Below are 56,867 nucleotides of genomic sequence, written 5' to 3' on the forward strand. Positions count from 1 at the left end.
CGGTCGGGCGGCCGTCGCGCGACAGCATGCGGATCACGTCGTAGGCGCGCACCGCGCCGGTGTGGATCGAGCCGATGATCCGCAGCACGTCCTCCCAGTTCCGCTCGACCCTCTCCAGGTCGATCCGGCCGCGGGCGGCGTCGTTGAAGGCGCCGTAGTCGGCGGCGCGGTCGATGCGCCACAGCTTCTGGTCGGGCAGGTCCGCCAGCTGCGGCGCGTAGGCGAACCCTGCCAGGGTGAGCAGGCCGAAGACGATGTCGGAATACGAGGCGGTGTCGGTGACGATCATCTCCGGGCGACGCCCGCCGTCGCGGTCGTAGAGGACGTCCAGCACGTACAGGGAGTCGCGCGGGGTGCCGGCCACTACCTTCCCGCCGAGCCCGGCGGCCTGGTCGTTGAGCAGGTTCAGCCACGTCGCCCCGCCCCGGCGCCCGAAGTACTTCGGGTTCGGCCTGGCGTACACCGAGGGCACCGGGACGACGAAGCGCATGCCGTCGACCGAGGCGACCAGACCGCCGCCCCAGGCCCGGGCGAGCGGGATCGACGCCTGGGCGTCGATGAGCGCCGAGTTGGCCTGCCGGTAGGTCTCCATCCGCAGATACGTCTGGTCGACGTGGGACAGCCGCCCGTACTTGAGGGCGTCCGCGCCGCCGGCCACCGGGGTGAGGCCGACGTTGCAGCCGTGCGCGACCAGCAGCGCGGCGATCGTCACCGGCAGGTCCCTCAACCGGGCCTCGCCACCGGTGACCGAGGTGAACGCCCGGTCCGCGCCGGTCCAGGAGAACACCTCCAGCAGCACCTCCGGCAGGTCCACCCTGGGCAGCATCGCGTTCACCGCCGCCCGCAGCGAGGCGGGCTCCAGCTCGGGCTCCAGCGCCGCGAAGTGCAGCCGGCCGTCCCCGTCGGCGCTGATCTGGGCGTTCGCCGGGAGCCGGGCGGCGACCTCCCGGTAGGTGCCGTCCAGCAGCGCGGCCCGCGCGGCCAGGTGCTCGGCGGCGTCCGCCGGCAGGCCGAGCGAGGCCAGCACGGTGGGCCGGGCCCTGCTCCCACGCCTGGCCGGCCAGCAGCTTCGCCCGCGGGTCGCCCCACTTCGAGGAGTTCACCGCGAAGACCTCCTTGCGCCGCAGCAGCCGGTGCACCTGCTCCAGCACGCAGAAGGCGTACGCCTTCCAGTCCACCTCGCCCGGCTCCAGGTGCGGCACGGCCAGCACCAGGCGCTTCCACGACCCGGCCAGCAGGGCGGTGTCGATCTCCGCCTCGCCGACCTTCTCGCCTCGCCGACCTTCTTGCGGCCGAGCAGGTCCGGCAGCGACTTCAGCGCCCGCAGCACCGGCTCGCCCTCGGCGGTCGCGTCGAAGTCGACGACGTCCAGCAGCAGCTTCAGGAACGGCCGCACGGTGGAGAACCGGGACACCAGCATCCGCCGCCACGCCTCGTCGGCGTCGGAGTCCAGCGGCGGCGCCAGCTCGACCATCGCGGCCACCGCCGCGGCGAGCTCCTTGCGGGGCACCACCGCCTCGATCGCCTCCCACATCGCCGCCAGCGTCTCCACCCTCGGCGCGGTGATCTCCCCGGTGGAGGTGTCGACCCGCTCGGCGGTCTCCTCCAGCACCACCTGCAGCGCGGCGGCGAGCTTCGCGCCGGCCCGCTCCACCTTCGGCAGGGTCTTCAACTTCTCCTTCGCGGTCTCCCGCTCCGCCCGCGCCAGCAGCCTGGTGGCGACCAGCACGTCCAGCAGGTCCAGCGCGTCGTCCACCGCCCTGGTCGTCAGGTGCACCGCGGTGGCCAGCAGCGTCGCCAGGCGCCGGGCGTCGCCGTGCCGACGCAACAGCGACGCCTTCCCGTCCACGCCGTACCGGGACAGCTCCGCCAGCCGGCGCGGCGGCACCCCGGACACGTCGACCTTGCCCATGCCCAGCGCGGCGATCTCCTGGGCGCGCTCCAGCGCGGCCTTCATCTGTGGGCCCGACACCCGCACCGGCCCGCGCCGCAGCCGGTCCAGCTCCGAGACCCGCGCCCCGGCCGGCACCGCCAGCAACTCGTCCAGCACCGCCCGCTGGCCGGGCGTCAGCAGGCCGTGCAGCGTCTCCCACAGCCGCTGGTTCGCCGTCTCCCGCACCGACGCCACCAGCCGGGCCAGCGTCGTCACCCCCGGCAGCAGCACCCTCCGCTCGCGCAGCCACCCCACCGCGGCGTCGAACAGCGCCTTCGGCCCCTCCCCGGTCGTCCAGGCCCGCGCGTCCACCCACGCCCGCAGCTCCGGCTCGACCTCGGCGAACTCCCGGTACTCCAACAGCCGCCGCAGCTCACGCACGTGGTCGAGCCGGGTGTTCTCCCGCTCGCCGTACGCCTCCAGCACCGAGGCGTCCTCGATGTCCAGCTGCTCGGCCAGGTAGTCCGCGACCTCCACCGGCACGTCGGTCGGGTCGTCCAGGAACACCCCGAGGTAGCGCACCGTCGTCAGCTGAGCGGCGAAGCCAAGCCGGTTGTGCGAGCGCCGCTTCGACTCCACCAGCTCCCGGTCCGCGTCGTCCAGGAAGAAGAACCGCTCCAGCTCCGCGCGGGCCGGCGCCCCTCGGAACGCCGCGTACCCCGCGGCCTGCTCATCCGTCAGAAACTCGACCGGCACCCCGGACCTCCAGGCAGTTGATCAACACGACTGCCGAAGGTTCAACCACCACGGAACCGCAGGTCAACGGGCTCTGGAGAGCACGGAGGGCTTAGCGCCGGTTTTCGTTCCGATGTTCCTCAACCCCCTGATCGACGCCATCGCCCGGAAGTTTCGGACAGGGGCACAGCGGGTGCACCTGCCGGAGAGGTACGGCAACTGGCAGGGCGTCTGCAACCGGCTGCGAACTGACCTGGATCGTCTCGGTGGAACCGGGGCCGGGTGGGTGAGGCCCCGGCGGGCAGCAGTAGGGTGCGGCGCTGACGGATTGATCATGTGTCGGCGGACGGGCACAGCGCGCGTGAGGAACTCGGCGTGAGGTACGGAAATCAGGAGCACCTGCGGCGGTCCCCCTACTGGGACGGGTCCCACCAACCGCAGCAGCCGGGTGGTGTCCCGCTGTGGCAGCGGTTCCGGGGCGAGGAGTGGCCGACCCTGCGGGAGGTGCTGGCGCCCGTGCGGCGGACGGTCGGGGGCTGGGTCCTGGTGCCGCTGATGTTCTGCCTGTGGCCGTTGCTGGTGCTCCTGGGGCTCTACCCGATGGCCAGGACGGCGCGGCGGCAGGCGCGGCGGGTGTTCGCGGTGCCGGGGCCGCCGGGGATCACCGACGAAGCGGTGCTGCGGGTGCAGCGGATCCGGGGGTGGCTGGCGCTCGCGGCGGCGTTCTGGGTCCTTGTGGTGTACGGGTCGGCGGACGACTGGGGCCGGCTCGACGAGCAGTTCGAGGTCCGACTGGCGGTCACGCCGGTGCTGGTGCTGGTGACCACGCCGGTGGTGGTCGGGGTCCTGTTCCGGCTCGCCGGGCCGGCCGCCCGACCGGCCATGCGGGCGCAGGTGCGGCCTGCGGTGCTGATGGCCCTGAAGTACGTGGGCGCGTGCACGGCGGTTCCGGCTCTGCTGTGGCTGGCCTCGCAGGCGCGGGGGTCGGTCCAGGGCCTGTTCCTCGGGCCGCTGTTCGACCTGCTGGTCATGACGGCGCCGATCTGGGTGCTGATGTTCGTGGCCTTCGCCTCGCCGACGGTGGCCCGTACGGCATTCACCATGGACCGGGTGCACGCGACGTTCCCGCCCATCCTCACCGGCATCGTGGTCTGGGAGCTCGCCGGGATCGGGCTGCTGTTCGGCGGTCTGCCGCCCGGCCCGCCGCCCGTCCAGCTGTGCGCCGTGGTCGGCGGACCCGCGACGGTGACGGCGGTGGCCTGGTGGGAGGTGCACCGGCTCCGTACACGCTTCGGGGTCTCCTTGCGCGGGCGGGCGACGGCCGCGAACGGACGGTAGTCCGACCCCGTTCGGGAGGTGTGCCCCTGCCCCAGCCGGCCCGCGCGCCCGCGCCCCTCGACTCCTGCTGCACCGCTGCCCCGCTGCACCCGGCCCGGGCTCCGGCGACGGCGGAGGAGGCTTCGACGCGCCGGTCCGGGTGGTCCTCCGCGCCACCACGGGAGCGCCTCGCACGGGGGCGCCCCGCCGCCGAGGGGCGCCGGACCCTGTCCGGCATGCGGGCGCGGGCAGCCGGCCTCCCCTGTCCGGTAAGCGATCACCGGTCTCCTGCCACGCTCCCTCCCGGTCTCCTCCCCACCCATTGACGACCCTTCGGGAAAGCGCTTACCGTCGTCCCGCCCGGCCCCCACCTCCAGGGAGGACCTCCCCTCGTGCCCACCGCACCGAACCCCGCCCTGCTCTCCCGCCGCCGCCTGCTGCAACTCGCCGCCATCAGTACCACCGCCCTCGCACTCGGCGCCCTCCCCACCCCCGCCACGGCCGCGGCCGACGCCTACGACACCCTCCGCCTCCGCTGGCGCGACCTGCTCACCGGCACCGGCTTCGACCCGGCCACCGCCCCGTACGCCACCACCCTCGCCGCCCTGGGCGACCGGGCCCGCACCCAGCTCCAGGCCATGGCCCCGGCCTCCACCTCCCTCTGGCCGGACCTCCCCCTGGGCACCAACTCGGCCAACGTCACCGCCTCCCACACCCGCCTGCGCACCATGGCCATGGCCTGGGCGCAGCCCGGCACCGGTCTGACCGGTGACCAGACCCTCGCCACCGCGATCACCACCGGCCTGAACCACCTCAACACCACCACCGGCGCCTACACCCCCACGACCACCGCCTACGGCAACTGGTGGGACTGGCAGATCGGCACCCCGCAGGCCCTCCTCGACATCTGCGTCCTGGCCCACGACCTCCTGACGCCCACCCGGCTCTCCGCCCTGCTCGCCGCCGTGGACCGCCAGGTCCCCGACTCCCAGGTGTCGAGCTACACCGGCACCAGCACGGGCGGCAACCGGGTGGACCTCTGCCGCGTCCTGGCCCTGCGCGGCGTGCTGGGTCGCGCCTCCGCCAAGCTCACCACCGCCACCACCGCGCTCTCCCCGGTCTTCCCGTACGTACTGACCGGCGACGGCCTGTACGCCGACGGCTCCTTCGTGCAGCACACCTGGGTGCCGTACACCGGCTCCTACGGCGAGGTGCTGCTCGGCGGCCTGAGCAGGCTCTTCGCCCTGCTGGCCGGTTCCGCCTGGCAGATCTCCGACCCGTCCCGGCAGAACGTCTTCGACGCCGTCACCGACGCCTACGCGCCCTTCCTCTACAACGGCCTGGTAATGGACTCCGTCAGCGGGCGGGCCGTCAGCCGGGGCCGCCAGAGCGGCGACCAGTTCCAGCTCCAGCAGGACGACCACACCCGGGGCCACACCCTGATCGGCCACATCCTCCGCCTCGCCGACTCCGGCGCCGCCCCGGCCGGCCAGGCCGCCGCCTGGCGCTCCGCCGTGAAGGGCTGGCTCACCCGTGACTACTACCTCCCCTACCTCTCCAACGCCTACCTCGACGTCCCCGAGCTCGCCCGCGCCCAGGCGCTCCTGAACTCCGCCACCGCCGCCTCCCCCGAGCCGCTCGGCGCCCGGGTGTTCGCGATGGACCGCGCCGTGGTCCGCCGCTCCGGCTGGGCCGCCTCGCTCAGCCTCTGCTCCGCCCGCACCACCTTCTACGAGACCGGCAACGGCGAGCACCTGCGCGGCTGGCACACCAACAACGGCATGCTCTCCTGGTGGGGTGCCACCTCCGGCAACGGCCAGTACTCGGACGCCTTCTGGCCCACCGTGGACCCGTACCGCCTCCCCGGCACCACCGTCTCCGCCAAGCCGCTCGCCGACGCCGCCGGCGGCGCCTGGGGCGCACCCCGCCCGGACTCCACCTGGGCCGGCGGCGCCACCGACGGCACCTACGCCGCCGTCGGCCAGGACCTGCGTGGCCTCTCCTCCACCCTGACCGGACGCAAGTCCTGGTTCCTGCTGGACGATTCGGTGGTCTGTCTCGGCGCGGGCATCGGCTGCACCGACGGCACCCCGGTGGAGACCGTCGTCGACAACCGCAACCTCGGCCCCGCAGGCACCCACGCCCTCACCGTGGACGGCGCCGCCCAGCCCACCACCCTCGGCTGGTCCCAGCGCTTCGACGGCGCCCGCGCCGTCGCCGTCGCGGGCTTCGGCGGCTACGTCCTGCCCGCCGGCACCACCCTCCAGGCGAAGCGCGAGGCCCGCACCGGCAGCTGGCACGACATCAACACCAACGGCTCCGCCGAGCAGCTCACCCGCCGCTACCTCACCCTCTGGTTCGACCACGGCACCAACCCCACCGACGCCGGGTACGAGTACCAACTGCTGCCCGGCGCGACCGCCGCGGCCACCGCGGCCCGGGCGGCCGCCCCCACAGTCACCACCCTCGCCAACTCCCGTACGGTTCAGGCGATATCCGACTCCGCCTCGGGTGTGACGGCCGCCAACTTCTTCGCCGCCGGCACGGCCGGGCCGCTCACCGCCTCCGCCCCCTGCTCGGTGCTGGTCCGCGACACCGGCAGCACCCGCACCGTCACCGTCGCCGACCCGTCCCGCCGGGCCGCCACCGTCACGGTCACCCTCGCCGGCACGGGCCGCCCCACCGCGGCCGCCGAAGGCGTCAGCGTGCTCTCCACCGAGGGCACGGTCACCCTCCTGGTGGAGCTCGGCGGCACCCAGGGCGCCGGCCGCACCATCACCCTCACCACCGCCTCCGGCGCCCCGGCGACCGCCACCGCGACCCTGCTCGACCCCACTCAGGACAGCTTCGTCCGCGACGGCTCCTACGCCACCACCAACTACGGCACCGCCACCACCCTGACGGTCAAGAACACCGATACCACCGACAGCGGCTTCAGCCGCCGCGCCCTCTTCACCTTCGACACCACCGCCGTCCCCGGCACCGTCCGCCGCGCCGTCCTCTGGGTCCACGGCGCGGTCGCCGACTCCGGCGGCACCCTCGCCACCCTCCAGGCCTTCACCACCGCCCCCACCCCCTGGACCGAACTCGCCGTCACCTGGGCCAACGCCCCCGCCCTGGCCCAACCCCTCGGCACCGGCCGGATCTCCACCACTCCCGACTGGATCCCCCTCGACGTCACCTCCGCCGTCACCCCGGGCAACCCCTCCCTCGCCCTGGCCCTCTTCCAGCCCCTCGCCACCGTCGGCCTCGCCGTCAACCTCGACGCCCGCAGCCACACCGCCTTCCATCCCGTCCTGGAGGTGATCAGCTCCTGACCGGCCACCGCCGCACCACGGGGTGTCATGACGTCGGTGGCCGCCCCGATCAGGGGAGACACTGAGGAGTTCGCTGCCGGATCACCGGATCCAGCCGGTTCCTGGCGGATCGGTCTCGTCGGGGCCGGGATCGGCCGATGCCCCGGACATGGGTCCGAGGGCGATCCGCGAGAGAGGGCCTGGCGGCAGGCCGGCCCGCACGTGCGGAGCGGGCGCAGTGCAGGGTGGCCGGTGGCGGTCTGATCGTTCGCCGGTTTCACCGCCGGGACCTCCGGGCTGGTCCGGGCCTCGGCCCGGCCGTCGCCGGGGGTGCCGGTCGGCGGAGCCGGCGCCAGCGCCACCTGCCGTCCGTGCCCCCGGCGCGACCGGCTGCGGGGTCGGTTCCCGGGCCGGTCGACCGGCCCGGGAAAGGGGTCAGCCCTCGTTGCCCCGCTCGTCCTTGGGCGAGAACCGCAGGCGGGTGGCGGCCGCCGCGCGCCGAGGGCCAGCAGCACGACGGAGATCCACGGCCGGCCAGGTGGTTGCCGGTGCTCTCCTCGGCCCAGCCCATGACGTAGGGGCCGACGAAGCCACCGGTGATGCCGGGCAGGAAGTAGCCGACGGAGTAGAGCGCCACCTGATACGTCCAGCTGGCGAAGATCGCGATGAGCATCTGCTTGTCGCGCAGCACCGTCAGCAGGGAACCGCAGCTGGTCCCGGCGGCCTTGGCACCGTCCTCCTGCTCGCGAGTCGCCGCCTCGCCGACCAGCGCCGCCTCCTTGGCGGTCGGCCACGGGGCCTCGGCCGGGCCGTCCGGGAGGTACTTGAGGACGACGAAGGCCAGGAGGACGCAGGGAAGGCCCTCGATGACGAACATCCACTGCCGGCCGTTCCAGCCCCCTCACGCGGACGGCCGTCGGCTCAGCGGTGTTCGGGGTTCTCGAAGTCGAAGCGGCAGCCGGCGTCCCACTCGGAGCGCTGGTTGCCGTGGGCGGGGATGCCGCCGGCGTCCTTGAGCATGCGGGCGAGGTGGAGCTGGTTCCAGGTCATGAAGGTGGTGTTGCGGTTGGTGAAGTCGTTCTCCGGCCCACCAGACCCGGGATCGAGGTAGGACGGCCCCGGCCCCGCCTCCCCCACCCAACCCGCGTCCGCCTGCGGCGGGATCGCGTACCCCAGGTGCTGGAGGCTGTAGAGGACGTTCATCGCGCAGTGCTTGGCGCCGTCCTCGTTGCCGGTGATCAGGCAGCCGCCGACCCGGCCGTAGTAGGCGTACTGGCCCTCGGAGTTGAGGATCGACGAGCAGGCGTAGAGCCGCTCGATGACCTTCTTCATCACGGAGGAGTTGTCGCCCAGCCACACGGGCCCGGCCAGCGTGAGGATGTCGGCGGCCATCACCTGGGAGTAGATCACCGGCCACTCGTCGGTCTCCCAGCCGTGCTCGGTCATGTCCGGCCAGACGCCCGTGGCGATGTCGATGTCCACCGCCCGCAGGACGTCGACCGCGACGCCCTGGCGTTCCAGGATGCCGGTGCTGACGTCGATCAGGCCCTGGGTGTGGCTGCGCTCCGGGGAGCGCTTGAGCGTGCAGTTGATCACCAGGGCGCGCAGGTCGGTGTACGACGTCGGCGTGTCCGGCACGGGGTCCTCCCTCGGTCCGTCGGGGAGGCCGGTCGGGTCGCGGACTCCCGGCACAGCTCACCAGGTCGGCGGGGCGGACGCGCGCGCGGTTGGGCCGGTGGCCTGACGACACGCCGACCGGTGCGCCGGGCAGTCGCGGACGAAGCGGGCCTGGCACCCGTGTGCGGCGTCAGTGCCCGGGGTGGCAGCCGCCGTCCGGGAGGCAGAGGTGAACGGTGTGCCGTGGGTCGGTGGGGAACGAGTGGTCGAGTTTCCAGCCCTGTTCGGCCGCCACCCGCAGGACGGTTGCGGCGCCCGCGCCCCGGTAGTGCCGGGCCCGGACGGCGACCCGGCGCAGGACCCGGCCCGTCCCGTCGAACCGGTAGTGGTTCCTGCTGCGTTCGCGCGCCAGCTCGGCCCGGAAACGTTTCCGCAGGTGTTTCCGCAGATGGCGCACGTAGGCGTTCGGGCTGCGGCGGAGTTCCAGGAAGCGGACTCCCGGCCGGAGGACGAGGGTGAGGAGGGGCAGCACGACGCGGCAGCGCATCGGGCCCCACGGTGTTCCGGGCTCGGGCGGTGGTCCGGACGGATCGGGCACACCGGTCGGCACGGGAGGTGGCAGGAGGCGGTAGAAGTGCAGTTGTCCCTGCACCGCCCTGCTCTTCGCCCAGTCCGTCGACCAGTCGTGCCGCCCGGCCAGCTCCTCGACCCGCAGCGGGGTCAGCCCACGGTAGTGGTGGCGTTCGAGACCCGTGACGGCCCGGCGCACGCCGCTTGGCGGCAGCTCGGCCGGTCTCCAGCCGCTGGTCCGCTCGGCGGCGGCGAAACGGTTCCGCAGGAGCTCGTCGGTGAACCGCTCCCACTCCTCGGGCCTGCCGTTCCACTCGACGCGCAGGCGGCGCCAGGAGATCCCGGCTGCCGACAGCCCCGCCAGGGTGTCGGCCAGGTCGGCGGCATCGGGACCGCCGCCGCCCACGGAGCCTCCCCAGAACGCCAGGACCATCCAGCCGATCACGAGCAGGAGTCCCAGCGGGAGGTAGAGGAACTGCAGGACGAACTGTGTCACCAGGCCGGCCCGTGACCGGCGCGGCGCCGCCTGCTGGGCGGGGGTCGTCCACGGTCGGACCGGAACGCCGGTCCGGGACGCGCCCGGTCCGTCCGAACCGCTCGACGGCATGGCTGAAGGCATCGGACACCGTCCCCCTCGGTCACGTGCTGCCTGGATCGGCTCTGCCCGCTCCGTGGGGCGCCAACCTCTCTGTGACGCAATCGAGTTCTGGTCACGGCCAGGCGGCCCGCACCCTCGGAGCGCCCTCGGAGGCTCGGCTCAGGCCCGGGCGGCGCGGCGGATGATGAGCATGTCCTGGGTGTGGCCGATGGCGAAGCCGCCGGCGGGGAGGGCGAAGTGGTCCTGGACGTAGGCGGCCAGGGCCGTGCGGGAGGGGCGGGGGTCGAGGGTGGCCAGGTCGGCGACGTTGACCATGAACTCGGCGACGTCCACGGCCACGGTGAGGTCGGGCGCGCGGTAGTGGAGGTCGAGGGTTTCGAGGGCGTAGCCGTGCTCGGGGTGGAGCTCGCGCAGGCGGTCGGCGAGCGGGCGGAGGTCGTAGCGGGCGCCGGTGAAGTGCGCGGCCATCCGCATGCAGGGGCTCTCCGGGTTCTGCAGCACGACCAGGAGGGTGCCGCCGGGGGCCGTCCAGTCCAGGGCGCGGTTGAGGGTGCGGAGCCAGTCCGCCTCGGGCACGTAGTAGAGCACGTGGGAGAGGTGGACGAGGTCGGCCCGCTCGGGCGGGGCGGCCCGGTCGAGCGGGTCCGGGAGGACCAGGGCGTCGGGGCAGGCCTCGGCGAGCTTCTCGCGCATCGCGGCGCTGGGTTCCACCGCGATCGTGCGGTCGAAGGAGCGGCTCAGGTAGGCGGTGGTGCGGCCGTCGCCCGCGCCGAGGTCGAGCAGGACCCGGCGGTGCGGCAGGGTGGCCACGATCTCGCTCAGCCGGTCGTGGGTGATCGGCTTCTCGTCCGTTCCGGCGAGGAACAGTTCGAACGCCCGGCGGTAGTCGGCGCTCGTCACGTCCAGCACCCGGACCGGGTCCTCGTCCTTCGTCCTCGTCTCCACCGGTCGGCCTCCCCTGTTGACGTTGTGTCGGGTCGCGTCATTGGACCCCGGGGGCGCGGTCCGGTGGCGCAGGGACGTTCCTGCCCGCGTGTCGGCCAGGTCCTTCGGCACCCGGGGCCCGCCGTTTAATCGGTGGCCCGGGCCCGGCGGCGGCTCCTACAGTGTCGGCCGGATCAAGAACGCCCAGGGAGCAGGACATGCGTGTGCACTACCCCCGGACGCCGCATCTGCCCTGGTCACCGGGCGCCGCGGCGGACGACGTACGGACCGGGGACCTGTCCGCGCTGGCCGGCGCCGAGGTCGTCGTCACCGAGAAGCTCGACGGCGAGAACACCACGCTCTACCGCGACGGCCTGCACGCCCGCTCGCTGGACTCCGCCCACCACCCCTCCCGCGCCTGGGTGAAGGGCCTCCAGGGCCGGATCGCCCCGCGCATCCCGGAGGGCTGGCGGATCTGCGGCGAGAACCTGTTCGCCCGGCATTCGATCCCGTACACCGATCTGGAGAGCTGGTTCTACGGCTTCTCGGTCTGGACGGGCGGCGAACGCGACGGCAGGAACGACATCCACGACGACGGCCGGGACGGCAGTCGGGACGGCAGCCGGGACGACGGCCGCGACCACTGCCTGGACTGGGACGACACCGTCCGCTTCCTGCGCCGCCTCGGCGTCCCCACCCCGCGGGTGCTGTGGCGCGGCCGCTACGACGAACGCGCCCTGCGCGCCCTGCGGTTGGACCTCGACCGGCAGGAGGGGTACGTGGTGCGGACGGTCCGGGGCTTCTCCCGGGCCGAGTTCGGCGAGCGGGTCGCCAAGTGGGTCCGCCCCCGGCACGTGCGCACCGACACCCACTGGATGCACGCCGCCGTGGTGGAGAACGGGCTCGGCCCGGGTGCCGCGCTCTGGGCCGTGCGCTCCGGCGCGCTGCCCGAACCGGCCGCCCTCGCGGCCGCCCTGGATCTTCCCGAACTCACCTGTCCACCCGAGGAGTTGGCCGAGGTGTCGGCCCGGCTGGACGAACTGGGCCGGGGCGGGGACGCCCGGCTGGCCGGTGTGCTCGCCACCGCGCTGCGCACCGCCCGCCGGCAGTCGCTGGCGCCGCGGCTGGCTGGGCCGCTCGGCCTGCCGCTGGCCCGGCGGGTCGCCGACCTGGTCGGGCTGCACCCGGCCCTCCAGCAGCCGTACCCGGACGGGGAGCGCCGCGCCGGGCTGGTCCGGCTCTCGGCCGCCGCCGACCTCGGGGTGCTGCACGCCGTCGCCGCGACCGCCGCCCCCGGACGGGCGGAGCGCGAGCAGGTCGCCTGGTCGGCGCTGCACGCCGAGGACGCCGGGCTGCTCGACGGGGCGCCGCTCGCCCGGTTGCGGGCCGGGCTGCGCGAGGCGCTGGCCGGACTGGACCGCGACGCCGCCGACCGCTGCTGGGCCCAGGCCCGCGAGGCGTACGCCCTCGGCCGGATCACCACCGCCGAGGAGGCCGTGGCGGCCACCTGGCGCTGGCGCGACGGCCGCTTCCCCCGGCTGGTCCACCTGTGCGGCCCCTCCGGCAGCGGCAAGAGCTGCTTCGCCGCCGGGCTCACCGGCGTGACCGCCCGGATCTCGCTGGACGACCTGCGCGCCGCCCGGGGCTCGCGCGCCGACCAGCGCGACAACGCCGAGGTACTGCGCGAGGGGCTGGCCCGGCTGGACGCCGCCCTGTGCACCCCGGGCGACGGCGAAGCGGCCACCGCGGTCTGGGACGCCACCTCGCTCAACCGCCAGCAGCGCTCCCACGTCCACGCCGTCGCCCAGCGCCGCGACGCCCTGATCACCCAGGTGGTGCTGATGGTCGGCGAGGACGAACTGGTGCGCCGCAACGCCGTCCGCCCGCACCCGGTGCCCGCCGAGGTGCTCACCGCACAGCTGCACCGCTTCGGCCCGCCCTACCCCGGCCAGGCGCACCGCACCTGGTACGTCGGCCCCGGTGGCATCGTGGAGGACACGGCGGGAACCCTCGACGAGGAGGAGGCGTGATGCGCCCCATCGAACAGATCTGCCAGCGGATCCGCTGGGACGCCCGCTTCGACCCGGCCCGGTTCACCCTGGGCGTGCGCCAGCGCGACGACCGCACCGAGCGCGTCCCGCTGGAGGCCTTCGCCGCCTCGGGCGAGATCCCCTGGCACCGGGTGCACTGGGTCGAGGCCGACGGCGTACGGGTCTGGGACCGCGCCTCGGGCGTGGACCTGCTCGACTCCACCGAGGCCGGGCACCGCACCGATCCGCCCCTGCTGCCCTCGCCCTTCTTCACCGCGACCGTCCCGCACGCCTGGCATCCGGGCGGCGGCTGGCGGCCCGCCGAGGCCGGACCGGGCACCCGGGTGGCCACCGGCGTCCCGGCGGCCACGGACGTCCCGGTGGCCACCGGCCTGCGCGTGGTCACCTGGAACACCCTGTGGGACCGCTACGACGCCGACCGGATCGCCACCGCCCGCCGCCGGCCCCTGCTGCTCGCCGCCCTGGAGGCCGCCGACGCCGACGTCATCGCCCTCCAGGAGGTCGAGCCCGCCCTGGTCGCCCTGCTGCTGGCGGCCCCCTGGATCCGCGCCGGGTACACCCTGGGCGCCGACCCGCTCGGGCCGGACGTCGGCGACCACGGCCTGCTGCTGCTCAGCCGGCTGCCGGTGGCCGCGGCCGGGCGGCACGCTCTGGGCCCGCACAAGGCCGTCGCCGCTCTCTCGGTTCGGACCGGCGGCACGCCGCTGACCGTCGCCGCCGTCCACCTCAGCAGCGACCACTCGCCGGACGGCGCCGACCGCCGCCGGGCCGAACTCTCCCGACTGGCCGAGGGGTTGGCCGGCGCCGAGGGCGAACTGCTGCTGCTCGGGGACTTCAACGACGGCCGCTCCGGCCCGGCCGGCCCCGCCGCCGCGCTCGGCCTGCGGGACGCCTGGACCCAGGTGCACGGACCGGCCGACGACACCCCCACCTTCGACCCGACGGCCAACCCGCTCGCCGCGGTCTCCTCGCTGACCGGCCGCCCGGGCCGCCTGGACCGCGTCCTGCACCGCGCCGACGGCACCCGTGCCACCGCGGCCGTCCTGCTCGGCGACCGCCCGGCCGGGGACGGGCTCCTCCCCTCCGACCACTACGGCGTGGCCGTGGACCTCGCGCTCGACGGCGAGGACCCGGACAACGGCCCGCCGGACGTCCTCGACGCCGCACCCACCGCGCACACCGCCGTCGCCTGGCTGCCGCCCGAGGAGCTGTGGCCCCCGATCCAGCGCCTGCGCGAGGCCTACGACCCGCAGCTGCGCCGCTGGCCCCCGCACGTCAACCTGCTGTTCGGCTTCGTCCCGGAGTCCGAGTTCGACCGCGCCCTGCCGCTGCTCGGTGCGGCCGCCGCCGAGACGGCACCGTTCACCGCGCGACTGGAGGGCGTGCACACCTTCGGGCACCGCGAGGACGCCACCGTCTGGCTGGACCCGGCCGCCGGCTCGCCCGCGCCCTGGGCGGCGCTGCGGCACGCGCTGGAGCGGCGCTTCCCGCGGTGCCGCGGCCGGGCGGAGGGCTTCACCCCGCACCTGACCCTCGGGCGCAGCGACGACCCGCAGCCGGTGGCCGCCGACTGCGCGGCCCGGCTCCCCGGGGCCTCCGCCCGGGTCGGCGAGCTGGTGGTGCTCTCCCGCCGGGGCGCCGAGCCGATGCGGCCGCGCGCGGTGGTCTCGCTGGGGACGGGCGAGGTGCGGCCGGTGCCCGAGCAGCCGATCGCCTCGCCGGCCCCGGAGCCACCTCAACACACCTCCACCGCCCGGGCATTGGCCCGGCGCATCGCGGCGGCCCTGCCCGAGGGCGTGGTGCACACCGTCGGCTCCCGGCGGCTCGGCTGCCAGCTGGACGGGGCCGACCTGGACCTGGTGGCGGCGCTGCCCGGCCCCGCCGATCTGCCCGCCGTCCGCGCCCGGGTGGCGGCCGCGCTGCCGGGGGCCCGCGGGCTGCGCGAGGTGCGCGGCGCCCGGGTGCCGGGGCTGCGGCTGACCGCCGACGGCCTGGCGGTGGACCTCGTGGTGGTCTTCACCAGCGATCTCGACCCGGCCCGGGCCGTCGAGCGCCGTGCGGAGCTGGGCGAGGCCGAGGCCGTCGCACTGAGCGCGGTCACGGACGCCGAGGCGATCCTGACGGCGCTCGGCGACCGGCACGGCCGCTTCGTCCGGCTGGCCCGCCAGGTCAAGGCCTGGGCCCGGGCGCGCGGCCTGGACTCCGCGCCGTTCGGCCAACTCCCCTCGCTCGCCTGGTCGGTGCTGGCCGCCCGGACGGTCCTGGAGGCCACCGGCAGCCCCGAGGAGGAGCTCTTCCGGCGCTTCACCGAGACCTGGGCGGGCTGGGACTGGCGCCGGCCCGTCGCCCTTACCGGCGACCCGCTGCCGGCCTCCCCGGGGCCGCTCACCGTCCTCACCCCCTCCGCCCCGGTCCGCAGCTGCACCACCCAGGTCGGCGCCGACACCCGCGATCTGCTCAGCGAGGAGCTCTACCGCGCCTGGGAACTGACCACCGAGGCCGCCGACGCCGCCGAGACCGGGGAAGCCACCGACGCCGGGGAAGCCGCCAAGGCCCGGGAAGCCGGCGAGTCCGGGGAAGCCGGCGATCAGACCGGGACGGCCGCCGGAAACCCGTGGCCCGCCCTGCTCGCCGCTCCCCCGCTGCACCGCCGGCACGCCGCCTGGGCCGTGATCGGCACCGACGAGGAGTCACTCGGCCTCGTCCGGGGCCGCATCCGCGCCCTGCTGGCCGCCCTGGAGGACGCGGGGGCCACCCGGCTGCACGCCTGGCCCCACCCGTACCGGACGGCCGACGGCCGCGCCCACCTCCCGATCGGCCTCGGCCCCGCACCGCTCTCCGCCGAGCGGCTCGCCCCGCTCGCCAGGGCCTGGTCCCGCACCCTGCCCGGCGTCCGGGTCGAGTACCTCGACGGCGGCGCCGCCCCCACCCCGGCCCGCCGACCGCCCGACTGAACCGCCCGGTCCGCCCGACCCGCCCGACCCGCCCGGTCCGCCCGACCCGCCCGACCCGCCGAAGCGTCCCGATCGACCCGACCACGCCCTCCCACCGGACGACCCCCACCCACGGAACGACACCGATCTGCCGAACCACCCCTGCCCATCGGGCTCTTCTGGACAATCGCCCCCGAAATTTGCCACGGTGAGCACCAGCGGCCCAGCCATCGATCATGCGGCCGAAGCCCCATGGGAGCTCCCCGTGCCCTCCGCCGACTTCCCCGCGTTCTACCTCGGACAGAGCGTCTTCTCCGACCCCGGCGCCCACCTCCCCCGCTACGCCGATCTCCCCAAGGACCCCCGCCGACTCGCCCGGATCGCCCGGAACCTGATCATCCATCGCCTCGAAGGCTGGCTGTTCCACCACCCCATCCCGGCGAACCGGCTCCACCACGACGCCGAGACCCGCTACCTCGACGACATCCTGCACCTGATCACCGACCGCGACCCGGCCCCGCTCAGCCATCCCCGGGCGCCCGCCGACCGCTTCGTCGGCGTCTGCCGGGACCTGGCGCTGCTGCACTGCTCCTTCCTGCGCCACGTCGGCATCCCCGCCCGGTTGCGCTGCGGTTTCGCCGGCTACCTCGGCCCGGACGGCTTCCACTGCGACCACGTGGCCACCGAGTACTGGGACGACCGGCGGGGCTGGCTGCTCGCCGACCCGCAGCTGGCCGACCCGAAGGTCGCCGCCGCCTGGCGGGTGGACTTCGACCCGATGGACGTCCCGCGCGACCGCTTCCTGGTCGCCGGCCGGGCCTGGCGCACGATCCGCTCCGACCGGGCGGCCGCCGGTTCCTTCGGCGTCCACCCGCCCGAGGAGGGCCCGCTCAACGGCGCGTGGTTCGTCGCCCACTCCACCCGGCTCGACCTCGCGGCCCTGAACAAGGTCGAGACGCTGCTCTGGGACACCTGGGGCACCGACTCCACCAACACGCCCCACGCCCCGTACGACGAGGTGGCCCACCTGACCGTCGGTCCGGTCGACGTCCCCGCCGTCCGCCGCCTCTTCGCCGAGCACGACGCCCTGCGCACCCCAAAGACGGTCCTGTCCCTGGCACCGTTCAACGGCCCCCGCGAGGTCACCCTGCGCTGACCGCCCCCGGCCCCCTCGACCCTCCTGGCGGAGCAGGCCGCCGCTACGCACCGGCCTGCTGGTAGAGCGTCACCAGGAGGCCGTACACCGGCTCGCCCTCCGCGTCCTCCTCCGTCTCGTCGACCAGTCCGGCCAGCGCCTCGACGAGCCGCGCCGCCTTGGCCGGGCTGAGCCGGAGGTGGCGCAGTGCCAGGAGGTGGTCGACGGGCGAGCGGTCCAACTCCTGGGCGACGGCGCCGAACAGCGCGGCCGTACCCTCGACCTGCGGTTCGGCGACGAAGAAGCGATCGGCGGTCCGCCGGTAGTACTTCTCGGTGCCGCCGCGCACCCGTCGCGTTCCCGCGTCCTGGACCAGCCCCGCCTCGCCCAGCACCCTGAGGTGGTGCGAGACGCTGCCCTTGTTCACCCCGAGCTGCGCGGCGAGCCGGCTGATCGTCGACGGACGGCTGCTCAGGGCGAAGAGCAGGCGTTGGCGCAGGGGGTGGGCGAGCGCGGCGTGCTGCAGCGGCGCGCTGATCTGCTGGACGGTCTCGTCCGGTCGGTGACTCACCTGATCAAGCGTTAAGTACGGTTGACGCTTTGGCAAGTCGCTGGTCTACTGCCTCTCCATGACCTCCACCACAACGCCGTCCGCCCTGGACACCGTCACCCTCGTCGAGTCGATAGCCGACCTGGTCCGTGAGAACTACGTCTTCCCCGACGTCGCCGGGCAGCTGGCGGACCTGCTGAGGCGCCGGAGCGCCGAGGGCGCCTACCGGACCGAATCCGCCCAGGAGTTGTCCGAAGCGGTCACCGCGGACCTGCGGTCCGTCAACGGCGACCTGCACCTGGGCCTCAAGTACCACGCCGTGCCGGTGCCGCCGGAGCCGGGCGCGGCGGTACTCGCCATGGTGCGCAGGGAGTTCGACACCTTCCTGAACGGCGTTCCCCGCGTGGAACTCCTCGACCACGGCGTCGCAGTCCTGGAGATCGGACCCAAGCTGTTCCCGCTGGACTGGGCGGCACCGCCGCTGACCGCGGCACTCTCCCTGGTGGCCCCCGCCCGCGCCCTCATCCTGGACCTGCGCCGCAACACCGGTGGCGACCCGAACACGGTCGCCTTCGTCTGCGCCTACCTGCTCGACGGCCACACCCACCTGAACACCATGTTCTCGCGGAAGGACGAGGTGGGCGCACAGTCCTGGACGCCCCCCTTCGTCCCCGGCACCCGCTTCGGCGGCAGCAAGCCCATCTACGTGCTGACCAGCGCGGACACCTTCTCCGGGGGCGAGGAACTCGCCTACGACCTGCAGCAGCTCGGGCGCGCCGAGGTCGTCGGGGAGGTCACCCGCGGCGGCGCCCACCCGCGCGAGGGCTTTACGGTGCACCCGCACCTGGAGCTCAGCGTGCCCTTCGCCCGCGCGGTCAACCCGGTCTCGGGCACCAACTGGGAGGGCGTCGGCGTCCAGCCCGACGTCCCCTGCGACGCCGACACGGCACTCGACCGCGCCCTGGCCCTGGCCGCGGCGCGCCTGGCGTAGGGCCTGTCCTCGGACTCGCGTCTGCGGGGCGCCGCCGGGCATGGTCGAGACGGCGAAGGAGTCCGGGGCCCCGATGACCGCGGCCCCGTTCACCTGACGGGCTCGCGGTTGATGCTCGGCAGGGTCTGGACCGGGCCGCCCGGCACCCGGCCGGTGAGCACCGGGACCCGGGCGACGGCCCCGCGGTGGCGGTCCAGGCAACCTGCGGCAGTGATGTCGCTGTCACTTGGCATGATGCCCGGCATGGTGAGAACACAGCGCATCGAGGGCTTCTCCGCGACCGGCCGGCCGGTCTCCACGCCGACCACCAAGTTCGGCGGCCAGCCCGTGTGGCTGGCAGGCCCGCAGTGGCCGATCAGCGCGGCATGGGACCGGCCGATGCGCTTCGTCGGTCAGATCGAGCTGGGCCCGGTGATCGGAGCGGCCGGCGACGGAAAGGTCGCCTACGTGTTCGTCACCCACGCCGATCACGAGGAGCACTTCTTCGACCCCGACATCATCGACCCCGACGGCGGCGAGAACGCGGTGATCGTGCAGCCGGGCGGCGGCTATGCCGGCCCGGTGCGCCCACTGGTGACCGGCCCCGGGCTGTACGGAGTCGACGGGTCGGAGGTGGAGTTCACCGTCGACCTCCGCCCCGCCGACGAGCCCGGTCCCATGACGGACGAGGAACTCGATTCCCTGCCCTCCGCCGACCGGGACCGCTACATCAAGCTGACGGACGGCGACAAGATCGGCGGAACGCCGCAGTTCTTCCAGGGCGACGAGTGGCCGGACGGCGGCCCTTGGCGGCTGCTGCTGCAGCTGGACTCGAACTGGGTGCCTTTCCAGCTCAACCTCGGCTCGTCGCCGAGGCTGTTCGCCTTCGTGTCCGAGGACGGCGCCCAGGGCAGGCTGCTCGTCCAGGACTCCTGACCCGATCGGGGCTCGCCCGTCGGAACCGGCTTCGAAGGCGGCAGGCGGGTACAGGACCGTTGACGCCTATCACTGACAACCGCAGCCGTGTCGTGCCCGACGCGGATATCTGAAATTTTTATTGCGCAATTTTTCCTTCAGATCTATCGTCGACGCATGCCCGAGAAGCCCCGGCCCGACCGGATCACCGACCTGTCCCGTCTGAAGGCGTTCACCAACCCGCTGCGGATGCAGCTCTACCGCCTGCTCTTCGCCGCCGGGAGCGCGACCGCCTCGCAGCTCGCCGAGCAGGTCGACCAGGCTCCGTCGCTGGTCAGCTACCACCTGCGCAAGCTCGCCGAGCAGGGCTTCGTCACCGAGGCGAGCGCCCGCAGCGCCGACGGCCGGGAGCGGTGGTGGGAGGTCGCCTCCGAGGAGGGCTGGGGCTTCCGCGAGTCCGACCTCGCCGGCACGCCCGAGGGCGCGGCCGTCGTCAACGCGGTGACCAAGGGCCTGGTCGACTCCCGCTCCGCCCAGTACCGCGCCTACCTCGACCAGAGCGCCGCCTGGGGCAAGGAGTGGACCGACGCGGCCTTCACCTCCGAGTGGCTGCTCGACCTCACCGCCGCCGAACTCGCAGAGATAGAACAGGAGTTGCAGGCCATCGCGCGGCGCTGGCGGGAACGCGGCAAGGCCGCCGGGGCGGCCGGCGACACCGCGGGCCGCGAGCACGTGTCCGTCCACCTGTACGGGTTCCCCTTCCGCCCCTGACACCTTCCGCCCCCGACACCGGCGCCGCCGTGTCCCCGACCGCCGGAGTCCCCGATGGTCCTCGCCGAACCGCCCCTCTCCCGCCGGATCGCCGCGCCGCCTGCCCACCGAGACGGCAACGTGCTGCGCTGGCTCGCCGCCTACACCGCCTCCCTGATCGGCGACAGCGTCTACTTCGCGGCCCTCGCCTGGTCCGCCCAGCGGTCCGCCGGCCCCACCGAGGTCGGCCTGGTCATGGCCGCCGGCGCCGCCCCGCGCGCCCTGCTCATGCTCGGCGGCGGCGTCCTGGCCGACCGGCTCGACCCGCGCCGGGTGGTGCTGGGCAGCGACGCCGTGCGCTGTCTGCTCATCCTCTCGGTGGCCGCCGCCATCGCGCTGACCACGCCCGCGCTCTGGCTGCTGGTCGCGGTGGCGCTCGTCTTCGGCGCCGTGGACGCCCTGTTCGTCCCCGCCGTCGGCGCCCTCCCGCCCCGGATCACCGGCCCCGACCAGCTGGCCCGGGTCACCGGCCTGCGCTCGCTGTCGATGCGCCTCGCCCAGATCGCCGGACCGCCGCTCGGCGGCCTGGCCATGGGCCTGGGCGGCCCGGCCGCCGCCTTCGCCGTCGCCGGGCTGCTCTTCGCGCTCTCCCTGCCGCTCCTGCTCTCCGTCCGGATCAGTCCGCTCGAAGCCCCTCCGGGTGACACCCCGTCCGGGGCCGGCACCCCGCCCCGGCCCGGCACCGCGCGCGCCGAACTCCTCGACGGGCTGCGCTACATCCGCCGCCACCGCCTGATCGGCCCGCTGGTCCTGGCCGGGGCGGTCTGCGAACTCGGCCTCGCCGGCACCCTCAACGTCGGCATGGTGCTGCTCAACGCCGAGCGCGGCTGGGGCCCGTCCGGCTACGGCTGGATCGTCGGCTGCTTCGGTGCCGGGGCCGCCGCGAGTGCCGCGCTGCTCGCCGTCGCCGGTCGGCTCCCCCGGGCCGGCCTGACCATGGCGGGCACCCTGCTGGCGGGCAGCGTCGGTGCGGCGGCCATGGCGCTCGTGCCGCAGCTGTGGGCCGCCGCCGTCCTCGCCGCGCTGGTCGGTCTGAGCGCGGGCGTCTTCGGGAGCCTGGACAGCACCCTCATCCAGACCTCCGCCGACCCCGCCTACCTGGGCCGGGTCACTTCCGTCACCATGCTCACCATGGTCGGTCTCGCCCCGCTCGCCTATCCGCTGGTCGGTGCCGCCGTCGGGGCCTGGGGCACCGCCCCGGTCTTCGTCGGCTGCGGGGCCCTCTCCTGCCTCGGCGCCGCCCTCGCCCTCGCCTCTCCCGCCGTCCGCCGCGCGGAGCTCCCCCGCGCGGGGCTCCCCCGCTGAAGGGCGCGGGCTGAAGGGCGCAGGCCCTGCGGGCCCCCGTCACCAGGTGACCGGGAGCTCCTCGACACCGTAGACCGTCGACCCCTCGCGGAAGCGGAGCCCGGCCTCGGGGACGGCGAGCCGCAGGGTCGGGAAGCGCCGCAGCAGGGCCGGCAGGGCCACCTTCAGTTCCAGCCGGGCCAGTTGCTGGCCGAGGCACTGGTGGGCGCCGAAGCCGAAGGACAGCTGGGCGACCGGACGGCGGCGCAGGTCGAGGTCGTCCGGCCGCTCCGGGACGAGCTCGGGGTCGCGGTTCGCGGTCAGCGGGGAGAGCAGGACGTGCTCGCCCTCGGCGATCCGGTGGCCGTTGACCTCGACGTCGGCCACGGCGGTGCGCAGGAGCGGTGCGGGGATGGCGAGATGGCGCAGCAGTTCCTCCACCGCCGTGCCGATGGACTCGGGGTCGTCGCGGAGGACGGCGAGCTGGTCCGGGTGGCGGAGCAGCGCCAGCACGCTCAGGGCGAGTTGGGTCGCGGTGGTCTCGTGTCCGCCGACCAGGAGGGTGGTGCCGAAGCCGATGAGCTCCTCGTCGGTGAGCTCCGCGCCGTGCTGCCGCACCACCGCGCCCAGCAGGCCGTCCCCGGGGGCGGCCCGGTTGCGGGCCACGATGTCCGCCATGGCCTCGTTCAACTCGGCCGAGGCGGCGATCAGTTGACCGGCGTCGGCGGTCCCGTCCATGATCACCCGGGAGCAGCGCTGGAACATCGCCCTGGTCCCGTACGGGACGTCGAGCAGTTCGCAGATCGCCAGCGAGGGGATGGGCAGGGCGAAGGCCTCGACCAGGTCGACGACCGGGCCCTGCTCCGCCATCGCGTCGAGGTGCTCGGAGACGATCGTCTCGATCGCGGGCCGCAGCCGCTCGACCCGGCGGACGGTGAAGCTCCCGGTGAGCATCCGGCGCAGTCGGCTGTGCTCCTCGCCGCTGTAGGCGGGCAGGAAGCCCGGGTGGTTGAACAGGGTGCGCGGCAGCGACGGGTCGATGCCGTTGCCCGTCACCAGGCGATCGTCCGCGAAGGCGGCCCGGACGTCGCCGTACCCGGTGATGACGACGGCGTCGATCTCGCCGCGCACCGGGTGGGTCACGCGCAGCCGCGGCAGGCCGTCCTCCTCGCGCATCCGGCGGAGGTCCGGCGACGGGTCGAACGGGCAGGTCCGGTCCCGTTCGGAGGCGACGAAGGACGCCGAGCGGTGGTCGGGCATGGTGCGGGCTCCTCAGCTGGATCGGTCCGGGGGCGCGGTCGTGCGACGGGAGGCGGGAGACGAGAGGCGGGAGACCGGTGGCGGGAGACCGGAGGCGGGCGGCGGGAGGCGGTGGCCTACCCGTGGTACCGGGTGGAGGCGTGGTGCCAGTCGTACGCGCCGCGGATGGTGGTCTGCAGCGCCTCGGTGCAGTAGCGCTGCAGCAGGTCGCGTTCGGCCGGGTCGAGGTGGCCCGTCGCCGTGCTGCCGAGCAGGGCCCGGTGGGCGCCGGTGAACAGCTCCAGGGCTTCGGCGCGGCGGCGCAGCGCCCGGTCGACCGCCTGCGGCCGGGAGAGCCCGTGGTCCCGCTCCAGGCAGAGCACCAGGTTGTTCTGCTCCCCCAGGGCCGCGTCCTTCTCCAGGGAGACGATGTCGTTGTCGCAGATGATGAAGGTCTTCGTCATCTCGCGCATGACGGACAGGTGCGGCAGCGCGTACAGGTGGTCGGGCAGCACGCAGGAGGACAGCCGCTCGGCGAGGTCGACGACCGGTGCCACCCCGATGGTGTGGCGCCGGACCCGCAGGTAGGTGCTCAGCGGCATGGGCGCGCCGGACTGCCGGCTGCGCGCCTCGTGGACGTGGTGGTCGAGGTAGGAGGACCAGTGGGCCGCCGAGCGCCGGATCCAGTCCGCGGGCATGTCGTGGCAGCTGCGTCGTCGCATGTCGGCGAAGGCTGCGGCCGGCGGCAGCGGGGAGGCCTGGCCGGTGACGCCCTCCTGGACGAGTCCGACGAGGTGGCGGACCCGCTCGGGCGAGCCGCCCCACTGTTCGTCGAGCGCGTCGTCGAACAGGAAGTACCAGCTCTGCTGGTCGACGCCGATGTCCAGTTCGCTCCCGGTCGCGTTCGGATAGAACATGGCCGCGATCAGCGGGAACTGGCCCTTGAGGTGGTGGGCCCGCTCCGCTTCCGTGGACAGGAAGCCGAAGGAGCGCGGCCAGGCGAGGTGGCGGTCGTGGGCGGCCCGGAAGTCCGGGCTGATCCGGCGGGGGAAGGGGAGTTGGTCGAGGGCCGGGGCCTCCGGGTCCGGGGAGAGGATCTCTGCCGTGGTTGTCATGGTGTGGCGCACCTCCGGGGACGGGGCCGGTTCAGGGCCGTACGGGACGGGGCCGGGTCACGGCCGTACGGGGCGGGGCCGGGTCACGGCCGTACAGGGCGGGGCCGGTTCAGTCGGCCGGCCAGGGTGAGACGCGCATGGGCAGCGCGTTGGGCCGGATCAGCGCGTGGACCACCGGCCGGACCCGGTGCCGCTCGACCGGGCGCGGCCGCCACCGGGAGACGATCGAGCGCAGGACGACCAGCATCTCGGTCATCGCGAAGTGGTCCCCGATGCACTTCCGGTTGCCGAGGGCGAACGGGACGTAGGCGCCCGGCGGCAGGTCCTTCTCGGGGCGGTCGAGCCACCGGTCCGGGTGGAACCGCAGCGGGTCCGGGTAGTGGGCCGGGTCCCGGTGCATCGTCAGCGCGCTGTAGATCAGCTCGGCCCCCTGCGGGAGGTCGACCCCGCAGACCCGGACCGGTTCCAGGGCACGCCGCATCAGCAGCCAGCTGGGCTGGTGCAGCCGGAGCACCTCGCGGAGGAACCGCTCGGTGAACGGGAGCGTCGCCGCACCGGGCAGGGCGCCGGCGGGCAGGGCTTCGCACTCGGCCCTGATCCGCTCGGTGAGCTCCGGGCGCCGTCCGATCTCGTGGAGCGCCCAGGCCAGGGTGGTGGACGTGGTCTCGGCGCCGGCCATGAGCAGGGACAGCAGCTCGTCGCGGGCCTCCACGTCGGTCATTCCCTGCGGGTTTCCCGGGGTGCCGGCGAACATGATCGAGAGCAGGTCGCCGCCGTCGGCCGGGTCCTGGCGGGCCTGCCGGACGGCGGTGTCCGCGAGTTCGCGCAGCGCCGCCGCCGCGGCCAGGTACCTGCGGTGCCCCAGCAGGCGTGAGGACGCGATCGGAGCGGGCAGGACGGTGCCCACGAAGACCCCGCGCATCACCGTGGTCAACTGCTCGGCGACGCGTTCCCCGAGCTCGGCCACGGCCGCGGCGCCGTCCGGGCGTTCGGTGCTGAACAGGGTCGACACGAGCATGACGGTCATCATCCGGCGCAGCACCAGGTCCATGGCGATCACCTGGCCCGGGCGCCAGGACGACACCTGCTCCTCGGCGATGTCGGTCATCGTGCCGACGCTCGCGGCGATGCTGTCCCGGTGGAAGGCCGGCTGGAGCGCGCGCCGTTGGCGGAGGTGGAAATCCCGCTCGGAGGTGATGATGCCGTTCCCGATGAATGGCCGCGCGACGTCGAACAGCAGTCCTTTGCCGAACTTCCTGCTCTGCTTCAGGAGAACGTCGTGGACGGCCTCCGGTGAGTTCAGGACGAACACCGGACGATTCCCGAGGAATATCCTGACGATGTCTCCCCGGGACCTGACCGACTGCAGGAACTCCACCCGCTGGACGGCCAGCCGCGGCAGGTGGCCGAGCAGTGGGAAACGCCCCGGCGCCACGGGGGCCGTCACGGGAGCGGTGGTGGAACGCACAGCCCTGCACCTCCCTGAAGTCTCGGATCGAAAATCCGTCCGACATTGGAACGTTCACTCGCTCGCGGTGCACGGTGATCATCGTCCGCGGGATCGGGAGAGGTCAAGGGACCGGCCGAAAATGCACCGCCGGAGTGATTTTGAGCCGAACGGCGCGAATTCCCCCACCTCTCCGTGTGTTTCAGGCCACCCGTCCCGGATTGGACCGGGACGCCGTCCGCGCCCCGCCGTTAGCCTCGGGCGCACCGCCCAGTCGATCAACGGAGAATCGTCATGCACCCCGAACTCGCCGCCGATCTGAGCCGGTTGCCGGAACTTCTGGAGGAGACCCGGCAGCGTGCGCTCGCCTTCCTGGAGACCCTCGACGAACGGCCCGCGAGCGGACGGGCCGGCGCCGAGCAGGGCGGCGCGGAACAGGCCCGCACGGAGCCCGCCGGCGCGCCGCTCGCCGAGGAGGGCGGCGGAGTGCGGGCCGCCCTGGCGGAGTTCGCGGAGCGCTGGGAGCCGCGGCTGTCGGCGAGTGCCGGACCGCGCTACTTCGGGTTCGTGACCGGCGGGGCGACGCCGGCGGCGCTCGCGGGCGACTGGCTGACCTCGGCCGTGGACCAGAACTCCAACTCCTCGCTGGATCCGGCCGGTCAGCAGTTGGAGCGGGAGACGGTCGGGTGGCTGCGCGAGCTGTTCGGGCTCTCGGCGGCGCACCGCGGCACCTTCGTGAGCGGCGCGACGATGTCGAACACGGTGGGGCTGGCGGTCGCCCGCGAGTGGCTGGGCGAGCGGCTCGGCGTGGACGTCGCCGAGGACGGGGTCGGCGCGCTGGGCCCGGTCCGGGTGCTGTCGGGCAGTGCGCACTCCAGCGTCGCCAAGGCGCTGTCGGTGCTGGGCCTGGGCCGGACGGCGCTGCGGACGGTGCCCGTCCTGCCGGGCCGGGAGGCCGTGGACGTGGCCGCGCTGGAGCGGGCGCTGACCGAAGCTCAGGGGCCGTGCGTCGTGGTGGCCAACGCCGGGACGGTCAACACCGTCGACTTCGACGACCTGCGCGCGATCGCCGCGCTGCGCGAGCGGTACGGGTTCTGGCTGCACGTGGACGCCGCGTTCGGCGCCTTCGCCGCGCTGTCGCCGGAGCACGCGGAGCTGGTGGCGGGGCTGGACCTCGCCGACTCGGTCTGCGTCGACCTGCACAAGTGGCTCAACGTGCCCTACGACAGCGCCGTGCAGTTCACCCGCCGGCCGGACCTCCAGGCCCGGGTCTTCCAGAACGCCGCCGCCTACCTCGGTCCGCTGAGCGAGCACCCGGACCTGGTCCACCTCACGCCCGAGAACTCCCACCGGCTGCGCGCCCTCGCCGCCTGGTTCACCCTGCGGGCGTACGGCCGCTCCGGGCACCGGGAGATCGTGGAGCGCTGCATCGCCGGTGCCCGGGCGCTCGGCACGGAGGTGGCCCGGATAGAGGGTCTGGAGCTGCTCGCCCCGGTGCGGCTGAACGTCGTCTGCTTCTCGTTGACGGCCGACCCGACCCCGGAGCGGCTGGCCGCACTCGCCGACGGGCTGGCCGGCGAGGCCTTCCTCACCCCCACCCGTTACGCGGGTCGGCCCGCCCTGCGCGCCGCGTTCAGCAACTGGCGCACCACCGAGGCGGATGTCCGGCGGACAGCGCGGGCGCTGGCCCGGGCCGTCCGCGAGCTGACGGCCTGAGCGCGCGCGGCGGACCGCGCCGGGACGGGCCGGGCGGAGTCCGGGGTCAGCTCCGGTCGTGGTCGCCCGTCCCCCCGTCGATCAGCTCGCGCAGGATGTCCATGTGCCCGGTGTGCCGGGCCGTCTCCGTGGTCATGTGGATCAGCACCCAGCGCAGCGAGACGGAGTTCCCCGACCAGGAGGTGCCGAGGTCGTCCAGTGCCAGCGCCCGGATCGTCTCGTCGGCGCCGGCCCGGGCCCGCGCGTAGAAGGCCAGGACGTCCGCCGTCGACTCGTGCGGCTCCACCCGCATGTCGGAGGAGTCGTCGGCGTCGATGTCGAACGGCAGCGGTCCGGTCTCCCGGCCGAACGTCTCCCGGAACCAGCCGAGTTCGGCGCCGCCGAGGTGCTTCACCAGCCCCAGCAGATTGGTCCCGGAGGGCGTCATCGGACGGCGCAGCTGCTCGTCGTCCAGCCCCTCCAGCTTCCACAGCACCACATCGCGGTGCCGGTCCAGCGCCGCGTGAAGGCTTTCCTTCTCCCCGCCCGTGAAGGGCACACGATTGCTCATGTCCGGGACCGTAGCAGCCGGCACCGACAGTCCGGCCCTGCGGCCGCGGCCCCCGGCCGTCGGGGATCATCCCCGGCCGTCCGGGATCACGGGTGCGCCCCGTCCCCGTACACGCCGCCCGCCCGGTCGGTCAGGCCCGCCATGATCTCCGCGTGGGCGAGGTTCATGAAGTGCAGCGGCCGCCAGCGGGAGCGGTGGTCGGGGTGGTCGCGGAACCGGTCGGCCGTCTCGCACAGCCGCTCCCACCAGATCATGGCGTCCTGGCGCATCCGCTGCGTCCAGCCGGGCTCGTCGTTGCGGCCCTCCAGGACCACCTCCTCCCAGGCCACCAGGACGTCCGAGAGGAAGACGCAGTCGGCGGCGGTGACCTCCGCCAGCCGCTCGGCGGCGAACCGGGCACTGGTGCCCTCGGGTTGGGCCCGGACCAGCTCGCGCATGCGGGCGGCCAGGAAGGCCTGCAGCGGAGTGACGTCGTCGGTGTGGAGGTCGTCGGAGAACTCCAGCAGTTCCACCGGCTTGCGTTCGCGTGCCATCGTGCGGTGTCCCCTCGACTCGGACGGTGCGCGCCCGCTGACGGACCATCACCGTTTTCGCGACCGACCATAGCGGCTCACGCCGGACATCACGGCGGATTCCCGAACCTTCCGCACCGGTCCGCCGGTCCGTGCCATCATGCGCGGCCTCCCGCCCCACCTGCCCGGCGGGCCTCGCCCGGCACGCCCGACGCACCGCACCCCGCCCGCCCGCCTGCCCGCCTGCCCGCCTGCCCGCCCGGCGCACCGCACCCCACCCACCCTGCGGACCTCGCCCAACACGCGCGGCGGACCTTGCCCTCACACCGGTGTGAAGGCCGATGATGCTGCCATGACCGCCACTTCTTTCGACCCGTACGCCCTGCTCGCGCAGAGCCGCCTCGGCGTCCTCGCCACCATCAAGGCGGACGGCCGCCCGCAGCTCTCCCCCGTCATGCCGTTCTACGACCGGGACGCGAACGCCATCCTGATCTCCACCCGGGACGGGCTGGCCAAGACGGCCAACCTGCGCCGGGACCCGCGGGCCAGTCTGGAGGTGACCGGGCCGGACGGCCGCTCCTGGGTCACCGCCGAGGGCGTGGCCGCCCTGACCGGACCGGGCACCGACCCCGAGGGGCCGGAGGTCGAGGCGCTGGTGGACTACTACCGCCGCGCCGCCGGGGAGCACCCGGACTGGGCGGAGTACCGCGAGACGATGGTCTCCGACCGCCGGGTGCTCCTCACCATCCCGGTCGACCACGTGTACGGCACCCGCATCTGACCGGCTCCGGTCCGGCCGCCGTCACGGGGGAACGGCGGCCGGGCCGGGCCCCGGCTCGGGGCCGCGGGAGAACTCCCCTCGGCAGCCGGGCGGTTCAGCGCAGTGTCGCGGTGACCACCGTGGCGTCCAGGTCCTCCTCCCGGCTCTCCGCCGCCGCCAGCCCGGCCGTCCGGGTCACCGCGAGGGCCGTCTGCGCCTGCCGCTCGCTGGTCTCGAACAGCAGCGACCCGCCGGGCGCCAGCCACCGCGGCGCCTCGGCGAGCACCCGCCGCAGCACGTCCAGTCCGTCCGCCCCGCCGTCCAGCGCGGGCCGGGCCTCGTGCAGCCGCGCCTCGGGCGGCAGCAGGCCGAGGTCGCCGGTCGGGACGTAGGGGACGTTGGCGATCAGCACGTCCACCCGGCCGGCCAGCTCCGGGGGCACGGCAGCGAACAGGTCGCCCTCGAAGACCCCCGCCGCGGCGCCGGCCAGGTTGCGGCGGGCGCAGCGGACCGCGCCCGGATCGATGTCGGCCGCGTACAGCTCGACCGGGTGCGCGGCCGCGGCGGCCACCGCGGCGCCCAGCGCGCCGCTGCCGCAGCACAGGTCGAGCACCACCGCGCCCGGGGCGGTCAAGGCGGTGGCGGTGGAGACCAGGAACTCGCTGCGGCGGCGCGGGACGAAGACGCCGGGGTCGACAGCGATCCGCAGCCCGGCGAACTCGGCCCAGCCGACGACGTGTTCGAGCGGCCGCCCGTCGGCGCGGGAGCGGACCATGGCGGCCAGGTCGGCGGGCGAGGCGGCGGCGGAGAGCAGGATCCGCGCCTCGTCCTCGGCGAACACGCAACCGGCGGCGCGCAGCCGGGAGACCACGGAGGAACGGAGGGAGGCGGAGGAGAAAACCGGCAAGAGAACCCCTTTGGGGGAGGACGGGAGGACTGACGACTCCGTCAGGGCTCCCGCGAGGGCCGACACCTCGTCGGCGCGCCGGCCGCGCTATGCGCGCGGGGCGCCGACGCGGCCGCGCTCCGGGAGCACCCGCTCGGACATTCCGGTAATGGGTCTCACCTCCCTGAGTCACGGTCATACTCGGCGTCGGCCACCCTACCGCACTGCTGGGCAAGGATGATCGGAATGATTCCGAAGGCCCCTGCCACACCTCCGGCAATCCCCACGACAGTCCACCGGTCGCCGACGCTCCCATGACCCCTCGCTCGTCCGAGCGATTCAATAGGTCCACTGACAGTACTCGGCGATAACGGAACGTAGCGGCCGCGCATAGTAACGCCATGACGAGACAATCCTGCGGACCGTCACGGCTTCGCGCCCGAACGGCCCGCCTCATCAGCGCCGCGGCCACCCTCGGTCTGCTCGGCGCCGGCCTCACCGCCCCGCTCGCCCAGGCCGCCGCCCCCGCCCACCCCGCCGCGCCGCTGCCGGAGCGGGTCCGGGCCGTGGGCACGCCCCTGCTCCAGGAGGCCTTCACCGGAGCCACCGCCGACCCGCGCTTCATCGCCGTCGGCTCCGCCTGCCTCACCGGCGCGGCCCCCGCGACGCCCGGGCCGGGCGACCACCCGCTCGGCGGCTGCCCCACCGCCGAGACCGGCCCGGTGCCGCCGCTGAACTCCGCACCGCTCGGCTACCTGCGGATCACCGACGCCGGCAACGACCAGAGCGGCGCGGTGCTCTTCGACCAGGCCCTGCCGGCCGGCAACGGCCTGGACGTGACCTTCGACCAGTGGCAGTACGGCAGCACCACGCCGAACACCCCGGCCGACGGCATCTCCTTCTTCCTCGTGAACGGGGACGTCTCGCTCACCCACCCCGGCGCCTTCGGCGGCAGCCTCGGCTACGCGCAGAAGCTGCCCGACGACAACCCGAACCTCACCTTCCTGCCCGGCGTCGACCGCGGCTACCTCGGCGTCGGTCTCGACGTGCTCGGCAACTACTTCGGCGACTGGGAGCAGCGCGGCAACGGCTGCGCCCAGCGCTCCCCCGGCGGCACGAGCTTCCGCATCCCCGCGCCCGGCGCCAACATGGTCACCGTCCGCGGCCCCGGCGACGGCACCACCGGCTACTGCTTCCTGACAGCGACGACCAGCAACTTCACCACCAACGGCCCCTGGCCCTCCACCCTGCCCGGCACGCTCCAGGGCCCGCTCACCACCCTGCCGCCCGGAGTCACCCCGGACCAGGCGCAGACCCTGCTGGAGCCCTCGCGCCGCCGGGTCAACGTGCACCTGACCCCGGCGCCCTCCCCGGTGCTCACGGTCTCCGTCGACTTCAACGACGGCACCGGATCGCACCAGGTGCTGCAGACCCCCGCACCCCAGCCGGTGCCCTCGACCTACAAGTTCGGCTTCGCCGGGTCCACCGGCCTGTTCACCGACGTGCACCTGATCCGCAACGTCGTGATCAGCACCGACCAGCCGCTGCCCGAACTGAACCTGGTCAAGCAGGCGCACGAGCCGCTGCCCGGGCTGATCACCGTGGGCACCCCGATCCCGTACGACTTCGTGGTCACCAACTCCGGGAACGTGCCGATCACCAACCTGGCCGTCAACGACCCGAAGGTCGGACCGGTCAGCTGCCCGGCGGGCACCCTGGCCCCTCGTGAGACCGTGACGTGTACGGCAACGTACCTGGTCACCGCCGCCGACGCCGCCCAGGGCCACGTCGCCAACACGGCCCAGGCCACCGGGACCACCGACGGGGGCCCGGTCACCTCGCCACCGGCCTCGGAGAACGTGCCGGTGGTCGCGCCACCGGGGATCACCCTCGTCAAGCACGTCGACGCCGCCGAGCCCTTCCACGTCGGCGACACCGTCCCGTACACCTACGTGGTCACCAACACCGGCGGGAGCGAGGTGACCAACCTCGCGCTGACGGACGACAAGGTCACGGGGATCACCTGCGACTCCACCACCCTCGCTCCGGCCGGCAGCCCCGGGGACAGCACCCAGTGCCACGGCAGCTACGTCGTGACCGCCACCGACGCGCAGGCCGGGCAGGTCACCAACCACGCCCACGCCACCGGGACGTCGAACAGCCAACCGGTCACCTCGCCGGAGGCCGATGCCACCGTCACGGTGGTCGGCCCGTCCTCGATCGGTCTGGCCAAGCAGGCGGACACCGCCGGCCCCGTCCACGTCGGGGACACCGTGCACTACACCTACACGGTCACCAACACCGGGACGACCACGCTGAACAACCTCCTCGTCGTCGACGACCACGCCCCGCAGGTGACCTGCGACCGGACGACCCTGAACGCCGGAGCGAGCACCCCCTGCCACGGCACCTACACCGTGACCGAGGCCGACCTGCGACTCGGCCACGTCACCAACACCGCCCAGGCGGAGGCCACCGGCCCGCAGGGGCAGACCGTGGTGAGTCCCATCGCCCAGGTGACGCTGCAGGTCGTCGGCGTCGCCAGGCTCGACCTGCGGAAGCAGGCCGACAGCGCCGGGCCGTTCCACGTCGGCGACACCGTGCCGTACACCTACACGGTCACCAACACCGGGAACACCACACTGAACAACCTGACCGTCAGCGACGACCACGTCCAGGCGGTGACCTGCGACCGGACCGGCCTGGACGCCGGCGAGAGCACCACCTGCCACGGCAGCTACACCGTGACGGCGGCCGACGCCCAGGCCGGGCACGTCACCAACACCGCCCACGCCAACGGCACCGACCCGCAGGGACAGAACGTCCAGAGCCCGACGGACCAGGCCACCGTCCAGGTGGTCACCGCCGGAGAGTCCGCACTGTCCATCACCAAGCACTCCGACGCCGACGGGACCGTACACCCGGGTGACACCATCACCTACCTGTACGCGGTGACCAACACCGGGTCGACCACGCTCACCGACGTCACCGTCAGCGACGACCGCGTCCAGGGGGTGACCTGCGAGCAGACCACCCTCGCCCCGTGGGAGAGCACCCTGTGCCACGGCACCTACACCGTGACCGAGGAGGACGCGCGGGCGGGCAGCATCACCAACACCGCCCACGCCACCGCCCGCGACCCGGAGGGAGGGATCGTGCAGAGCCCGCCGGCCGAGCTCTGCATCGCCGTCGCGCCCTGCCCGCCGAAGGGCCACGAGCACAAGGGCGGCGGGAGCCACGGCTGCCCGAGCCGCCCGGGCCACCACCCGGCGCCGCCGCAGAGCGACGGCGGCTCCGGCGGGCTGCCGGACACCGGCGCGCCGACGGCCTCCGTCATGAGCGCGGGCCTGGGCGGAGCCGGGCTGCTGAGCCTCGGCGGCCTGCTGTACTTCTGGGCCCGCCACCACACAGCCGCCCACCACTCCGCGGTGTGACGGACACCTGCGATCCGCCGAACGACGGCGGTCGGGCCGCCCCCGGTGCCTTCGGGTACCGGGGGCGGCCCGCTGTCCGGGCGGGCCACCGCCCGGCCGGCCGGTCCCCGAGCCCTTCCGGCCGGCGCCGTGGCCGCTCCGAAACCCCTTGGACGGCACGGGGACCGGCTTGCTGAAATGGGAGACGGCCACTGCGGGAGTCGAAGGGACGCGGCGATGACCGGGATCAGGCTGCACCTGTCGGTGCGCGGCCTCACCGACGCGGACCTGCCGTCCTGCGGCTGGGCCGGCTCGCCCAAGCACGTGCGCGAGCTCGTCCACCAGATCCGCCGCGCCGAGGCGGGCGAGATCGACTACCTGGCGGTGTGCACACCGGTCGGGCTCCCGGTCGCGGTCGGCGGCATCGACTACACCGTCGAGCCCGGCGCCGGCACGCTCTGGCAACTCGGCGTCCACCCGGCCCTGCGGTCCTGCGGAATCGGCACGCTGCTGATCCGCTCCGCCGAGCAGCGGATCCGCGCCCGGGGCCTGACCCGCGCCGAACTCGGCGTCGAGGAGAGCAACCCGCGCGCCCGCGCCCTCTACGAACGCCTGGGCTACCGGGCCTACGGCCGGAAGCTCGACTCCTGGGACGTGGAGGCCGAGGACGGCTCGCTCCAGCGGTACCGGACGATGTGCGCGCTGATGCGCAAGGACCTGGCGTGACACCGGACTTCGCGGCGTTCGTCGCCGATGCGACGGCCGACCCGGCCATCGTCGGGCTCGTCCTCAAGGGCTCCCGGGCCCACGACGGCATGACCACCCGTCATTCCGACCACGACCTCTACGTCATCCTCGCCGACGACTCGGCGAGCGAGCTGGCCGCGCTGGACGGCTACCGCTCCGCCCGGCTCGACCTGGTCGTCACCACCCTCGAACGGTTCCGCCGGCCCGCCGACTGGGAGCGGTACGCCATCGCCCGTTCCCGGGTACTGGTCGACCGCCGCGACGGGGAGATCGTACGGATCGTCGCCGCGATGGGACGGCTCGGCGCCGAGGAGGCCTTCCGGTCCGGCGCCGCCCTGCTGGACGCCTACGCCAACTCGCTCTACCGCTCGGTCAAGAACCACCGCGACGGCAACCCGCTCGCCGGCCACCTCGACGCGGCCGCCGGTGTCGGGTTCCTGCTCGACCTGCTCTTCACCCTGGACCGCCGACCGCGCCCCTACAACAAGTACCTGGCCTGGGAGCTGGACCGGTTCCCGCTGCCCGGCTGGGACAGCGCCGCGCTGCTGGACACCGTCGCCCGGATCACCGCGACCGGCGAAGTGGCGCCGCAGCAGCGGCTCTTCGCCCGGGTCGAGGCGGCGGCCCGGGCCGCCGGCCACGCGGCGGTGCTGGACGCCTGGGGCGAGGACCTGCTCCTGATGCGGCCCCACCAGCCCTTGCGACCCTGACCGACAGTCTCATCGGGCGAAACGGCTCGGATCGTCCCCTCGGACGGCCCGGTCTCGGACGGCCCGGTCTCAGCCGGGCCGCGGGGCCGACGGCCTGGTGCGGTAGCCACCGGCCGCGCCCGGGGGCACCAGACAGGGCAGCAGCCAGTCCCAGAGGGCGCCGACCCTGCGGGCGCGCTCCTCGGCGGGGCAACCGTCCGCGAACACCACCTCCAGACCGCAGGCGGCGGTCACCACCAGGGTCTCCGGGCCGAGGCCTCCCGGGCGGTCGCGCAGCTCGCCCGCGCGACGGGCAGCGGCCAGCAGGTCGCGCACCACCCCGGCCCAGACGCTGTGGAAGCCGCGGATGTCGGCGAAGGCCGGCTGCCTGGAATCGGCCGGGGCGGGCCTGGCCGTAGTGGGCGCCGCTGCGGGTGCCCCGGCCGCGATGGGCCCCGCCGTGGTGGGCCCCGCCGTGGTGGGCGCGGTCTGCCAGCCGGCGTCCTCGCGGCCGAGGCGGAAGGCCGCCCGGATCACCGGGTCCGCCCCGAGGGCGTCGACCAGCCAGTACCCCGCGTCGATCAACCCCTGGATTGGGGAGGAAGCCGCACGCAGCTCCGCGCACGCCGACCGCAGCGAGCGCTCGGCCTGCCCGGACACCGCTCCGGCCAGCTCCTCCTTGGAGGCGAAGTGGAAGTACAGCGCCCCCTTCGTCACCCCGGCGGCCGCGGCGATCTCGCCGAGGGTGGCACCGGCGTAGCCGCGGCGGTCGAACAGTACCGCCCCCGCCTCCACCAGCCGCCCGCGCGTCCGTTCCGACCTCTCCTGGACCACCCGTCCCACAACCCCTCACAACGACAAGCAGGTTCCGACCGGACCGCGACCGCCCCAGGACGGGCGCCGCGGCCTCCGGCGGCCGTCCGCGGCCGGTTCCACCGATGCGGCACCGGCTGCGGACGGCCGCCGGGTTCACCCGACCCGGCTGAACCGGGCCGCCGCCCCCGGTCCGGCGGCCACGCCCGCACCGGCGGGCTCGCGCTCCGCCGCACGATCCGCCGCGCGTTCGGGGCCGGCGAGCAGGATGGAGCGCTGGAGCCGCCGCAGTCCGACCGAGGGCTCCATGCCCAACTCCCGTACCAGGGTGTTCCGCAGGCGCTGGTACGCCTCCAGCGCCTCGCCCCGGCGACCGGAGCGGTGCAGCGCGATCATGTACTGGCCGTGCAGGCTCTCGTGGGTGCGGTAGCGGTCCACGAGCACGGTGAGTTCGGCCAGCAGCACCCGGTGCCGGCCGAGCCGCAGGTCGGCCTCGATCCGCTGGTCCAGCGCGCAGAGCCTGGTCTCCTCCAACCGCCTGGCTTCAACGGCGAGTTGGCCGCCGACCGGGACATCGGCGAAGGCCGATCCGCGCCACAGCCCGAGGGCCTCGCCGAGCAGCCGGGCCGCCGCCGGGTAGTCCTCACCGTCCATCGCCCGGTAGCCCGTTCCGGCCAGCCGCTCGAACTCCCGCAGGTCCGTCAGCCCTGCGCCGCTGTTGAGCATGTAGCCGCCCGGCGAGGTCACCAGGACGTCCTTGGCGCAGGCCACCCCCCTCGCCGCGCCGGCCGCGGCGAGCGCCCGGTCGATGAGGTCGCGCAGTTGGAGCACGTACGTCTGCACGGTGGTGCGCGCGCTGCGCGGCGGACGGCCGGACCACAGCTCGTCGGCCAGCACCCCGGCCGGCACCACTTGGTCCGCCCGCAGCGCCAGCAGGCCCAACACTTGCCGCGGCTTCGGCGCCGACGGCACCACCGACACCCCGCACACCCGGACGTCCAGCGTCCCGAGCACCCGAATTTCCACGATGACCACCCCAATCACACGGAACGCCGCAGCCCCCTTCGCCACGGCCGGCACCCGGGTCGACACCCTGGGTCAGCTGCTACCAAGTCAAAAACAGGACGCGCGGTTTGTCAATACAAAACCGAACGTGCTGTTTGTTTTGCCTGACGCCGCTCCGTTCCGTCACCCCTGGCGCGGCTTCCGCGACACTGCGAGACCCGGTCCGGCTCCGGGCCCGACTCCGGACCCAAGTCCGGGCCCGGGCCCGGGCAAACCAAAGGCGGCGCCGGACCCCCATGGTCCCGTCGCCGCCGGTTTCGCCTTCCCCCGCCCGGATCCCCGCAGGCGGGAGCTCCGGTGAGCCGCCGTCAGCCCACGCCGACCTCCGCCTGCGCCTCGACGCGCGCCGAACCCGCCGCGGCGCCGTCCGGCACACCGTCCGGGTCTCCGCCCTCCGCGGCCGCACGGGCCGCCGCGGCCTCGGCCACCACCTCGGCCCCGCGGTTCGGCCCCATCCGCAGCGAACCGAGCACGCCCGGAACGGCGATGCTCGGCATCAGGTGCTGGTACAGCGCGGACACCCGCAGCTCCAGGTCCGCCCGGCCGCAGAGCTTCTGCGACTGGATCTGCACCCCGGTCCACGCGGCGACGAGCAGCCAGGCGGTGTCCGCCGGAACGACGTGCGGGAGCAGCTCGCCGCGCTCGCCGGCCGCGACCAGCAGCGCCTCGAACCGGTTGATCCAGCCGGGGATGGCGCCGCCGCCGAGGTCGTCGAAGAGGTCCTGCCCGAGCGACAGCCGGGCACCCGCGCTGAGCAGCGGGTCACGCGGCATCAGGTACGCCACCACCATCCCGGTGTCCACGAACTCCTGAAGCTTGCAGCTCCGTTCCGGAACTCCGTCCTGGACGAACTGCTCCTCCACCACGCCCTGCGCCAGATCCCGCTTCGAGGCGAAATGGAAATACACCGCACCGCGCGTCACACCGGCCCGGGAGACCACCTCGCCGATGGTCGCGCCCTCGTACCCGAACTCGTCGAAGACCGAGGCCGCCGCCTCCAGGATCAGCCGACGTGTCCGGAGCGCCCGTTCCTGCCGTACCACCGAAACCACCCCGACCTGAGCTCCCGGAAAACAAAACCAAACACCCCGTATCTTAGCTTCGCCTCACCCACGACCGACAAGACGATGTCGATGAATCCCGCCAACCACTCCCTCTCTCCACGACCCGTCAGACCCCACCGTCCCGTTGGTGGCCAGAGACCTCGACCGCCCCGAGGGTTCGACGTCCGATGCCCCGCCACCTCCCCCTGAAAACCGAACGAACGGTTTCTTCCCGGCGTTCGTCTCCGTACATCCGTACAGACGTGACCTCCGAGACGGGCCGGTCGTTGCACCGGGTCTGCGGGAATCCTCGACGGAAGCGGGTGCACATGGGCCTCGGCCTGGGCGTGGTGGTGCTGACGATGGGCGACCGGCCCAGGGAACTGGGCGCGCTCCTCGACTCGGTGGCCGCCCAGGAGGGCGAGGCCGCCCGGGTCGTGGTGATCGGGCAGGGCGCCAGGCTGCCGCCGCTCCCGCCCTGGGCGGACGCGGTGGAACCGCCGAAGAACCTCGGCATCCCCGGCGGCCGCAACCTCGGCGTCCGGCGACTGCGCGAACTCGGCGGCGTGGACGTGGTGGTGAACCTGGACGACGACGGCCTGCTGCCGCGCACCGACACCTTCCGGCTGGTCCGGGAGGCCTTCGAGCGGGAACAGCGCCTCGGCGTGGTCGGCTTCCGGGTCGCGGACGCGACGGGGCGCACCCGGCGCCGCCACGTCCCCCGTCCGGGCCGCTCCGGCGTGCTGCGGTCCGGCGAGGTCACCACCTTCCTGGGCGGCGGCCACGCGATCCGGATGAGCGCCATCGAGCGGGTCGGCGGCTTCCCGGCGCGGTTCTTCTACGCCCACGAGGAAACGGACTTCGCCTGGCGCGTCCTCGACGCGGGCTGGTCGATCCGCTACCGGGCCGACCTGCTGCTCCAGCACCCGCGAACCGACCCGGCCCGGCCCGCCGCCCACTACCGGCCGACCGCCCGCACCCGGGTACGGCCGGCCGAGCGCCGACTGCCCGCCGCCCTGCTGCCGCCCTACCCGGCCTCCTGGTCACTGCACGCCCTCGCCCGCCGACCGCCCGCGGCCGGGCTGCGCGCCTGGTGGTCCGGCTTCCTGGAGGACGTCCGCACCCCGTGCCCGCCCCGACTCCCGATGCGCTGGGCCACGGTGTGGCGGATGACCCGGCTGGGCCACCCCCCGGTGTTCTGACAGCAGGAGACCGGGCCGCGGGGCATCGCCGATGGCCAGGCGAACGTGACGGCCTGGCAGCTTCGCCTGCCGCCGTCCGATCCCGCTTGGCTACCAGTGCCGATCGCGCCATTCCGCCTCGGGGATGCGGCCCTCCGAGACATCACCACAGCGTTCTGCCCAGGACGGGGCGACGAGCACCGGCCGACTCAGTACGACATCCCCGGCGCGCTGGGCGCGAAGGACAACCCCCAGCGCCTCCGAGCCCGGATCCCCGTACTGGCCGCATCGCAGGTCGTACCCGCGGGTGGCCGTGTACTCGGTGAAGTCGGCTTCGAGTTCGGACGGCACGCGGCCGACCAACGACAGTGCGTCCAGTGTGACCTGCGGACCGCGCAACGCGTTGACGACCACGCAGACCAGGCGTTCGGCGTCGTAGTAGACCGTGAGGGCCGCGTTGTTCGAGGAGTGCGGGAGGTAGAAGTCGTCGCTCAGCACCTGGCCGTAGTGACGTGTGCTCTGCGCGGAAGGCTCAAGGAAGCCATCGAGTGCCTCCACCACGTCCTCGTACATCATGCCGAACCGCAGTGGGCCGACACCCACGAGCGGATCCAGCCGCCACTGAATCCGGTCGCACTCCGCGACGACCGTCTTGGCGGTAAACACTCTCCATGCTCCCATCATCGGACCGTCGCTCGCAGTACTGGAGCTCGCGATCGTGCAACATCCTCGGAACGCCCGGTGCCCGCGGACTCAGCCGTCGGTTCCTCTGTCGGCTGGGTCGGCAGGGTCGTCGAGGGGCCAGGTGTCGCGGTCGCGGACGTGGTCGTAGGCGGGGAGTTCGCCGGCCAGGACGTCGAAGTGGAGCAGCGGGGCCCACAGTGCGCGGTCGCCGACCACGTACAGGCGGCGCTTGGCGCGGCTGGCCGCGACGTTCAGGAGGTGCGGGGAGCCGGCGGCCCAGGCGCGGGCGCCGGGGCGGCCCGCGCTGAGCAGCAGGATGACGACGTCCGCCTCCTTGCCCTGGGCCTTGTGGACGGTGGCGCAGCGCTCGTCCAGGAGTTCGGCGGTCCAACCGGGGAGCCCGCGGCAGGTCTCGCGGGCTTCGGCGACGAGGGCGCGGAAGGGCGCGATGATCCGCAGGCGTTCGACGGTGACGCCGTGACGGTCGAGCCGTCCCAGGAGGAAGGCGAGGGCGCGGCGGTCGCGGTCGCCCCAGGGGGCGTCGGCCGGGCGGTCGGGGTCCGGGGTGTCGAGCCAGCGGCTGGGGAGGAGGCCGTCGTGGTCGGGGTCGGGGAAGGGCTGGGGGTGGGTGCCGTGGACCATGAGGCCGCCGTACGCGACCTCGTTGCTGACGGTGAACATGGGTTCCTCGCAGCGGCGGTGGACGCGCAGCGGTGAGCCCACCCAGACCGTGTCGTCCTCCGCGCCGGTGGGGGCGGGCAGGTAGGTGCCGTAGCGGTTGACCCGGTCGGCGACGGCCTGCGCGGAGGTCGCGGAGGGCAGCCATTCCTCGTCGACGCCGTAGGCCAGCAGGAGCCTGCGCTGCAGGGCGGTCGGCATGGTGACGACGGGTTCCAGCTGGAGCGGGTCGCCGACGAGGACGGCGCGGCGGGCGCGCCAGAGGGCGCCGACGGCGGCCTGCGGGGTGGCCTGGCCGGCCTCGTCGACGAGGATCCAGCCGATGGAGCCGCGGCCGAGGCGGGCGAACATGCTGCCGATCGAGGAGAAGGTGGTGGAGACGACCGGGACGAGGAGGAAGAGGGTCTGCCAGGCCTGCAGGACCTGCTCGTCGGGGACGGGGCCGCCGCCGCCCGCCATGAGTTCCACCAGGACCTGGAGGTTGCCGCGGATCCGCTTGGCCGTGTTGGCGACCAGGGCGCGGTGCAGGTCGAGGGCGCGCAGGAAGAGGTCGCTGCGGGCGGTGCTCCAGGCCTCGTCGGCCCACGGGGCGCCGAGTTCCTGCGCGTGGTCGCCGAGTTGCGGCCAGTCGAGGGGCAGCGAGGGGAGATCGGCGGCGGCCGCGCGCAGGGCCCGGTGGGCGGCGTCGAGTTCGGCGCCGGCGGCCTCCAGGTCGCTCCGGGCGGACCGGGCCCCGTACCGGGCCTGCTCGACGTCCGCGCGGGCCGCCGACTCCGCGGCCCGGGCGGCCTCCTGGTCGGCGCGGGCGCGGACGGCCCCGGTCTCGGCCTCGGTGACGGCGGTGATGGTGCGGGCGGTCAGGTCGGCCGCGAGGCCTTCCGCACGGGTGCAGCGGGCGACGTGGTCGTGGGCGTCCTCCAGCGCGGTGCGCTGCTGGACGAGCTGGGCGAGGAGGTCGCTCCGGCTGCGTTCGCGGTGCTCCTCGGCGGCCTGGCGTTCGGCACCGCTCTGCAGCAGGCGGCGCAGCCCGCCGCGCAGACCCGGCTGCGCGCCGGGGGGCTCGTCGTGGAGGGCCGTCAGGACGCCGACCTGCCGGCGGTGCTGGTCGGCGCGTTCGCGGGCGGCGGCCAGGGTGGCCCGGGCGTCGGCGAGGGCCTCGCGGGCCCGCGGGACGCACTCGGCGGCGGCCCGGTGCGCGGCTTCGGCGGCGTGGGTGGCGGTGCAGGCCGTCTCGACGGCCCGCACCGCGGCGGCGTGGCGGGCCTCGGCGGCGGCCGCGCGGTCGTCGGCGCGGGCGACGGCGGCGCGCAGGGCGTCGAGGCGGGGGTGGACCCGGTCTGCCCGGGAGTCCGCGAGGACGGCGGCGAGGCGGACGCGTTCGGCGCGCAGGCGCTCGACCTCGGCCTGGGCGGCCCTGAAGGCGGCGACGGCCTCGGGCCAGGAGGGTACGGGCTGGGCGGGGGCCTGGACTTCGGGAGTGGGAGGGGGAGTTGGGGCGGTGGCGGCCGGGGCCGTGACCGCCGCCGGGCGAAGGTCACGCGGGGTCCGGGCGGGCCTGGGCACACTGGGCGGCACCCAGTCGCCGAGGACGGCGTTCATGCCGCGCAGCGGCGGGAGCCCGGCGTCGGCGCGGGCGGCGGACTCGTCCTCGGGCAGGCGGCCCCACCAGAAGCGCTCGGTGAACCTGGTCCGGTTGGTCTTGTTGCCGAGGACGGCGGCGACCAGCCCCCAGGCGGGCGCGCCGCCGAGCAGGGCGGAGGCGAGGTCGGAGAAGTGGTCGGGGCCGTCGTGCCAGTGTGCGTCGAGGGCGTCGGCGCCGGGCAGTTCGGCGGTGATGTTCTCCACCGCGCCGTTGTTGGAGGAGGTGACCACGATCTCGCGGCCGGCGAGCCGCGGGTCGAGGGCGGAGACGAAGCGCGGGTGGACGCCATGACGGTCCTTGCCCCGCCAGGCACGGCCGACGAACGCCTCCTCGGGCCTCCGGTAACCGGCCATCACGGCGGCGCGTTCGACCACGAGGGCGGCGACCAGGTCGCGGAGCATGGTGGTCTTGCCGGTGCCGGGCGGGCCGTTGACGGAGAACAGGCCACCGGCGTCGGTGCTCGCGGCGGCGGCCTCCGTGCTTCCGGCGCCGGCCCCGGCGCGGTCCGCGAGCATGCGGTTGACCGCGAACTGCTGGCTGAGCGCCAGCGGGTGCCGCGCCTTGGCGGGCCAGCGTCCGGCGGGGACGAGAGCCGGGTCGACGCCGGCCAGGACGGCGAGCCGGTCCTCCCGCAGATCGGTGCGGGCGTCGACCGGGATGTCCCGGCGACCGGTCAGGTAGGCCTCCAGGGCGGGGCCGAGGCCTGCCGCCCGCAGGCCCCCGTCCCCGAGCGCGGCACGGACGCGGGCGAGGTCGGGCGGCAGGAGACTGTTGAGGAACGGCTGGGCGGCGGTGGGCTTGGCCTTCGGGTCGCGCGGGCGGTGCACCAGCCGGCTCCGGACCCGGATCACCCGCGGGTCCAAGTGCTCCTCGACGCCGCAGAGATGGGCGATCTGGGCGGTCAGGGCGACGAGGTCGGCGAGCGCGACCGGGCGCGGGCCGGTGTCCTCCGCCGTCTCCGTCTCCTCCGCCTCCGCCGTCTCCTCGGCGGGCGGCCGCGGCGCGGCGGACGGGGAACCCCCACCCGCGCCCTGCTGGTCCGGACGGCGGGTCGCCGCCCAGTCGGCGACGCGCCGCACCAGCGGCTCCGTCGCCCCCCGCACCGCGGCCCCGGCGACCTCACCGAACAGCGCACCGACCGCCGCCACCGCCGCGCCGCCCAGGATCTCCGCGATCAGCTGCTGCCAGCTGCGAACGGCCTCCTCCCCGTCCCCCGCGGGCAGGTCCGCCAGGAAGTCGGGCCCCGGCGCGTACGGAATCGGCGTGGCGGTCAGTCGCCCCACCGCGACCTCGAACGCCTCGCCCAACTCCTCGAAGCCGTCCAGCCACCCGGCCGCCGACGGCCCCGGGTCGAACAGCCGGCCCGTTGCCCACCCGCACGCGGAAACCACCGAGGTGTCCTCGACCGGCCGCCCGTGCTCGTCCAGGACGAGGGCGAACATCGCGCTCTTCCCCGACAGCACCAACTCCTCGTCCGGCACCCCCGGATCCGGGTCGGTCCCCTTCGGCAGAACGGCGATCATCGCCTGCCGCAACAGCTCCAGGTCGTACACCCCGCCGTACACCTCGTGCCGCCACACCATCCCCCGCGGCGCCCGCCGGGCCGCCGTCTCCGGATGTTCCGGTGCCCACGGCAGCAGCAGCGCCGGCCGGCCCGCCGCCGGCGTCACGTCGACGGTGATCGCGTCGGAGGCCCGGGGACGGCCGGCCCGGCGTTTCCGCGGCACCTCCGGTATCGGCGGCGGGCTGAACAGCTCGACCGCCCGCCAGCACTCCAGCAGGTCCCCCGCGCGCCCGTCCCTGTCCCGCACCCCGTAGCCCCCTGTGTCGAACCCGCGGCGCGAAGCCGCTTCGTGTGCCGATCAACCGGCGGGCAGAATCTACCGGACTGCGGGCAGGTAGGCCGAGTGTCCGACCCGCGCAACCACAGGCGCCGGCTGCGGGATGGTCCCGCAGCCGGCGCCGGGCCGTGACGTGCGCGGCGCGACCCGTACCGATGAGGCCCGGTCAGGCCGAGATGCCGCAGTACTGCTGCTGCTTGCCGATCGCGCGGTAGACGCAGTCGGCCGTCTCCACCAGGCGCAGGACCGCTTCGCGGTTGCGGCTGGTCTCGCGGCCGATCACCTCGTCGGGCGGGTAGAAGCCGCCGCCGCTGCCGCTCTCGCCGGGGTACATCTCGAAGGTGTAGGCGAAGATCCGCTGGGCGCCCCACAGCCAGTCGTCGATCGCCCCGTCGGTGATGTAGAGGTCGCTCGACTGTTCGGGCGTGTAGCCGTTGGTGGCGGCCATGCCGCGGCCGAGGGTGGCGAAGGTGTTGTACTCGTCGGCGGTCATGCCGGTGGCGGTTTCGGCGGTGGTCCAGCCGAACGGCCAGAGGACCAGTTCGCTGTAGGTGTGGAAGTCGATGGCGGCGGTGATCTGCTGCTTGCCGTCGACGACCCGGCTGCGGACGAAGTCGGCGACGACCTTGGTCTCCTTGGCGGACTCCGGCGCGCTGCCCCGGTACGTCTCGTTGGAGGTGGAGCCGGAGGAGCCGCCGCAGCAGCCCCACTTGTAGTTCCAGTTGCGGTTGAGGTCGGTGCCGACGCTGTTGCTGCCGCTGTTGGGCTGGCGGTCCTTGCGCCAGCTGCGGTAGCGGCCGGTGGCGATGTCGTACTCGCCGCCGTCCGGGTTGAGGTCGGGGATCACCCAGATCTCGCGGCTGTTGACGGCGTTGGCGATGCGGCTGTCGGTGGCGTACTTGTCGCCGAACTCGTGGAGCAGGTAGAGCGCCATCTCGACGGTGAGGTGTTCGCGGGCGTGCTGGTGGGCGGTGAACAGCACCTCGGGTTCGTTCTCGTCGGTGCCGACGTTGTCGCTGATCTTCACCGCGACGATCGGGCGGCCCTCGTAGGAGGTACCGATGACGCGCTTGCTCATGATGTCCGGGTGGGCGGCGACCACCGCGTCGATGTCGGCGGTGGCCTCGGCGTAGTTGTGGTAGCCGGAGTCGGCCTGCGGGAAGTCGTACACCGGGCCGGCCAGGCCTTCGTCGCCGGGTTCGGCGCCGTAGCGGGGGCCGGGCAGTGCGACGGGCGACCAGCCGAGCGCCCGCAGCCGGGCGGCTTCGGCGGCGGTGGCGGTGACCACCACCGCTTCGGGCAGGACGGCGTCGACGGAGACGCCGGTGGCGGCGACGGCGGTGCGTTCGGCGACGGTGCGGGGACCGTCGAGGCGGTACTGCCGTGCGGCGTCGCTGCCGGTGCCGGTGCCGGCGTCGATGCCGAAACCGGTGACGGGCGCGGGGGTCGGCGGGCGGTCGGGGGCGGCCTGGGCGGTGAGCGGGGTGGCGAGGGCGAGGGCCAGCAGCACGGCGGTGGCCGCGGCGGGCTTCCCTCGGCGGGGCAGTCGCATGACTGTCCTCCTGTGGGTGTCCGTGGGGGCGGAACTGTGGAGGAGGTTCGGCGCGCGCCAGCTTGATGGTCCGCCAGTGTCATGGGTTCGTCAAGGCGTTGGAAAGTCCGGACCCGGCCGCGTATCGGCCCGCACGACTCAGGAGGCCGGACGGGTCCCACAGGTCGCCAGGCTGCACCAGCGACGCCGGCCGCTCGCGTCCAGGAAGAGCCAGCCGCAGCCGGTGCTGGGGCAGCGGCGGACGGTGAACCGGCGCGGGTCGGCGAGCAGTTCGCCGGCCGCGCGGGCGGCGGCGTACAGCGGCAGCCGCAGGCCGGCCGACGGCGGCAGTCGCCAGTGCGCCAGGCCGTCCTCGCCCCGGATGAGGACCGCCGACCGCCCGGCCTCCTGCACCACCGCCGCCACCGCCCCGAAGGCGGCGCCGTCCTGCGGGTCGGTCAGGCACGCGTGGAGGGCCGACCGGAACGCGCGGGCGTCGGCGAGCACGCCGGCGGCCTCCGCGGGCCGCTCCGCCGCCCGGCGGAGCAGCGCCTCGACGACCGGCCCGTCGGCGAGGTCGTGGTGGCCGGCCCAGACCGCGAGCGTGGGGTAGCCGCGCAGCCAGTCCGACCCGGGGGTCGGCACGCCGGTCGGATCGGCGCCCCAGCCGGCGTAGGTGTTGCAGAACTCCAGCGCCGGATGGCCGCCCGCGCTCCACGGCAGCCACTGATCGCCGACCCGCACCGCGTACAGCGGCGCCGGGGGGCGGTCCAGCCGGGGGTCGGCCCGCAGGATGCGGTCGTGCAGGGCGGCGAGTTCGGCCCCTGGCTCCACACCGGCGCCGTCCATCAGCACGCGCCGGGTGCGGCGGTAGAGGGCCAGCGCCTCGACCTGCCGGCCGGCCCGGTAGAGGGCGGTCATCAGGGCGAGGACGAGGCGCTCGCGGGACAGCAGGTCGTCGGCGGGGAAGCCGGACGGGGGCCCGGCGGGGGCGGAGCCGTCGGCTGCGGGCGGCCCATCGGTGGCGGGCGCCCCGACCGAGGGCGCGGCCGAAGAGGGTACGGCCGAAGAGGGTACGGCCGACAACGGCGCGGCCAAGGAGGGCAGGGCCAAGGAGGGCGCAGCCAGATCGGCCAGCACCTGCTCGTGCCGGCCCATGGCGAGCAGGATCTCGGCCCGCTGCTCCAGGGCGGACAGTCGCAGCTCGGCCAGCCGGCGCCCGAGCCGTCCGCGCAGCGCCTCGTCGACGACGTCCGCGAGCAGCGGCCCGCGCCACAGCGCGAGCGCCCGGTCGTGGCAGCGCAGCCGTTCGCCGGGGTCGCCGGTGGCGGCCGCCCGGGCGGTCAGGTCGAGGAACTCCCGTACGTCGACGGCGTGTTGGCCGGGAACGAGGGTGTACCCGTCGTGCCGGGTCCCGATCACCACCCCGTACGGGCGCAGCCGGGCCCGCAGCCGTCCGACGTACGTGTGGACGGTGCCGCGGGCCGAGCCGGGCGGGTTTCCGCTCCAGAGCAGGTCGATCAGCCGGTCGGTGGTGACGACCCGGCCGTCCTCCAGCAGGAGGACGGCCAGCAGGGCCCGCTCCTGACGGCGGCTGCCGGCCAGGACGGATTCACCCTCGTGGCCGGCCTCGAACGAACCGAGCAGTCGAAACTCCATGGCGGGCCACCTTAGGGCCCGGGCGGCCCGGCGAGGAGGCGCGCGCAGGCCACGATCTCCTCACGGTGCCCGCCGACGGCCGGCCGTGACCGGCGATCCGGGCGCGGTCAGGTCCGCGGGTCGCCCACGCGCGGGCGCAGGGCGGGCGGCTGCCCGGGGCTCGTGGTGAGAATCCGGTCAGGGGTGCCTGCCAGGCTGGGCCCCCGAACGCCCGGCACCTCACCAGAAGGACCGATCATGCGACGAATCCTGTTCAACGCCGCGTCCACCGCGCTGGCAGCCGCCATCGCCGTCACCCTGACCGGCCCGGCGGCCGCCGCTTCCGGCGCCGCGGCCGGCCCGTCCGGCTCGCCCGCTCCCGTCATCACCGACGGCGCCGCCGATCCCGCCGATCCCGCCGGGGCCGTCACCGGTCGGGGCGGGTGGGAGCCGTGGCCCTCGCCGGTGTTCGACCTCCCGGCCGGCTCCCGCTGCGACTTCCCCGTGCACATGGAGGCCGTCGTCGACGAGGTGCAGCGGCGGGTCCTGGAGTTCGCCCCCGACGGCACCACCGTGCGACGCGCCGCCTTCCGGGGCGCGCTCGTCCTGCGGCTCACCAACACGACCACCGGCGCCTCGTACGACGCGGACGCCGGCGGCCGGTCCGTCGTCGACTACCGCCCCGACACCTCCCAGACCTGGCACGCCCGCGGCCCGATCCTGCTCGGCGTCGGCACCGGCGCGGGCAACCTGCCCCGCGACCTCTACACCGTCGACGGCGTCTACACCATCGACATCAGCGCGACCGGCTACCGGACGCTGACCTTCGAGCACGGCTCGGCCGAACCGCTCTGCGCGAAGATCGCCTGAAATCCGTAGGAGCGTCCGCGCGCCACGCGTACGGTGCCACCGGCCGGCGGTAGCCCCACCTTTCCCCTCGGGCCGCGCCACGCCCGGCCGCACCCGCCGACTGGCCCGTCCGGCGCAGCGTGACGCGCGGGACGGGTGGGTTGCTGCGATCTTCGGAGGGCACCCGGCCGCGCCCGACCGCCGGGTCCCGTCGTCCCGAGACCGTGGAGGCCCGGATGTGGCAGGCTCCCCCCGCCCCCGTCAGCCGCGAGTGGCTCCCGGTGCTGGACATGCCGGCGCCCGGTCCGCAGAACCGCTGGACGGTGCTGCTGCGCGCGCTGCTGCTGATCCCCCAGTTCGTGGTGGTGTGGGTGCTGTCGGTGGTGGCGTTCCTGGTCACCGTCGTCGGCTGGTTCGGTGCGCTGGTGCTCGGCCGGCTGCCCGGTTTCGTGGCGGACTACCTCACGGTGTTCATCCCGTACGACACCCGCGTCACCGCGTACATGATGCTCACCGGGGACCGCTATCCGCCGTTCCGCTTCGAGGTCCCCGACTATCCGGTGCAGGTCGGGCTGCGGCCGGGTGAGCTGAACCGGCTCGCCGTGCTGTTCCGCATCTTCCTCGTCATCCCGGCCGCGATCGTGCAGGGCCTGGTGTACGCGGGCTGGTGGACGGTGTCGTTCGTCCTCTGGCTGGTGGTGCTGGTCCTCGGCCGGATGCCGCAGCCGCTGTACGAGGCGACGACCGCGATCCTGCGCTACCGGATGCGTTTCACCTCCTACCTGGTGATGGTCTCGTCCGCCTACCCCAAACGCCTGTTCGGCGACGAGCCGGGCAGTGAGCCGGCCGGGCCGGCCTCGGCCACCCGCCCGCTGGTCCTGGGTGGCGCCGGGCGCGGCCTGCTCGTCCTCTTTCTGATCATCGGCCTGGCCTCCTCGGCGACGGGCTCGGTCACCGCCTCGGTGAACTCGGACGACGACAACGACGACGAGGGCTCCCACCCGGCCCGGCACGTCGTCGCGCCCCTGGTGCCGGGCGCCGCCGACCGGGCCCGCGACTCCGGTCGGCTCGGTGAGGGCGCCCGCGAGTCGTAGGTTCGCCCGTTCAGGGGGCGCGTACGCACCGGCGCGCCGGTGCCGCGTACGCGCCGTCTGATCGAGAGAGCGAGGTTACCGGCGGTATCAGCACGGCTACGTTTGGCATATGACGCACTCTCGACTCCGCCGACTCCTCGTCCGCACAGCCGGGGCCCTCGTGCTCCTGGCCGCGCCCCTCGGGGCGCAGGCCGCCGCCGCGCACAGCCCGGCCGGGGACCGGAGAGTCATCATCACCGCACTCGGCGACGGCGACCGTGACGCACTCCAGCAGTCGGTGGACGCCCAGCTCGCCGCGGGCAAGGGCGGCAAGCAGACCGCCGCCAACGAGATCACCTACCCCGACGGCGCGGTGATGGTGCTCCCGCTGCCCGGGCAGCCGCAGGCACCGCCGTGGAGCGGCGACCACCACCGCCGCACCGCCCGGAGCCCGGACTGGAAGAACTGCCCGACCCCGGCCACCGAGCCGTCCTACTACTGCTTCTACGCCGACAGGAACTGGGGCGGCCGCCGGCTCCAGTTCAACCTCTTCCACGAGGACGCCGCCGTGTACTTCACCGACTACGGGTTCCGCGACCAGGCGAGCAGCTGGGTGAACACGGCGCGCGGACTGGAGGTGATCGTGGACAACGACCCGGGCGACGGCCAGTGGCAGATGCTCTGGAAGGAGCCGGCGGTGTCACTGTCCGCGTCGGTCGCGTACGACAACATGGCCGACCGGTTCTGGGCGGTCAGGCAGTAGCCACCGGCCGCGCCGCCGGCCACTGGCTACCGGCCGGCGGCCGGGGGTGAGACCGCGCCGGTGGGGACCGGCTCCGGCGTGACCGTGATGTAGGTCGGCGCCGGAGCGGTCTGCCGGGAGTCCGCCGCGTACCAGCCGGCGCCGAACGCGACGATGCCCAGCAGAAGGCCCCCGAGGACCAGCGTGAGGATGTGCTGCTTCATGGCCCAAGGGTAGGGGTGGAGCGGCCAACTTCCTTGCAGCCACGGCTCGCTGAGCCCGCCAGCCGTCAACCGGGATTGACGCCCTGACGGGCCTTTCCCGCACCGCAGCACGTCGAACCCGACGTCACCCACATGAGCGCATTGCGCCGCCCCGCGGAATCGATCTGCTTCGTGTGCGGCAGAAACCCCCCCGCGACGGAAGCCCTCCGTCGACGTCCGCACCCGCACCCGCACCCGCACCAGGAGACCCACCATGCGACTGGCCCTGTCCCTCCGCGCCGTTCTCGCCGTTCTCGCGCTGGTCGGCGGAACGGTGGTGGTGACCGCGACCCCCGCCACCGCGGCGACCTGCCCGCACAGCGACTCGCCCAAGATCGACGGCGCGGAGGCCACCTGGACCCTGAAGTGCAAGAACGTCGAGGGAGTCGAGTCGCTGTACGTCGACGGGTGGGTGGAGGACACCCGGGCCGACGGGATGTGCGCGACGGTCACGATCGCCGCCGACAGCAAGAGCTACCCGGAGGAGGTGCAGGCCTGCGGCTCCGGGACGCGTGAGCAGATCCACAAGTTCTACACCGGCCGGAGCGCCACGGTGAGGCTCAGCGTGCGCTGATGACCGGTTGACCGGCCGGGTCGCGCCAGGTCAAATCAGGAAGCGTCGGGCCCGGAGGGCAGCACGGCCACGGCCTCCACCTCCACCAGCTGGTCGTGGTACCCGAGCACCGTGACGCCGAGCAGGGTGCTCGGGGCGTCGTGCTCCCCCATGTAGGCGCGGTAGACGTTCCACACCTTCACCAGGTCGGCCTGGTCGCCGGAGGCCACGTACACGGTCGTCCGGGCGATGTCGGTGAGGGCCGCGCCGTTGTCCTCCAGCACGGCTATCAGGTTCCGCATCACCTGGTGGGCCTGGCCCTCGAAGTCGCCGACGGCGACCGTCCGGCCCTCCTCGTCCAGCGGGCAGGCCCCGGCCAGCCAGAGCGAGCGGGCCGGGGCGTCGACCTCCGCCGCGTAGGCGTAGTCCACGGCCCTGGTCAGCCGCGTGGAGCGGATCAGCTTGACGGCGCTGCTCATGTGGTCCTCCGACAGTCCCGACCGAACGTTCGCGCCCATCGTTGGCGCCTCCTGAACGACCGTCAAACCATTTACCGGCGAACCCCCCTCCACTTCGGCGTTCTTGCGTCGGCGATTCACCGTTGCGGGTGATGGCGGACCGGCCCGCCGCAACGGAATCCTGGTGGGTGCGCCCGGGCACCACGCCCCGGACGCCCAGCCACCGCCAGCACCGGGAGGCACCGCCATGGAGCCCCAACCGTCCGACCGTGACCAGACCTCCGGCGTCCGTCGGCGCCGCATGCTCGGCCTCGCGCTCGGGGCGGGCCTCGTCCCGGCGCTCGGCCCGGCCGCCCAGGCGGCGTCCGACGCCCCGCCCGGGACGGCCCGGTCGCTGCCCGCGGCCGCGCTGGGCCGCCGGGTCGCCGACGTGGCCGCGAGCCAGCTCGGCGTGCCGTACGCCTGGGGCGGCGGCGACCGGCTGGGCGCGAGCCTCGGCTTCTGCGACGAGGAGAACGGCTGGCTGAACGGCGTGTGCATGGGCGAGAAGACGGTCGGCTTCGACTGCAGCGGCCTCTCGCTCTACTGCTGGTACCGGGCCAGCCACGGCATCGTAGAGCTCGGGCACTACACCGTCGCGCAGTTCAACCTCGGCGCCCCGGTGGAGCGCGACGCGCTCGCCCCGGGCGACCTGCTGTTCTTCTCCCGCCCCGACGCCCCCCTGCACCACGTCGGGATCCACGTCGGCGAGGGCGCGATGATCCACGCCGAGCGGACGGGCACCCTGGTCGCCCGGGTCGAGAACGTGCTCGACGTGCCGCGCTGGGCGGGCGAGTTCGCCGGCGCCCGCCGCCCGGGGCAACCCCCGGCCTGACGCGACCGGCCCGAAGCGGCCGACCTGAAGCGGCCACCCGACGCGACCGGCCCGAAGCGGCCGACGCGACGCCACCGCCCCGACCGACCCCACGCCCGCCCCACGGTCACAGGCCGCCGCGCCACTCCCCCGTCCCGTGGTGCACCCGCAGCAGCAGTTCCTGCAGCACCTGCCGCTCCCCCGCGTCCAGCGGCGCGAGCACGGCGTCCTGCACCGCCCGCGCCTGCGCCTCCAGGTCGGCGAGCAGCGCCCGTCCGGCATCGGTGACCGAGACCGAGACCCTCCGCCGGTCGGCCTGGTCCCTGGCGCGTTCGACGTACCCGGCGGCGGCGAGCCGGTCGGCGACCTTGGCCAGGTCGCTCGGGTCGATGGCCAGCCGCCGCACCAGGTCCCGCTGGGCCTGCGGGCCGAAGTCGGCGAGTGCGGCCAGCACCGCCATGTCCCAGAGCCGCAGGCCGCGTTCGGCCAGCAGCTCGGCGAGGCGGCCGCGCGCCGCCTTGCCGATCCGGGAGAGCAGGTAGGTGCTGAGGTCCAGCAGGGTCGGGGGGAGTTCGGCGGCGGGGTGCGGGTTCTCGGAGGCCATGGCGGCAGTCTAGGGTCTCTCCCTATAGTGGGTTGCAACCCATCAACTCGGGAACCGGCGGAACCACCCCCGTACCACCCCCGTACCACCCCCGCACCGCCGCTCTCTCCACCCCCTTGGCCAGGAGTTCGCCCGTGGACGCCCCGTACCCCCGCCTGCTCGTCACCCGCTTCGCCGAGTGCTTCGCCTTCTACCGCGCGGTCCTCCCGGCGCTCACCGGCGCCACCCTGGCCAAGGGCGCGCCCGCGGGCCCGTACGCCAACTGGGACCTCGCCGACCGCACCTGCCTGGCCCTCTTCGACCGATCCGCGATGGCCGCGACCCTCGGCGTCGCCGAGCTCCCCGCCCACCCCGCCGCACCCTCGCAGGACACCGCGATGCTGGTCCTCCGGGTGGACGACGTGGACGGCGCACTCGGCCTCTGCCTGCGCCACGGCGGCACCCCCGTCACCCCGCCGACCGACCGCCCGGAGTGGGGCCCCACCCTGCGCAGCGCCCATCTGCGCGATCCGGACGGCCACGTGATCGAGCTCCAGTCCTACTGACCGGCCCCGCCGCACGGGGCTTGCGCCTCGTGCGGCGCGGTCGGCCGGCGGACCGCCCCGACCGGGCCTACTCCATCGGCAGCGACGGGTGGCCGGCCGGCCCGTAGGCCTCGAATCCTCCTCCGGCCTGCGCGAGTTGATCGGCCCGGAAGTCCGAGGAGCAGGCCCGCCCGAGAGCCAGCGAGGCGGTGTCGGCGCCCGGGACGTGCCCGAGCACCGCGGCACAGTACTGGACGGCGGGGCTGGGCAGCGGGCGGAGCTCTGCCGAGCCTGCCGGGGTGGCGGCCACCGCTCCGGCGAGGGCGAGACAGCCGGCCAGGGCGGGAACGGCGAGGCCGTGTGGGATGCGCATCGGGAGTACCTCCGTACGGGTGGGGACAGCGGCGGCCGCGGACTCGGCCGCTCGGCCCATTCGACGGGCGGCCGCCACCCTCGGCCCGACCGACACACCGCACACCGCACTAGTCGTACGTATGCCACGAACGGCCGCACCGAGGCCCCGCGGGCGGGCGTCCGAGGCCGGGGCCCTACGGCCGCCGGGAGGCGTCCTCCGCCCACAGTTCCGCGTCGCACGCCGCCACCAGCGCGCCGATCCGCGCCCACGCCTCCTCGGCCGGCAGCGGCTCCAGCCGCCGGCCGTCCCGCAGCCGCAGCGCGACCCGGTCGTCCACGGCCTCCTTCGCCCCGATCACCGCCTGGTACGGCACCAGCCGGGCCTCGCGGATCCGGGCGCCCAGGGTCCCGTGCTCGGGCCCGACGACCTCGGCGCGCAGGCCGAGGTCCAGGCAGCGCTGCCGGAACCGTTCGGCCTGCGGCAGTTCGGCCTCGGAGACGGGCAGCAGCACCACCTGGACGGGCGCGAGCCAGGCCGGGAACGCGCCGCCGTACAGCTCGATCAGGTGGGCGACCACCCGCTCGACACTGCCGATCACGCTGCGGTGCACCATCACCGGGCGGTGCTTGGCGCCGTCCGCGCCGATGTAGTGCAGGTTGAACCGCTCCGGCTGGTGGAAGTCGACCTGCACGGTGGAGAGGGTGAACTCACGGCCGGCGCCGTCGGCGATCTGCACGTCGATCTTGGGCCCGTAGAACGCCGCCTCGCCCTCCGCCGCCTCGAACGGCACCCCGGAGCGCTCCAGCACCTCGGTGAGCAGGGCGACGGCACGTTCCCAGAGCGCCGGGTCCGCCACGTACTTGCCGCCCGCGCCGGGCAGCGAGAGCCGGTAGCGGACCGGGACGACGCCCAGTGCCCGGTGCGCCTCGCGGATCAGCTCCAGTGCGGCGACGGCCTCGTCGGCCGCCTGCTCCGGGGTGCAGAAGATGTGGGCGTCGTTCAGCTGGATCGCCCGGACCCTGGTCAGACCGCCCAGCACCCCGGACAGCTCGGAGCGGTACATGCCGCCCAACTCCGCCATGCGCAGCGGCAGTTCCCGGTAGCTGTGGGAGCGTGAGCGGTAGATCAGCGCGTGGTGCGGGCAGAGGCTGGGGCGCAGCACCATCTCCTCGGCGCCCAGTTCCATGGGCGGGAACATGTCCTCGCGGTAGTGCGCCCAGTGGCCGGAGATCTCGTACAGCTCGCGTTTGCCGAGCACCGGGGAGTAGACGTGGCGGTAGCCGGCCCGGCGCTCGCGGCCGCGGATGAACTCCTCCAGGGAGTGCCGGATCGCGGCGCCGTCGGGGAGCCAGTACGGCAGGCCTGAGCCCATCAGCGGGTCGGTGTCGAACAGGTCGAGTTCGCGGCCGAGCCTGCGGTGGTCGTGCGGGGCGTCGTCGTGCGGGGCCTGGTCGTGCGGGGCGTCGTCGTGCGGGGGGCGGTTGTGCGAGGGGTGGCCGTTCATGGCGGTGGTCTCCACTCGGGTGGGCGGGCGAGTGGGTCCGGGAACGGCGAAGCCCCGGGGCACTCGCCCCGGGGCTTCGAACTGGGTCAGCAGTCAGCGCGCCGGGACTCTCTCCGGCGTCGTCGTGGCGAGTGCAGCGCGCTTCATGCGTTCCACGGTAACAGCTCCGCACTGTCGGCGGTGATCTTTTCACCCGGGCCGGAGCCCGGCCGTTCAGAAGAGCGTCACGCACCCGCGAGCGGCCAGCGCCGCCAGCAGCCGGCCCGGCGGCCGCACCTCGTTCCACCGCAGGTCCAGCTTCTCCAGTGCGGGCAGTGCGCCCGGATCGGTCAGCCAGTCGGGCAGTTCGGTGATCCGGTTGCCGCGCAGGTCGAGGCGGCGCAGCTGCGGGAGCCCGGCGAGCGCGGCGGGCAGTTCGGTGAAGGCGTTCTCCCGGAGCTCCAGCTCGCGCAGCCCGGCGAGCCGACCGACCGACTCCGGCAGATCGGTCAACTCGTTCCCACGCAGCCAGAGTTCGCGCAGCGCACCGAGTTCGCCGATCGCCTCCGGCAGAGCGGTGAGCCGGTTGTGCTGCGCGCGCAGCTCGATCAGCGAGGCCAGGTCGCCGATGGTGGCCGGGAGTTCGGTGAGCCGGTTCTCGCCGACGTTGAGGTAGCGCAGCGCCGTGAGCCGTCCGAGCGCCTCGGGCAGGACGGTCAGCGCGTTGTCGTGCAGGTAGAGGAAGTCCCGGAGGCCGGTGAGGTCGCAGAGCTCGGCGGGCAGCGCGGCAAGCCGGTTGTGCCCGAGGTCGAGGGTCCGCAGAGCACTCAACCGGCCGATACCGGAAGGGAGTTCGCTGATACCGGTCTCGGCGAGGATGAGCACGGTCAGCTCGGCGCGGTCCCACACCTCGGTCGGCACCTCGTCGAGCGGCCGACGCCAGAGGTTGAGCGTCACATCGGCCGAACCCACCATGTCCGTAGCACCCACCGTGTCCGTCGTACCCGCCATGTCCGTCATGCCTGCGCAGCCTGGTCCGGGCCGATGCGGAACTCCGCGAGCTGTCGGCCGTACCACCGGTCGGTCGGCCCGGTGCCGGTCATCCTCAGGCGTCGGCAGACCGCCGCGGACCGGGTGTTGTCCGGGGCCAGCACGGCGCGGATCTCGGTCAGGCCGTCGGCGAAGCCCTTGGCCAGGACGGCACGGGCCGCCTCGGTGGCGATGCCCCGGCCCCAGCTGTCGGGGTGGAGGTGCCAGCCGATCTCGATCTCGCCGTCCCCGTCCGGCAGCGGCACCAGCAGGACCGTGCCGGCGACCGTACCGGTGTCGCGACGTTCGACCGCCCAGGCGCCGAAGCGCGGGTCGGCGGACCGCTTCCGGCAGCGCTCGATGAAGGCGCGGGCCTCCTCGGGCCCGGTCATGGCCCGTGGGGTCCGGCCGAGCCAGCGGGCCACCTCCCAGCGGGAGTAGATGTCAAAGGCGCGGTCCTGGTCGGCCGTGGACATGGTCCACTGACGCACCACCAGCCGCTCGGTGGTCAGCACCGTCCCCGAGTCGTCTTCCGTCCCCGCCGTCACGCGCGCCCCTCTCCGATGCCGATGATGCGTGCATCACCGTACGCAGTCGGGCCACCGAGCGGAACTCCGGCGTCCCGGGCGCGGCCCCGGCGCGCGGGTCAGGTCGCGGGCGGGAGCTGGGACGCGGCCACCAGCCCGGCCACCGTCCGGAGCCTGGCGAAGTACTCGCGGCAGTACTGCTCGTCGATCAGGGGAACGATCTTGTCGAGGTCGGCGATGCGGTGCCAGAGGTCGGAGATGCCGCGGTCGTCGAATCCGCCGCCCTGTTCCCGGAGCACGGCGGAGGCGACGGCGTCCTCCAGGAGGATCAGGCACACCCCCGCGATGTCCACCCCGAGGAAGCTCCTGGGGAACGGCGCCCGCCGGTGCTCCTCCCACAGCCGGTCGAGCCGCTCCCGGGCCGGCTCCTCGTCCGTGGCCCCGCCGGTCGCGTCCGCCGCCACGAGCGGGCGGAGGAGCACGGACACGGCGTCGAAGACCGCGCGCACCAGCTGGACGGCCCGCGACGGGGACACGGCGCCGGTCGTCACGATGCCCCGCGCGAGCTCGTCGCGCAGTCGCAGGTTCGCCTCGATCTCGGTGACGAGCCCGGGCCCGAGGAGCCCTTCGGCGCCGGCCCGTCCGATCAGTTCCCGGAGCGGCTCCTCGACGGACAGTCGTTCGACGAGGACCTGTTCCAGGGCGAACAGCGCGTGGGTGACGGCAACGGTGGCGAACTCGTACCGGTAGTAGGAGTGCCGGATGAGCTCGCGGGAGGTCTCCAGC

The 56,867-nt window shown here is 74.2% G+C and carries 48 protein-coding genes and 1 pseudogene (2 of these 49 only partly in view); 21 read left to right on the forward strand and 28 right to left on the reverse strand.

Annotated elements, in window-relative coordinates:
- Nucleotides 1-2,629 (reverse strand): annotated as a pseudogene (locus tag ACFVVA_RS01765) (Tn3 family transposase); it reaches 434 nt to the left of the window's first position.
- A 354-nt stretch (nt 2,630-2,983) separates the two neighbouring features.
- Between ACFVVA_RS01765 and ACFVVA_RS01770 the strand changes: the two are divergent.
- Complete coding sequence (locus ACFVVA_RS01770; protein ID WP_387684661.1) at nt 2,984-3,946, forward strand: hypothetical protein; 963 nt, start codon at nt 2,984-2,986, stop codon at nt 3,944-3,946.
- Between the two features lie 371 nt (nt 3,947-4,317).
- Complete coding sequence (locus tag ACFVVA_RS01775) at nt 4,318-7,242, forward strand: polysaccharide lyase family 8 super-sandwich domain-containing protein (protein WP_387684663.1); 2,925 nt, start codon at nt 4,318-4,320, stop codon at nt 7,240-7,242.
- A 256-nt stretch (nt 7,243-7,498) separates the two neighbouring features.
- Here the strand turns inward: ACFVVA_RS01775 and ACFVVA_RS01780 are convergent, their stop codons facing one another.
- From ACFVVA_RS01780 to ACFVVA_RS01795, 4 genes are all read right to left on the reverse strand, one after another.
- Nucleotides 7,499-8,098 carry a hypothetical protein gene (locus ACFVVA_RS01780; RefSeq protein ID WP_387684665.1) on the reverse strand — a complete coding sequence of 200 codons (600 nt, stop codon included), beginning with the start codon at nt 8,096-8,098 and terminating at the stop codon, nt 7,499-7,501.
- Nucleotides 8,099-8,142: 44 nt separating this feature from the next.
- Nucleotides 8,143-8,859 (reverse strand): flavodoxin family protein, encoded by a 717-nt coding sequence (locus tag ACFVVA_RS01785; RefSeq protein ID WP_387684667.1) that lies wholly within the window; start codon nt 8,857-8,859, stop codon nt 8,143-8,145.
- Nucleotides 8,860-9,028: 169 nt separating this feature from the next.
- The gene (locus tag ACFVVA_RS01790) at nt 9,029-9,904 is read right to left on the reverse strand and encodes a hypothetical protein (RefSeq protein ID WP_387684669.1); all 876 of its coding nucleotides are present in this window, start codon (nt 9,902-9,904) and stop codon (nt 9,029-9,031) included.
- 261 nt (nt 9,905-10,165) lie between these two features.
- Nucleotides 10,166-10,951, reverse strand: a complete 786-nt coding sequence (locus ACFVVA_RS01795) for a class I SAM-dependent methyltransferase (protein ID WP_387684671.1) — start codon at nt 10,949-10,951, stop codon at nt 10,166-10,168.
- Nucleotides 10,952-11,148: 197 nt separating this feature from the next.
- Between ACFVVA_RS01795 and ACFVVA_RS01800 the strand changes: the two genes are divergently transcribed.
- From ACFVVA_RS01800 to ACFVVA_RS01810, 3 genes are all read left to right on the forward strand, one after another.
- Nucleotides 11,149-12,960, forward strand: a complete 1,812-nt coding sequence (locus ACFVVA_RS01800; protein ID WP_387684673.1) for an RNA ligase family protein — start codon at nt 11,149-11,151, stop codon at nt 12,958-12,960.
- On the forward strand, nt 12,960-15,935 hold the full coding sequence (locus tag ACFVVA_RS01805; protein ID WP_387684675.1) for an RNA repair domain-containing protein: 2,976 nt from the start codon (nt 12,960-12,962) through the stop codon (nt 15,933-15,935). Before ACFVVA_RS01800 ends, ACFVVA_RS01805 begins: the two co-directional genes overlap by 1 nt.
- A gap of 244 nt (nt 15,936-16,179) precedes the next feature.
- A complete protein-coding gene (locus ACFVVA_RS01810; RefSeq protein WP_387684677.1) occupies nt 16,180-17,070 on the forward strand; it encodes a transglutaminase-like domain-containing protein in 891 nt (296 codons plus the stop codon).
- Between the two features lie 43 nt (nt 17,071-17,113).
- Here ACFVVA_RS01810 and ACFVVA_RS01815 read toward each other — a convergent pair whose 3' ends face one another.
- Nucleotides 17,114-17,620, reverse strand: a complete 507-nt coding sequence (locus ACFVVA_RS01815) for an ArsR/SmtB family transcription factor (RefSeq protein WP_387684679.1) — start codon at nt 17,618-17,620, stop codon at nt 17,114-17,116.
- 58 nt (nt 17,621-17,678) lie between these two features.
- Here ACFVVA_RS01815 and ACFVVA_RS01820 point away from each other — a divergent pair, with 58 nt between their 5' ends.
- Nucleotides 17,679-18,590 (forward strand): S41 family peptidase, encoded by a 912-nt coding sequence (locus tag ACFVVA_RS01820; RefSeq protein ID WP_387684681.1) that lies wholly within the window; start codon nt 17,679-17,681, stop codon nt 18,588-18,590.
- A gap of 89 nt (nt 18,591-18,679) precedes the next feature.
- Here the strand turns inward: ACFVVA_RS01820 and ACFVVA_RS01825 are convergent, their stop codons facing one another.
- A complete protein-coding gene (locus ACFVVA_RS01825) occupies nt 18,680-18,823 on the reverse strand; it encodes a hypothetical protein (protein ID WP_387684683.1) in 144 nt (47 codons plus the stop codon).
- Nucleotides 18,824-18,833: 10 nt separating this feature from the next.
- Between ACFVVA_RS01825 and ACFVVA_RS01830 the strand changes: the two genes are divergently transcribed.
- The 3 genes from ACFVVA_RS01830 (at nt 18,834) to ACFVVA_RS01840 (ending at nt 21,599) form a co-directional block, all read left to right on the forward strand.
- A complete protein-coding gene (locus ACFVVA_RS01830; RefSeq protein WP_387684684.1) occupies nt 18,834-19,505 on the forward strand; it encodes a hypothetical protein in 672 nt (223 codons plus the stop codon).
- A 156-nt stretch (nt 19,506-19,661) separates the two neighbouring features.
- The gene (locus ACFVVA_RS01835; RefSeq protein WP_387684686.1) at nt 19,662-20,255 is read left to right on the forward strand and encodes an ArsR/SmtB family transcription factor; all 594 of its coding nucleotides are present in this window, start codon (nt 19,662-19,664) and stop codon (nt 20,253-20,255) included.
- Between the two features lie 54 nt (nt 20,256-20,309).
- On the forward strand, nt 20,310-21,599 hold the full coding sequence (locus ACFVVA_RS01840) for an MFS transporter (RefSeq protein WP_387684687.1): 1,290 nt from the start codon (nt 20,310-20,312) through the stop codon (nt 21,597-21,599).
- Nucleotides 21,600-21,638: 39 nt separating this feature from the next.
- On the opposite strand, the gene ACFVVA_RS01845 is transcribed toward ACFVVA_RS01840, so the two are convergent.
- The 3 genes from ACFVVA_RS01845 to ACFVVA_RS01855 form a co-directional block, all read right to left on the reverse strand.
- Nucleotides 21,639-22,838 (reverse strand): cytochrome P450, encoded by a 1,200-nt coding sequence (locus ACFVVA_RS01845; RefSeq protein ID WP_387684689.1) that lies wholly within the window; start codon nt 22,836-22,838, stop codon nt 21,639-21,641.
- Between the two features lie 116 nt (nt 22,839-22,954).
- The gene (locus ACFVVA_RS01850) at nt 22,955-23,932 is read right to left on the reverse strand and encodes a pentalenene synthase (protein ID WP_387684691.1); all 978 of its coding nucleotides are present in this window, start codon (nt 23,930-23,932) and stop codon (nt 22,955-22,957) included.
- A 109-nt stretch (nt 23,933-24,041) separates the two neighbouring features.
- Nucleotides 24,042-25,400 (reverse strand): cytochrome P450, encoded by a 1,359-nt coding sequence (locus ACFVVA_RS01855; protein ID WP_387684693.1) that lies wholly within the window; start codon nt 25,398-25,400, stop codon nt 24,042-24,044.
- 273 nt (nt 25,401-25,673) lie between these two features.
- Between ACFVVA_RS01855 and ACFVVA_RS01860 the strand changes: the two genes are divergently transcribed.
- A complete protein-coding gene (locus ACFVVA_RS01860; protein ID WP_387684695.1) occupies nt 25,674-27,095 on the forward strand; it encodes a pyridoxal phosphate-dependent decarboxylase family protein in 1,422 nt (473 codons plus the stop codon).
- Nucleotides 27,096-27,141: 46 nt separating this feature from the next.
- Here ACFVVA_RS01860 and ACFVVA_RS01865 read toward each other — a convergent pair whose 3' ends face one another.
- Nucleotides 27,142-27,645, reverse strand: a complete 504-nt coding sequence (locus ACFVVA_RS01865; RefSeq protein WP_387684697.1) for a DinB family protein — start codon at nt 27,643-27,645, stop codon at nt 27,142-27,144.
- A gap of 86 nt (nt 27,646-27,731) precedes the next feature.
- Nucleotides 27,732-28,178 carry a hypothetical protein gene (locus tag ACFVVA_RS01870; RefSeq protein WP_387684699.1) on the reverse strand — a complete coding sequence of 149 codons (447 nt, stop codon included), beginning with the start codon at nt 28,176-28,178 and terminating at the stop codon, nt 27,732-27,734.
- A gap of 331 nt (nt 28,179-28,509) precedes the next feature.
- Here ACFVVA_RS01870 and ACFVVA_RS01875 point away from each other — a divergent pair, with 331 nt between their 5' ends.
- A complete protein-coding gene (locus ACFVVA_RS01875; RefSeq protein ID WP_387684701.1) occupies nt 28,510-28,938 on the forward strand; it encodes a PPOX class F420-dependent oxidoreductase in 429 nt (142 codons plus the stop codon).
- A gap of 94 nt (nt 28,939-29,032) precedes the next feature.
- Here ACFVVA_RS01875 and ACFVVA_RS01880 read toward each other — a convergent pair whose 3' ends face one another.
- Nucleotides 29,033-29,824, reverse strand: a complete 792-nt coding sequence (locus ACFVVA_RS01880; protein ID WP_387684703.1) for a putative protein N(5)-glutamine methyltransferase — start codon at nt 29,822-29,824, stop codon at nt 29,033-29,035.
- Between the two features lie 380 nt (nt 29,825-30,204).
- On the opposite strand from ACFVVA_RS01880, the gene ACFVVA_RS01885 reads away from it, so the two are divergent.
- From ACFVVA_RS01885 to ACFVVA_RS01895, 3 genes are all read left to right on the forward strand, one after another.
- Nucleotides 30,205-33,237, forward strand: a complete 3,033-nt coding sequence (locus tag ACFVVA_RS01885) for a hypothetical protein (RefSeq protein ID WP_387684705.1) — start codon at nt 30,205-30,207, stop codon at nt 33,235-33,237.
- A 216-nt stretch (nt 33,238-33,453) separates the two neighbouring features.
- A complete protein-coding gene (locus ACFVVA_RS01890; protein ID WP_387684707.1) occupies nt 33,454-33,942 on the forward strand; it encodes a GNAT family N-acetyltransferase in 489 nt (162 codons plus the stop codon).
- Nucleotides 33,939-34,673, forward strand: coding sequence for a hypothetical protein (locus ACFVVA_RS01895; RefSeq protein ID WP_387684709.1), 735 nt, complete (start codon nt 33,939-33,941; stop codon nt 34,671-34,673). Before ACFVVA_RS01890 ends, ACFVVA_RS01895 begins: the two co-directional genes overlap by 4 nt.
- A gap of 69 nt (nt 34,674-34,742) precedes the next feature.
- On the opposite strand, the gene ACFVVA_RS01900 is transcribed toward ACFVVA_RS01895, so the two are convergent.
- The 3 genes from ACFVVA_RS01900 to ACFVVA_RS01910 form a co-directional block, all read right to left on the reverse strand.
- Entirely contained in the window at nt 34,743-35,486 is a 744-nt protein-coding gene (locus ACFVVA_RS01900; RefSeq protein ID WP_387684711.1) for a TetR family transcriptional regulator, read from the reverse strand.
- Between the two features lie 135 nt (nt 35,487-35,621).
- Complete coding sequence (locus ACFVVA_RS01905) at nt 35,622-36,491, reverse strand: BTAD domain-containing putative transcriptional regulator (RefSeq protein WP_380350960.1); 870 nt, start codon at nt 36,489-36,491, stop codon at nt 35,622-35,624.
- Nucleotides 36,492-36,838: 347 nt separating this feature from the next.
- Nucleotides 36,839-37,582, reverse strand: a complete 744-nt coding sequence (locus ACFVVA_RS01910; protein WP_387684714.1) for a ScbR family autoregulator-binding transcription factor — start codon at nt 37,580-37,582, stop codon at nt 36,839-36,841.
- A 320-nt stretch (nt 37,583-37,902) separates the two neighbouring features.
- On the opposite strand from ACFVVA_RS01910, the gene ACFVVA_RS01915 reads away from it, so the two are divergent.
- The gene (locus ACFVVA_RS01915) at nt 37,903-38,775 is read left to right on the forward strand and encodes a glycosyltransferase family 2 protein (RefSeq protein WP_387684716.1); all 873 of its coding nucleotides are present in this window, start codon (nt 37,903-37,905) and stop codon (nt 38,773-38,775) included.
- A 90-nt stretch (nt 38,776-38,865) separates the two neighbouring features.
- Here ACFVVA_RS01915 and ACFVVA_RS01920 read toward each other — a convergent pair whose 3' ends face one another.
- The 4 genes from ACFVVA_RS01920 to ACFVVA_RS01935 all read right to left on the reverse strand — a co-directional run bounded on the left by ACFVVA_RS01920 (nt 38,866) and on the right by ACFVVA_RS01935 (nt 46,789).
- Nucleotides 38,866-39,420, reverse strand: a complete 555-nt coding sequence (locus tag ACFVVA_RS01920) for a hypothetical protein (protein WP_387684718.1) — start codon at nt 39,418-39,420, stop codon at nt 38,866-38,868.
- Nucleotides 39,421-39,507: 87 nt separating this feature from the next.
- Entirely contained in the window at nt 39,508-43,569 is a 4,062-nt protein-coding gene (locus ACFVVA_RS01925; protein WP_387684720.1) for an AAA domain-containing protein, read from the reverse strand.
- Nucleotides 43,570-43,765: 196 nt separating this feature from the next.
- Nucleotides 43,766-45,151 carry a M14 family metallopeptidase gene (locus tag ACFVVA_RS01930; RefSeq protein ID WP_387684722.1) on the reverse strand — a complete coding sequence of 462 codons (1,386 nt, stop codon included), beginning with the start codon at nt 45,149-45,151 and terminating at the stop codon, nt 43,766-43,768.
- Nucleotides 45,152-45,289: 138 nt separating this feature from the next.
- Nucleotides 45,290-46,789 (reverse strand): BTAD domain-containing putative transcriptional regulator, encoded by a 1,500-nt coding sequence (locus ACFVVA_RS01935; RefSeq protein WP_387684724.1) that lies wholly within the window; start codon nt 46,787-46,789, stop codon nt 45,290-45,292.
- Between the two features lie 237 nt (nt 46,790-47,026).
- Between ACFVVA_RS01935 and ACFVVA_RS01940 the strand changes: the two genes are divergently transcribed.
- The 3 genes from ACFVVA_RS01940 (at nt 47,027) to ACFVVA_RS01950 (ending at nt 49,453) form a co-directional block, all read left to right on the forward strand.
- Nucleotides 47,027-47,638, forward strand: a complete 612-nt coding sequence (locus tag ACFVVA_RS01940; RefSeq protein ID WP_387684726.1) for a hypothetical protein — start codon at nt 47,027-47,029, stop codon at nt 47,636-47,638.
- Nucleotides 47,639-47,853: 215 nt separating this feature from the next.
- Complete coding sequence (locus ACFVVA_RS01945) at nt 47,854-48,711, forward strand: DUF4389 domain-containing protein (RefSeq protein WP_387684728.1); 858 nt, start codon at nt 47,854-47,856, stop codon at nt 48,709-48,711.
- Nucleotides 48,712-48,820: 109 nt separating this feature from the next.
- Nucleotides 48,821-49,453, forward strand: coding sequence for a peptidase inhibitor family I36 protein (locus ACFVVA_RS01950; protein ID WP_387684730.1), 633 nt, complete (start codon nt 48,821-48,823; stop codon nt 49,451-49,453).
- A gap of 26 nt (nt 49,454-49,479) precedes the next feature.
- On the opposite strand, the gene ACFVVA_RS01955 is transcribed toward ACFVVA_RS01950, so the two are convergent.
- Nucleotides 49,480-49,656 carry a hypothetical protein gene (locus tag ACFVVA_RS01955; protein ID WP_387684732.1) on the reverse strand — a complete coding sequence of 59 codons (177 nt, stop codon included), beginning with the start codon at nt 49,654-49,656 and terminating at the stop codon, nt 49,480-49,482.
- 253 nt (nt 49,657-49,909) lie between these two features.
- Here ACFVVA_RS01955 and ACFVVA_RS01960 point away from each other — a divergent pair, with 253 nt between their 5' ends.
- Nucleotides 49,910-50,269, forward strand: coding sequence for a hypothetical protein (locus ACFVVA_RS01960; RefSeq protein WP_387684734.1), 360 nt, complete (start codon nt 49,910-49,912; stop codon nt 50,267-50,269).
- Nucleotides 50,270-50,304: 35 nt separating this feature from the next.
- On the opposite strand, the gene ACFVVA_RS01965 is transcribed toward ACFVVA_RS01960, so the two are convergent.
- Entirely contained in the window at nt 50,305-50,727 is a 423-nt protein-coding gene (locus ACFVVA_RS01965; RefSeq protein WP_387684736.1) for a RidA family protein, read from the reverse strand.
- Nucleotides 50,728-50,953: 226 nt separating this feature from the next.
- Between ACFVVA_RS01965 and ACFVVA_RS01970 the strand changes: the two genes are divergently transcribed.
- A complete protein-coding gene (locus ACFVVA_RS01970) occupies nt 50,954-51,580 on the forward strand; it encodes a C40 family peptidase (protein ID WP_387684738.1) in 627 nt (208 codons plus the stop codon).
- Between the two features lie 106 nt (nt 51,581-51,686).
- Here ACFVVA_RS01970 and ACFVVA_RS01975 read toward each other — a convergent pair whose 3' ends face one another.
- Entirely contained in the window at nt 51,687-52,163 is a 477-nt protein-coding gene (locus ACFVVA_RS01975; RefSeq protein ID WP_387684740.1) for a MarR family winged helix-turn-helix transcriptional regulator, read from the reverse strand.
- Nucleotides 52,164-52,297: 134 nt separating this feature from the next.
- On the opposite strand from ACFVVA_RS01975, the gene ACFVVA_RS01980 reads away from it, so the two are divergent.
- Nucleotides 52,298-52,708 carry a VOC family protein gene (locus ACFVVA_RS01980; RefSeq protein ID WP_387684742.1) on the forward strand — a complete coding sequence of 137 codons (411 nt, stop codon included), beginning with the start codon at nt 52,298-52,300 and terminating at the stop codon, nt 52,706-52,708.
- 67 nt (nt 52,709-52,775) lie between these two features.
- Here ACFVVA_RS01980 and ACFVVA_RS01985 read toward each other — a convergent pair whose 3' ends face one another.
- The 5 genes from ACFVVA_RS01985 to ACFVVA_RS02005 all read right to left on the reverse strand — a co-directional run.
- Nucleotides 52,776-53,060, reverse strand: a complete 285-nt coding sequence (locus tag ACFVVA_RS01985) for a hypothetical protein (RefSeq protein WP_387684744.1) — start codon at nt 53,058-53,060, stop codon at nt 52,776-52,778.
- Nucleotides 53,061-53,235: 175 nt separating this feature from the next.
- The gene (gene thrS, locus ACFVVA_RS01990) at nt 53,236-54,546 is read right to left on the reverse strand and encodes a threonine--tRNA ligase (protein WP_387684746.1); all 1,311 of its coding nucleotides are present in this window, start codon (nt 54,544-54,546) and stop codon (nt 53,236-53,238) included.
- Nucleotides 54,547-54,759: 213 nt separating this feature from the next.
- Nucleotides 54,760-55,545, reverse strand: coding sequence for a leucine-rich repeat domain-containing protein (locus tag ACFVVA_RS01995; RefSeq protein ID WP_387684747.1), 786 nt, complete (start codon nt 55,543-55,545; stop codon nt 54,760-54,762).
- The gene (locus ACFVVA_RS02000) at nt 55,542-56,102 is read right to left on the reverse strand and encodes a GNAT family N-acetyltransferase (protein ID WP_387684749.1); all 561 of its coding nucleotides are present in this window, start codon (nt 56,100-56,102) and stop codon (nt 55,542-55,544) included. Before ACFVVA_RS02000 ends, ACFVVA_RS01995 begins: the two co-directional genes overlap by 4 nt.
- 98 nt (nt 56,103-56,200) lie before the next feature.
- A protein-coding gene (locus ACFVVA_RS02005) for a hypothetical protein (RefSeq protein WP_387684751.1) crosses the window boundary here: on the reverse strand, nt 56,201-56,867 show its 3' portion. 62 nt of this gene lie beyond the right edge of the window; the window shows 667 of its 729 coding nt (coding positions 63-729); its start codon lies off the right edge, out of view — the gene reads right to left on this strand; its stop codon occupies nt 56,201-56,203.

Source organism: Kitasatospora sp. NPDC058048 (genome assembly GCF_042885555.1).
GTDB lineage: Bacteria > Actinomycetota > Actinomycetes > Streptomycetales > Streptomycetaceae > Kitasatospora > Kitasatospora lactacystinica.

Bases quoted from the DNA above. Each gene is read 5' to 3' on its own strand.
- ACFVVA_RS01940 (WP_387684726.1), top strand. From the start codon at position 47,027: ATGCGACGAATCCTGTTCAACGCCGCGTCCACCGCGCTGGCAGCCGCC.
- ACFVVA_RS01805 (WP_387684675.1), top strand. From the start codon at position 12,960: ATGCGCCCCATCGAACAGATCTGCCAGCGGATCCGCTGGGACGCCCGC.
- thrS (WP_387684746.1), bottom strand. From the start codon at position 54,546: ATGAACGGCCACCCCTCGCACAACCGCCCCCCGCACGACGACGCCCCG.
- ACFVVA_RS01935 (WP_387684724.1), bottom strand. From the start codon at position 46,789: ATGGAGTTTCGACTGCTCGGTTCGTTCGAGGCCGGCCACGAGGGTGAA.
- ACFVVA_RS01865 (WP_387684697.1), bottom strand. From the start codon at position 27,645: ATGAGCAATCGTGTGCCCTTCACGGGCGGGGAGAAGGAAAGCCTTCAC.
- ACFVVA_RS01835 (WP_387684686.1), top strand. From the start codon at position 19,662: ATGCCCGAGAAGCCCCGGCCCGACCGGATCACCGACCTGTCCCGTCTG.
- ACFVVA_RS01845 (WP_387684689.1), bottom strand. From the start codon at position 22,838: ATGCCCGACCACCGCTCGGCGTCCTTCGTCGCCTCCGAACGGGACCGG.
- ACFVVA_RS01850 (WP_387684691.1), bottom strand. From the start codon at position 23,932: ATGACAACCACGGCAGAGATCCTCTCCCCGGACCCGGAGGCCCCGGCC.
- ACFVVA_RS01985 (WP_387684744.1), bottom strand. From the start codon at position 53,060: ATGCGCATCCCACACGGCCTCGCCGTTCCCGCCCTGGCCGGCTGTCTC.
- ACFVVA_RS01870 (WP_387684699.1), bottom strand. From the start codon at position 28,178: ATGGCACGCGAACGCAAGCCGGTGGAACTGCTGGAGTTCTCCGACGAC.
- ACFVVA_RS01950 (WP_387684730.1), top strand. From the start codon at position 48,821: ATGACGCACTCTCGACTCCGCCGACTCCTCGTCCGCACAGCCGGGGCC.
- ACFVVA_RS01875 (WP_387684701.1), top strand. From the start codon at position 28,510: ATGACCGCCACTTCTTTCGACCCGTACGCCCTGCTCGCGCAGAGCCGC.
- ACFVVA_RS01955 (WP_387684732.1), bottom strand. From the start codon at position 49,656: ATGAAGCAGCACATCCTCACGCTGGTCCTCGGGGGCCTTCTGCTGGGC.
- ACFVVA_RS01825 (WP_387684683.1), bottom strand. From the start codon at position 18,823: ATGCCAAGTGACAGCGACATCACTGCCGCAGGTTGCCTGGACCGCCAC.
- ACFVVA_RS01945 (WP_387684728.1), top strand. From the start codon at position 47,854: ATGTGGCAGGCTCCCCCCGCCCCCGTCAGCCGCGAGTGGCTCCCGGTG.
- ACFVVA_RS01840 (WP_387684687.1), top strand. From the start codon at position 20,310: ATGGTCCTCGCCGAACCGCCCCTCTCCCGCCGGATCGCCGCGCCGCCT.
- ACFVVA_RS01930 (WP_387684722.1), bottom strand. From the start codon at position 45,151: ATGCGACTGCCCCGCCGAGGGAAGCCCGCCGCGGCCACCGCCGTGCTG.
- ACFVVA_RS01975 (WP_387684740.1), bottom strand. From the start codon at position 52,163: ATGGCCTCCGAGAACCCGCACCCCGCCGCCGAACTCCCCCCGACCCTG.
- ACFVVA_RS01830 (WP_387684684.1), top strand. From the start codon at position 18,834: ATGGTGAGAACACAGCGCATCGAGGGCTTCTCCGCGACCGGCCGGCCG.
- ACFVVA_RS01860 (WP_387684695.1), top strand. From the start codon at position 25,674: ATGCACCCCGAACTCGCCGCCGATCTGAGCCGGTTGCCGGAACTTCTG.
- ACFVVA_RS01885 (WP_387684705.1), top strand. From the start codon at position 30,205: ATGACGAGACAATCCTGCGGACCGTCACGGCTTCGCGCCCGAACGGCC.
- ACFVVA_RS01915 (WP_387684716.1), top strand. From the start codon at position 37,903: ATGGGCCTCGGCCTGGGCGTGGTGGTGCTGACGATGGGCGACCGGCCC.
- ACFVVA_RS01965 (WP_387684736.1), bottom strand. From the start codon at position 50,727: ATGAGCAGCGCCGTCAAGCTGATCCGCTCCACGCGGCTGACCAGGGCC.
- ACFVVA_RS01800 (WP_387684673.1), top strand. From the start codon at position 11,149: ATGCGTGTGCACTACCCCCGGACGCCGCATCTGCCCTGGTCACCGGGC.
- ACFVVA_RS01970 (WP_387684738.1), top strand. From the start codon at position 50,954: ATGGAGCCCCAACCGTCCGACCGTGACCAGACCTCCGGCGTCCGTCGG.
- ACFVVA_RS01995 (WP_387684747.1), bottom strand. From the start codon at position 55,545: ATGACGGACATGGCGGGTACGACGGACACGGTGGGTGCTACGGACATG.
- ACFVVA_RS01820 (WP_387684681.1), top strand. From the start codon at position 17,679: ATGACCTCCACCACAACGCCGTCCGCCCTGGACACCGTCACCCTCGTC.
- ACFVVA_RS01780 (WP_387684665.1), bottom strand. From the start codon at position 8,098: ATGTTCGTCATCGAGGGCCTTCCCTGCGTCCTCCTGGCCTTCGTCGTC.
- ACFVVA_RS01890 (WP_387684707.1), top strand. From the start codon at position 33,454: ATGACCGGGATCAGGCTGCACCTGTCGGTGCGCGGCCTCACCGACGCG.
- ACFVVA_RS01960 (WP_387684734.1), top strand. From the start codon at position 49,910: ATGCGACTGGCCCTGTCCCTCCGCGCCGTTCTCGCCGTTCTCGCGCTG.